This window comes from Dactylosporangium darangshiense, assembly GCF_039537565.1.
GTDB lineage: Bacteria > Actinomycetota > Actinomycetes > Mycobacteriales > Micromonosporaceae > Dactylosporangium > Dactylosporangium darangshiense.
The window spans coordinates 1-57,671 of record NZ_BAABAT010000033.1 but is presented as its reverse complement, the minus strand read 5'-3'; the positions used below and the strand labels follow the sequence as shown (position 1 = coordinate 57,671).

Genomic DNA, 57,671 nt, shown 5'->3' with positions numbered 1-57,671 from the left:
CGGCGTGCGCATGTAGAGCCGGCTGCCCACGATCGGCAGCGCCACGCCGGACTCCCGCGCCCGGGTGAGCTGGGTGGAGAGCTTCTCCGGCAGCCACTCGTCGTCGTCGTCGAGGAACGCGACCCAGTCGGCGCGCGCGTTGTCCACGCCGCGGTTGCGGGCGTTGGGCGCGCCGCCGGAGGCCGGCAGCTCGACGGGGCGGATGCGCTCGTCGCCCATCGCCGCGAGCGCCTCGATGGTCGCCGGGTCAGGGCCGTCGATGACGACCACGACCTCTATGTCCTGCAGGGTCTGCGCCAGAGCGCTCCTGACGGCGCGCACCACCAGCTCGGGTCGGTTGCGGGTGGGAATGACGACGCTGACCTGGGGTCTTTGCACGATGACCAATCCGTCTCGGTTGCGGTGCTGCGCCACCACACGGAGTCCTATGGGTTCGCTGGCGTAGCGTACACGACCTGCACTTTCGTCGGATATTTCGCAGCTAGTGCGCGGGCGGCCGCGATGTTCGTCGGCGCCGCCGGGTCGCCGAACGCCACGGGGAGCGGCTGACCGGGCCGGACGTTCGGCCGGTGCGGCTTGTCTCCATCGACGACGAGCAGGCTCGCCTCGGGGTCGTGCACGAAGAACCGGACCGGCACCGGGCTCTCGCGCACCAGGCGGTCCAGGTCGTCCATGGTGCTGGCCTTGCCCGCGGATCCGGGGTACAGCAGGCCGGACCACGCCGGGAAGTACCGGTAGTTGTGCTGGAGCGCCGCGGCGCCGAGCGTGGCCGACCAGTTGCGCCATGGGCTGCCCATCAGGTCGACGTTCACCGCTCCGCCGCCGTCGGGGAACATCCGCGACATCAGCAGTGCGTCGCGGGCCGCCTCCGGAGAGCCACGATCCTTGCCCAGTGCCAGCTTGACGCCCGGCGCGACCGGGGTGGTGTGCCACTCGCCACCCGCGACGGCCAGACCCGCCACGATCGGCAGCGCGATGGCGACCCGCAGGGCCACGCCGACGCCCGGCAGGAAGCGGACGAGCCCGCCCAGCGCGCACAGGCAGACCACGATCAGCAGGTGCAGGAGCTTGTCGAAGTAGTACACCGGGTGACCGATCGTCGCCGTCTGGTACAGCCCGAGGCCGGCGGCGAGCGTGAACGCGACGGCGAGGGCGAACAGCGCGGCTCGGTGGCTCGGCGCGCGCATGCCCCGGCGCAGGAGCACCGCGAACACCGCGAGCCCCAGCAGGACCAGGGTGGCGGGCCGGTCCACGACGCGGGCCGTGCCGTTGAGCAGCAGCTGCGAGCCGCCGGAGGCCGACGCCGCCGTGAGCGGGCCGATCGCCGCGATGAGGGTGACGACGGCCGCGGCCAGCCAGCCCCACCAGAAGCGCCACAGCCGGGCGTGGCGAATCCACCACAGGGCGGCCACCCCGCCGTACACCAGGAACAGCGGGTAACTGAACGACAGCCCCACGAGCAGCAGCGCGACCGTCACGGTCTGTTCGCCGAGCCGCGGCAGCGGGCGCACGACGAGCGCGGTGAGCACGGCCGCGCAGGCGAGGCCCGCGAGCTCGTTCGGGTAGCCGCGGGACAGGATGGTCACGGGGTCGCCGAGCACCAGCCAGGCGCCGGCGACCAGCAGGACGGGCAGCAGCCGGGCGGCCGACGTGCCGGGCCCGGCGATGCGCCGCACGGCCCACAGGATCGCGAGCGCGAGCAGCAGGAACGTGCCCACCAGCAGCCACACCATGACGTCCACGGCGGCGGACGCCGACGTCTGCCCGGTCGTGGAGGCGACGAACCGGCCCAGCACCGCGTAGGCGAAGTGCAGCCCCTGCGGGTAGTTCGCGATGCCGTTGAGCTCCTCGTCCGGCACGAACGGGCGCAGCGCCTCGGGGCGCATGAAGAGGTATCCGCCGGTCCGGCCGATGACGTCGTACAGCAGGTAGTGCCGAGCGATGTCCTCGCCCGCGAGCGGCAGGCCGAGCCGGCCGCCGAGGTCGCGGGCGACGTAGGGCACCAGCGTGATCGCGGCGACGGCGGCCGTGGCGAGCGCCGTCAGCGCGTCGGCCGGGCGCCGGGTGCGCCGCGCCGGTGTCGCCGGGCGCGGGGCGAGCTCGAGCCGGCCGGTGGCCGCGGCGATCAGGGCCAGTGCGCTCAGGGCGAATCCGGCGACGAGCGTGGGCTTGAGGTGCCCGGGCCACATCGTCATGGCCAGGCCGAACACGCACGCGGCGCCGAAGAGCTGTGCGCAGGCGAGCACGAAGCGGTCGACGAGCCCGGTGGCGCCGCGCTGGATCGCCATCGTGCCGGCGAGGACGAGGAACGGCAGCAGGACGTCCAGGCGCAGCGGGTGCGTGATCAGCGGTACCACCCAGGCCAGCCCGAGCGCGATGACGGCGCGCACGGCGCGGGGCCCCAGCCCGGCGCGCCCGTTCGTCGCGCCCCCGTCCGACACGCCGTCGTCGGTCCCGGGACGCATCACCGTCACCACAAGCACGCTCCGTATCGGTCGGCGCATCGGTCCGCTGGGAGGTGACGATATCGCGTCGCCCAGGTACCGTCCTTTGCGGCGTCATCCCTGTAACTGATGGTGATGGTTCACCTCTTGACCGGACAGGCAGGAGTGGGGCATTGGCGAAGGGCAACACCCGGCGGAAGGGCCGTGGTCGGCGCGACCCCGCCTGGGCCCGGCTGCTCGTGGTTTTCGGCGCGCTGATGATGATCGCCTCGGGCGGCGCGTTCGTGGTCAAGGACGCGGTCTTCGGCTTCGCGACGCGCAGCGTCCAGCGCGAGGACCTGCTGCCCGGCGAGCCGGACAGGCATGTGAGCGTGAGCGGCCCGAAGAACATCCTGCTGATCGGCATCGACCCGCGTCCCAACCAGGACCCGACCGAGGCGATCCGGTCCGACTCGATCCTGATCCTGCACATCCCGGCGTCGCACGACATGGCGTTCCTCATTTCCATTCCGCGCGACACCTGGGTCTCGATCCCCAAGTACACCAACGGCAAACGCACCTACAACGGCGGCAAGGACAAGATCAACGGCGCGTTCGCCGAGGGCGGCTACGGTCTGACCGGCAAGGACCAGCGCAAGCACGGCACCACGCTGCTCGCCAACACCATCAGGCAGAACTGGGGCATCTCCTTCGACGCGGCCGCGATCGTGGACTTCGTCGGCTTCCAGCAGGTGGTGAAGGTCCTGGACGGCGTGGACATGTACGTCGACCAGCGCACTGTCTCCGTGCACATCGGATACGACGCGCACGGCAACCAGAAGGTCCCCTTCGAGCAGAAGGAGGCCCCCAACGGCGGCACGCAGCTGATCCCGATCAAGGGCGTGACGCCGGCCGTCTACGAGGTCGGATACCAGCACCTGGCCTCCTGGCAGGCCCTGGACTACGTCCGCCAGCGCGAGACCCTGCCCAACAGCGACTACGACCGGCAGCGCCACCAGCAGCAGTTCATCAAGGCGCTGCTCAAGAAGATCGCGAGCAAGGACGTCCTGGGCAGCCCGAGCACGCTGAACAAGGTTCTCGACGTCATCGGCCACTCGATGACCATCGACACCGGCCCGATCGGCCTGGACGACTGGATCTTCGCGATGCGCGGCATCAACGGCGACGGCATGCTCACGCTGAAGACGAACAACGGCAGCTTCCATGCCTCCACGGAGCAGCCCGGCGCCGAGGCATTGGACGAGACGACCCTGGCACTGCTGGCGTCGGTGCGCGGCAACACGGTCCAGGACTTCGTGCTGTCGCATCCGAGCATCGTCGCCTCGAGCTGATGCTCTCACCTCGAACGCGTTGAGATCCGACTTTTCGGATTCTTCGTATAGGCACCGACCGTGACAAGACGCGGATGCTGACGGTTTTCGGCCTCCGCCATACGGCGAACGCCACCGCCCCGGCAGCGGGACGGTGGCGTTCGCTTTGCGGCGCGTGCTACTCGGTGATGGCGCTCAGCTCCGTGCGCAGCGTGCGCAGCGCGCCGGCCAGCAGCCGGGACACGTGCATCTGCGAGATGCCCAGCTCCGCGGCGATCTGCGACTGGGTCAGGTTGCCGTGGAAGCGCATCGCGATGATCTTCTGCTCGCGCTCCGGCAGCTTGGCCAGCAGCGGGCGCAGCGCTTCGCGGTTCTCGACGTTGCGCATGTCCGGGTCCTCGGCGCCGAGCAGGTCGCCGAGGCCGGCCGCGCCCGGGTCGTCGCTGTCGCCGGCGGGGGCGTCGAGCGAGAGCGCGCGATACGCCTGGCCGCAGTCCAGCCCCTCGATGATCTCCTCCTCGGAGACGTCGAGGCGGGCGGCGAGGTCGGCGACGGTCGGCGATCGGCCGAGGTCCTGTGCCAGGTCGCCGGAGACCTTGCTGATCTCCAGGCGCAGCTCCTGCAGTCGCCGGGGCACGCGCACGTCCCAGCCCTTGTCCCGGAAGTGGCGCTTGAGCTCGCCGACGATCATCGGGATCGCGTAGCTGGTGAACGCCGCGCCGCGGCCCGGGTCGTATCCGTCGACGGACTTGATGAGGCCCAGGTTGGCGACCTGGACCAGGTCGTCGAAGTGCTCGCCGCGGTTGCGGAAGCGCCGGGCGAGGTACTCGGCCAGCGGGATGTACAGCTCGATCAGCCGGGAGCGCACTCGGTCGCGGTCGGCGCCCGCCGGAAGGTCGGTCATCAGGGAGAGCAGCGCCCGGGCCTGCGCGTCGGTGGCGCGGGTGGTGGTGCTCGAGCCGTGCTCGCCGCTCGCGTGGGTGTGCGGGGCGTGCTCGGCGATGGCCAGATCGATGGCACGGTCGATGGAGACGGTCACGGATTCGACCCTTCTGGTGCGGGTGACCGGCGGCGGCCTGGGCGCAGACGGGTGCTGCGGCCGGAACAAGGTAAGGAGGGCAAGCGCCGCCAACGCCGGTCGGGAGTCGCTCTCGGCACCCGTTTCTTGAGTGCCGGTGCAAGACCTGCGAGGGCTCACCGGGGCCGGACCGCCGCTGCTGGACGGAGCCCCGCGCCCAAACATAACCGTTCGGACGAGGTGAGCTGACCCGACTGTACTAGATCTCTACGCTCTGCGCGAGAGGCGGGCGTAGACGACGGTCGCTATATCACTGACCGTTCAGTAGGGCAATACGCTGAGTGTCTGCAAGGTTCGGGTGTGCATTTCAGTTTGGTAGTCGATCGGGTCCGCATCGCGATACCGGGGCTGCGTTTTTACAGCGCGCAAGCTACCGTCTCCACCGTGGCGTGTGCCGTTTCAACATTGATCCGTGAGGTGCGGGTCGGGGCGCCGTCGCTAAGGAGTTACACGTGGCATCAGGCACGGTGAAGTGGTTCAACTCGGAGAAGGGCTACGGCTTCATCTCGCAGGACAACGGTGGACCCGACGTGTTCGCGCACTACTCGGCGATCCAGGCCACCGGCTACCGCGAGCTGACCGAGGGTCAGAAGGTCGAGTTTGAGATCACGCAGGGCCAGAAGGGGCCGCAGGCCGACAACATCCGCGCGGTCTGACACTACCCCAAGTCGTAGGCCGAGACCCGCTTCACGGCCGAAGGAGTAGCAAGCCCCCGTCCGAAAACCTCGGCGGGGGCTTTGCGGTGTCCAGGCCCTCTTCAGCGCCTCACGGCCGCCGAAGAGGGGCGGGGTGGTGCTCAGGCCACGGCCGCCCGGGTTTCGATGAAGATCTCGGGCGTGCACGAGTCGGCATACGCGTGGCGGGTCATCCGCAGCGCCCAGCCCATGCGGGTCATGGCGCACTCCGGGTGATCGCCGAACTCGGTGGCCATACGGGCCGCGCAGCCCTGCACGCCTATGCGCCGCAGGGTGCTCGTCACGGCGGCGCGCACGTCGGCGTCGACCGGGCACTGGGACATCTGCAGCGTGGAGGCGAAGAGCGCTTCGGCGCGAACCGCTTCGAACGTGGACTCCATGGTGGAACCTCCTGCCGGCAACTCCCTGCTGTGGTCCAGATAACTCCTGTCCAGGTGCCGGCGCGGGAACTGTCCGGTTGCTCAATGGTGATGTCGTGCATTAGCTAGAACGACCGGGGGGCAGCCCGAATTCCTCGAGCACGCCGGTGAGTTGCAGCAGTCGGTGCACCGCCGGGCTGGTGCCGGTGATGTGCAGGCCGCCGCCGACGTCCGTGTTCGCGGCCACCAGGACCTGCAGTCCCGTCGAGTCCATGAAGGTCACCCCGGTCAGGTCGAGGTCGACGCGCGATGGGCCGTGTGTGCGGATCGCTTCGCGCAGGACGGTGATCAGCTCGGGGGCGCTGGTCATGTCGAGCTCGCCGGACGCGGTCACGGTGACCGTGCCGTCCGGGGCGGGGGTGGCCAGAGCGGCGAACTCGGTCATAGCTTCTTGGTGACCTTCATGAGCAGGCCGTCGCTGTCCACGTCGACCTCATCGGCGAGGGAGCGCACGACCCGGAGGGAATGTCCGGAGGCGATCAGAGCGTTGATGTTTTCGACGGCCGCCTCGCCGGGGTGCGTGACTTCAATCACACAGCACCGCTCGTCGATGGTCGCCCGGACCTGAAACGCCACACCGACTCGCACGTGAGCGATCACGTTCGCCCATGTCTCGTTGACGATGAGGGCGATGTCTGTCCGAGCCTGTTCGGCCACGCCCAGTCCGGTCAACGCCCCGTCGAGGACGTGCCGGAGAGTGTTCATGCGGTCGAGGTCCCGCGGCAGGTCGACGGTCAGGCGAAGGTCCACAACTCAACTCATACCGCGTCGGCGGTCCGCGGAAACGTGGCTCGGCCGGCGTACGCGAAGTCGCGGGAGGCCAGCTCCCGGCACACCGAGCGGGCGCGCCACGCCACGGCGGGACTTGCCCCTGGTTGTTGTTCGGGTTACGGTCGAGCCAGTCCCGCGGATGTCGGCAATCTGCCTCCCGGGGACGCCATTCGCCACCGCGTGTCACGCTCTCGCGCAGGAAGCCAGGCGGCCACCGCACACGCAGTCCATCGCAAGCAGCGCAGGCAGGATCGTCAGGCACGCGTACCCGGAGATCCGCTTCCCATGGCCGCACAGTCCTTAGGAGGACGCATATGGCCCCAACTGAAGTGTTGGAACGCACCCCCAAGCAGAACCCCTCGGCGCAGAGCCAGGGCCGGCGGCGCACCCGCTCCGCCCAGCGCAACCGGGATCACAGCCGCCCGGCCAACCAGCCCCAACCGCCCACCTCGGGCGAGGCGCGCGACGTCGCCGGAATCGCCGACGTGTACCGCGACAAGATGATCCTGCGGGTGGACAGCTACCTGCCCGGCCCGGACGACGTCACGGTCCCGGCCGCGATGGTCCGCCGCTACGGCCTGCGCCACGGCGACGCCCTGACGGGCAGCGCCAACGGCGGCACCCTCACCCGGCTCGACACCGTCCACGGCAACGACCCCGAGTGGGCCCGCAGCCGTCCGGAGTTCAGCAAGCTCACGGCGCTGTTCCCACAGGAGCGCCTGCGCCTGGAGACCGGGCCTCGTCAGCTCACCGCCCGCCTCATCGACCTGGTCATGCCGATCGGCAAGGGCCAGCGCGCGCTCATCGTGTCGCCGCCGAAGGCCGGCAAGACGATGGTGCTGCAGGCGATCGCCAATGCCATCGCGCACAACAACCCCGAGTGCCACCTCATGGTGCTGCTGATCGACGAGCGGCCCGAAGAGGTCACCGAGATGCAGCGCTCCGTGCAGGGCGAGGTCATCGCCTCGACGTTCGACCGCCCCGCGGCGGAGCACACCGGCGTCGCCGAGCTCGCCATCGAGCGCGCGAAGCGGCTCGTCGAGCTGGGCCACGACGTGGTCCTGCTGCTCGACTCCATCACCCGGCTCGGCCGGGCGTACAACAACGCGGCCCCGGCCTCCGGGCGCATCCTGACCGGCGGTATCGACGCGAACGCGCTCTACCCGCCCAAGCGCCTGCTCGGCGCCGCGCGCAACATCGAGAACGGCGGCTCGCTGACCATCATCGCGTCCGCCCTGGTGGAGACCGGCTCGACCGGCGACACCGTCATATTCGAGGAGTTCAAGGGCACCGGCAACGCCGAGCTCAAGCTCGACCGCAAGCTCGCCGACCGCCGCGTCTACCCGGCGATCGACGTCGACGGGTCGAGCACCCGCCGCGACGACGTGATCCTGCACCCGGACGAGCTGCTCGCCGTCCAGCGGCTGCGCAAGGCGCTCGGCGCCAGCGGTCAGTCGGCCACGGAACAGGTGCTGGAGCGCCTTGCCAAGACGCAGTCCAACGCGGAGTTCCTGACGCTGCTGCTGCGCGGCCAGGCCTGATCCTCGTTCAGGAGCAGGCCCGGCCCATCAGAGGGTGACCCGCGACCGCATGAGGGCTTCCTCGGTCGGCAGCACGCCGAGCGCCGAGGCGAACGCCATCTCCCGGCCCCACGAGGCGACGTCCGCCGGGGCCAGGTCGGTCACGCCCTCCATCGCCACGAGGTGCGCCCGGTAGGCGAGCCAGCCCGCCGCGATCCGCGCGCCCTCCGGCGTGCTCTGGTCGCTCCAGCGCAGCTCGACCGCGAAGTACATGGCCAGGAACACCGCGCTCGCCGCGATGAGCGAGCCGGTGATCTGGTCGGCCAATCCCGCGTTCAGCTTGTAGGCGGCCCACATCCAGGTCGCGAACATGCACCCGGCGGGAACCACCGCCGCGCCCAGCATCACGCGCTTGGTCCGGCGGGACAGCCGCGGCCGGGACAGCCCGCGGTTGCGGGCCTCCTCGATGACCGCGCGGTAGAAGGTGCCGCGCCAGCGCCGCGCCTCCGCCCAGCTGCGAAACGCCAGGCTGGTCAGGGACGCCTCCCCGTTGACGGAGAGCTTCTGGACGCGTTCGAGGACCTGCTGCTCGTACGGCGTGAGGCTCCGCCCGTCGCCCTTGCGCAGCCGCACCGTGGTCTCGGACGGGTCCTCGCCGGGCTGGCGCAGCTCCAGGAAGCCGCGGGCGGCCAGGTCGAGCAGCGTGCTGTCGATGGCGTCCTCGTCGGAGCGCCAGCGGTTGACCATGAGGCTGACGACCGCCGGCGGCTCCTCACCCGGCGGGGTGGTCGCCTCGGCGCCCGGCTCGGGCAGCCGCGTGCGGGACCGCCACAGCGTGACGGCCGTGAGCACGACCCACACCGCCAGCGTGACGGGCACGCTGAGCTGCAGGAACGGGGGCCAATCCACGACGAACCTCCGGGCGGGCGGGGCTGGGCGGGGTGCGGGGTTGCCCAACCACAGTAGACGGTTCACCGCGCGGCCCCGCGAGGACGATCTCCTACGAGATTGCTAACATCAACCGTTAAATCAATGAAATGTCGGATATGTCGGGCGCGCCAGCGCCCGACATATCCGTAATACAGTCGGCGGCGTAATACAGTCGGCCGCGTGCTGCCGGAGATCGAGCTGGAGCTGGCCCCGCCCGGGGTGCGGCTCTTCGACGCCACCGGCGGGTACCGCAGCGACACGCCGCCGCCGTTCTGGTCGTTCGCGTGGCCGGGCGGGGTGGCGCTCGCGAGGTACCTGCTCGATCACCCGGCCGTGGTCCGGGGGCGCAGCGTCGTGGACCTCGGGGCCGGGTCGGGGCTGGTCGGGATCGCGGCGGCGCTGGCCGGTGCGAGCCGGGTCACGGCCGTCGACACCGACGCCGCGGCGCTCGAGGCCGCCGTTCGCAACGGGCGGCGCAACGGGGTCGAGCTCGAAACCGCCGAAGGGCTCGTGCCGGCCGACGTGATCGTGGCGGGGGACGTGTTCTATTCGGCCAGCGTCGCCCAATCGGTACTGAAGGTGCTGCGCGGCGCCGGGGCAGAGGCGCTCGTCGGGGATCCCGGGCGCGGGTTCCTGCCGGAGCGGCTGTTCGAGGAGCTGGCCGCGTACGACGTCCCCGTCCGGCCCGAGCTGGAGGAGGACGGGGACGTCATGCGCACGCGGGTGTGGCGGCTGAAGGCTACTTCCGGCGCTGCTTAGGCTGCTGGTCCTTCAGCGCGTCGAGGCCCTTGTCCAGGCCGGCCCGGCGCAGCGCGTCGGCCAGTGCGCCGCCGCCGGCGAACGAGTCGCGGTTGTCGCGGTTGCCGCCCCGGCCACCGCCACCGCCACCGCCGCCACCTCGCGAGTCGCCGCCGCGCGGGCGGCCGCCGCCGCCTCCGCCGCCGCCGGAGCCGCGCTCGGAGCCACGGTCGGGGCGCTCGCCGCGGGGGCGTCCGCCGCCGCCCTCGCGCGGTGCGGGGGCGGTCTCGTCCTCGAGGCGCAGGGTGAGGGAGATGCGCTTGCGCGGGATGTCGACGTCGAGGACCTTCACCCGCACGATGTCGCCGGGCTTGACCACCTCGCGCGGGTCCTTGACGAACGTGCGGGACAGCGCCGACACGTGGACCAGGCCGTCCTGGTGCACGCCCACGTCGACGAAGGCGCCGAACGCGGCCACGTTGGTGACCACGCCCTCCAGCAGCATGCCGGGGGTGAGGTCCGAGATCTTCTCGACGCCCTCGGCGAACTCGGCGGTCTTGAAGGCCGGGCGCGGGTCGCGGCCGGGCTTCTCGAGCTCCTTGAGGATGTCGGTCACGGTCGGCAGGCCGAACTTGTCGTCGACGAAGTCGGCCGGCTTGAGGCGGCCGAGCGCGGAGCCGTTGCCGATGAGGGTCTTGATGTCGCCGCCGGTGCTCGACAGGATGCGGCGGACCACCGGGTAGGACTCGGGGTGCACCGAGGAGGCGTCGAGCGGGTCGTCGCCGTCGGGGATGCGCAGGAAGCCCGCGCACTGCTCGAAAGCCTTCGGGCCGAGGCGGGCGACGTCCTTGAGCGCGCGGCGGTTGCGGAACGGGCCGTTGGCGTCGCGGTGCGCGACGATCGCGTCGGCCAGGCTGGAGCCGATGCCGGAGACCCGGGTGAGCAGCGGGGCGGACGCGGTGTTGACGTCGACGCCGACGCCGTTCACGCAGTCCTCGACGACCGCGTCGAGCGAGCGGCTCAGCTTCATCTCGGACAGGTCGTGCTGATACTGCCCGACGCCGATCGACTTCGGGTCGATCTTGACCAGCTCGGCCAGCGGGTCCTGCAGCCGGCGGGCGATGGAGACCGCGCCGCGCAGCGACACGTCGAGGCCGGGCAGCTCCTGCGAGGCGTAGGCGGAGGCGGAGTACACCGACGCGCCCGCCTCGGACACCATCACCTTCACGACGCTGAGCTGCGGGAACTGCTTGACGAGGTCGGCGGCGAGCTTGTCGGTCTCGCGGGAGGCGGTGCCGTTGCCGATCGCGATGAGCTCGACCTTGTGCTTCTGGCACAGCGCGGCCAGGATCGCGATCGACTCGTTCCACTTGTTCTGCGGCACGTGCGGATAGATCGTGTGCGTGTCGACCACCTTGCCGGTGGCGTCGACGACGGCGACCTTCACGCCGGTGCGGAAGCCCGGGTCGAGGCCCATCGTGGAGCGGGTGCCGGCCGGCGCGGCGAGCAGCAGGTCGCGCAGGTTGGCGGCGAAGACGCGCACCGCCTCCTCCTCGGCCGCCTGCCACAGCCGCATCCGCAGGTCGATGCCGAGGTGCACCAGGATGCGGGTGCGCCACGCCCAGCGGACGGTGTCGCTGAGCCACTTGTCGCCCGCGCGGCCCTCGTCGCGGATGCCGAAGCGGGAGGCGATGGCCGGCTCGTAGAGCGACGGCGCCTCCGGGTCCTGCGTCGGCTCCATCACCAGGTCGAGCATCTCCTCCTTCTCGCCGCGGAACATCGCGAGGATCCGGTGCGAGGGGAGCTTGGTGTAGGGCTCGCTGAAGTCGAAGTAGTCGGCGAACTTGGCGCCGTCGCTCTCCTTGCCCTCGCGCATCTTCGACACCAACCGGCCCTGCGCCCACATCTTCTCGCGCAGGTCGCCGATCAGGTCCGCATCCTCGGACATGCGCTCGACGATGATGGCCCGCGCGCCGTCCAGCGCCGCGGCGGCGTCGGCGACGCCCTTCTCCGCGTCGACGAACACGGCCGCGGCCGCGAGCGGGTCGACGGTCGGGTCGGCGAGCAGCCCGTCGGCGAGCGGCTCGAGCCCGGCCTCGCGGGCGATCTGGGCCTTGGTGCGCCGCTTGGGCTTGTACGGCAGGTAGATGTCCTCGAGGCGGGCCTTGGAGTCGGCCGCCATGATCTGCGCCTCGAGCGCCTCGTCCAGCTTGCCCTGGCTGCGGATCGACTCGAGGATCGCGGCGCGCCGCTCCTCCATCTCCCGCAGGTACCGCAGCCGCTCCTCCAACGTCCGCAGCTGGGCGTCGTCGAGCATCTCGGTTACCTCTTTGCGGTACCGGGCGATGAATGGCACCGTGGCCCCGCCGTCGAGCAGCTCGACCGCCGCGGCCACCTGCCGCTCCCTGACGCCGAGCTCTTCCGCGATGCGCTGGTGAATCGAGGTCGTCACGAGCAAGCATTCTGCCCCACCCGCCCCGCCGGGGCCCAGCAGCCACAACGGCAAGTGCCGGATTTGGTCCGTCACGGAAAGTAGTTTTCTCGAACTTGTTATTGACCCGGCGTGCCCACGTCTCCTGAATAAGTTCGACAGGAGGCGCTGATGAGCACGGCGACGGTGATCGCGGCCAGGGGCGGCGACCAGCGGGCACTCGATGTCCTGGTCGGCGAGTACCTCCCGCTGATCTACAACATCGTCGGGCGCGCGTTGCAGGGGCACGCCGACGTCGACGACGTCGTGCAGGAGACGATGCTGCGCATCGTCGACGGCCTTCCCCGGCTGCGCGAGCCGGACAGCTTCCGCTCCTGGGCGGTCGCGATCGCGATGTCGCAGGTCCGCGACCGGCACCGCCGCCAGGTGCAGGCGCCGCTCGTCGGCGACCGGGCCGACCCGACCGACACCGCCGACCCCGGCGCCGACTTCGCCGACCTGGCGATCACCAGGCTGCGCCTGTCCGGGCAGCGCCAGGAGGTCGCCGAGGCCACCCGCTGGCTCGACCACGACGACCGCGAGCTGCTGTCGCTGTGGTGGCTGGAGGCGGCCGGGCAGCTCGACCGCGAGGAGGTCGTCGAGGCGCTGCACCTGACCCGCCAGCACGCGGCCGTGCGCATCCAGCGGATGAAGGCGCAGCTCGACGCGGCCCGGGCGGTCGTGCGGGCGCTGGCCGCCCGGCCCCGCTGCCCGGAGCTCAACGGGGTGCTGCACAGCTGGGACGGGCGCCCCACGGCGCTGTGGCGCAAGCGCCTGGCCCGGCACACCCGCGAGTGCCGGCAGTGCGACCGCGCCTGGATCGACATGATCGCCGCCGAGCGGCTGCTGGCCGGCATCGCCATGGTGCCGGTGCCCGCCGCGTTGGCCGCCATGACGTTCGCCGGCGGCTCGACGGGCGCGATCACGGGTACCGTCGCGACCGTCAAGGCCGGCGGGCTCAAGGCGATGATCACCGGGTGGGTCGCCGCCTCCAAGCCGGCGCTGGTCGGCCTGGCCGCGACCGTCGCCATCGCCGGGACCGCCGGCGCGGTGTACGTCGCCACGCAGGGCGAGGAGAAGCCCGCCGTGACCGCCGCCGCGTCCGAGTCGGCCGCGCCGCCGCCCCCGGTCGGCAGTGCCGCCGCGCCGAGCGCGGTGCCCAGCAGCACGCCGCCGAGCCCGACGCCGTCCAAGACCACCGTGGCGGCGCTGCCGCCGGCGACCAAGAGCGCGAAGAAGGGCGTCAGCACCAACGACAAGTTCGGCTCGAACAACGCACCGGCGATCCGGGACGTGAAGGCCGGCTGGTACTACGACTGGTCGCCCAGCCCGGTCGCGAACGTCTCCGGCGTCGAGTTCGTGCCGATGGTCTGGGGCGGCGGCAACGTCGCCTCCGACCTGGCCAAGGCGAAGGCCAACGGCAAGACGCTGCTGGCGTTCAACGAGCCGGACCTCAAGGAACAGTCGAACATGAGCCCGCAGCAGGTGCTCGACCTGTGGCCGCAGCTGCAGGCGACCGGCATGCGGCTGGGCAGCCCGGCGCCGGCCTACGGCGCCGACACCCCCGGCGGCTGGTTCGACCAGTTCATGACCGGCATCAAGCAGCGGGGCTACCGGGTCGACTTCATCACCCTGCACTGGTACGGCGGCGACTTCTCCGCCAACGCCGCGAACCAGCTCAAGTCGTACATCCAGAACGTGTACAACCGCTACCACCTGCCGATCTGGCTGACCGAGTACGCGCTGATGCGCTTCGACAACGGCACCGTCTACCCGTCGACGGACCAGCAGGTGGCGTTCGTGAACAGCTCCACGGCGATGCTGCAGGGGTTGTCCTACGTCGAGCGCTACAGCTGGTTCCTGCTGTACACGAGCAAGTCCGGCGACACCGGCCTCTACAGCAACGGCACCACCCCGACCCAGGTGGGAGCCGCCTATCGAGCCGCAGGAGGATGACCATGGATGCGAGATCGAGCGGGGCCGCCACGCTGCTCGGCGCATTGAACGAGGCGTGCGAGGACTTCCAGCGGTACGGCCAGCAGATCGCCGCCACGCACCGCCCGCTGCACTGGGAGCTCATCGGCCGCTTCGGGCCCGGCGAGGCGGCCTTCGCGCTGGTCGGGGTGGTGCTGCGCTACGAGCGCACCACCGTGGACCTGGGCGTGGACGTATGGGTGCGCGAGGGCGCGTTCGAGGTCAGCGGCTACGGCACCGTCGACGGCCGGCGCCTGCTCATCGACCTGCCCGACGTGCTGACCGAGGACATCGACGTCGCCATCCGGACGCTGCGGGAGTACACCCGCCGCCTCTGCTCCTATCGCAGCGTGCTGGACGACGTGGCGTAGGCGCCCAGCCCCGCCCGTGCGCGCAGCCGGACGAGCACCGCGACCAGCCCGAGCGCCGCCGTGGCCGCACCGCAGGCCACGAGCGTCGCCGCCGGGCCGGCCGCCTGCACCAGCGGCGCGCCCAGCAGCGTGCCCAGCGGCGTGGAGATCACGAGCACGACGCCGCGCGCGGCCAGCACCGGCGGCAGCCGCTCGGCCGGCACCGCGCGCTGGAACAGCGACACGCTCGTGGCCGGGTACGGCGACCAGGCCAGCCCCGCCAGCGCCAGCGTGAGCAGGTCCGCCCAGCGCGGCAGGCCCATGCCCAGCGGCATGAGCAGCAGCCCGAAGGCGATCACCGAGCCGATGGTGGCCGGCCACAGGGGCAGCCGCGGCAGGTGCCCGGTGGCGATCGCGCCGATGACCGCGCCGATGCCGAAGCAGGTGTACAGCATGCCGATCTCCTGCGCCGAGGACGCGAACAGCGGCATCGCCACCGGCAGCGGCCCGAACAGCAGGAAGAACCAGAACGACAGCACGGTCAGGCCGAGCAGCTCCCGGTCGCGGCAGATGGTCGCCAGGCCCGCCGAGCGGTGCTCCGGGCTCGGCAGCGGGGCTCGCGCGCGCACCGCCGCGAAGCACACCGCCAGCGCCGCGAACGTCGCGGCGTCCACGGCCAGCACCGCCGGGGCGCCGAGCGCGCCGATGAGCAGCCCGGCGAGGATCGGCCCGGCCACCGTCGAGGCCTCCGTGATCAGCGTGAGCAGCGCGTTCGCCGGCAGGTGCAGGTCGGCCGGCAGCACCTGGGCGACCAGCGTGTACCGGCCGGCCGAGCCCCACGCCGACAGCAGCGCCGAGCCCGCGAGCAGGGCGGCGTAGCGGCCGATGGTCAGCGCGTCAAAGGCCGCCAGCAGTGGTACCGCGCCCAGGAACACCGCCCGCAGCAGCGCGTCGAGGGCCACCAGGTGCGCGCCGCCCCGCCCGCGCAGCAGCGGCGCGAGCACGATCGCACCGAGAGCGCCCGGCAGCGTGTACGCGGCGATGGCCAGCCCCACCCACAGGCCGCGCTGGTGGTGCGGCGCGTACTGCACCGCGAGCCACCCGATCGCGACCGCGCTCATCCCGTCGCCGATCGCGGAGAGGGCGAGGCCGGGCAGGACTCGGCCGAACACCCGGTCCCGCACCACCGGCCAATAGGGAGACATCGATCAATTCTGTCCCATGGGCTGGCGCGCGGTCGACAACTGCGTAAGCCAGGCCACAGCGGGTACCGCACGGGCATGGTGAACTTCGGGTACACGATGATGTGCGAACAGGCCGGCCCGACGCAGCTCGCCGACGACGCGGTGCGCGCCGAGCAGGCCGGCTTCGACTTCGCGGCGGTCTCCGACCACTACAACCCGTGGCTCGGCGAGCAGGGCCACTCGCCGTTCGCCTGGTCGGTGCTCGGCGCAGCGGCCTACGCCACCCACGAGATCGACCTCATGACGATGGTGACGTGCCCGACCCGGCGGTACCACCCGGCGGTGGTCGCCCAGCAGGCCGCGACGATCGGGGTCATGTCGCAGGGCCGCTTCACGCTCGGCCTGGGCGCGGGTGAGAACCTCAACGAGCACGTCGTCGGCGCCTGGCCGCACCGCACCCAGCGGCACGAGATGCTGGCCGAGGCGATGGAGATCATCGAACCGCTGCTGGCCGGCGAGTCCGTGCGCCACTCGGGCACCTTCTACGACGTGCCCGAGGCGCGGCTGTGGGACGTGCCGACCGACGGCGTGCCAATCGTCGTGGCCGTGTCCGGCCCGGAGTCGCTGGAGCTCGCCGACCGGGCCGACGGGGTCGTCGTCGTGCAGCCCGACGCGTCGCTGCGCCGCCCCGGCCGGCCGTTCTACGGACAGGTGGCGCTGTGCTACGGCCTCGACGAGTCCGAGTGCCGCAAGCGGGCGGTCGACCAGTTCCGCTGGTTCGGCCTGCAATGGCCGGTCATGGCCGAACTGCCCGATCCGCGCGCCTTCGACGCCGCCGCGACGTTCGTCACCGAGGACGACGTCGCGTCGGCGATCCCGTGCGGCCCCGACGTCGACAAGCACGTCGAGGCCGTCCGGCGGTTCGTCGAGGCCGGGTGCACGCACGTCGCGCTGCTGCAGATCGGCGGCGAGCACCAGGGCGACTTCATCGAGTGGTCCCGCTCCGAGCTGCTGCCGGCCCTACACGCCGCCGGGGCGTAGCCGCGGCAGCCGGGTGTCCACGTCCGGCACGGAGTAGCCCAGCGCCCGCAGCCGGGTGCTGACCTCCTCGATCGGCTTGCGGATCTTCTGCGCCGCGGCCAGCAGGTGGTTGAGCGGCACCGGCTGCGAGGCGTCCAGCCACGGCCGGGAGCCGTCCAGGTCGGTGCTGGCCAGCAGCAGGTCGTTCGGCTTCACCGAGTCAACGGCGATGCTGGTGAGGTCCACGTCGACGGTGTACCCCAGCGTCTCCAGCCGGGCCGCGATCTCGTGCACGGGCCGGCGCACCCGCCGTGCCGCCTGCAGCAGGTGCGGCAGCGGCACCTGCTCCTCGAGGTCCAGCCAGGGCTGCGAGCCGTCCAGGTCGCGGCTGGTGATGAGCAGGTCGTCCGGCTCCACCTGGTCCAGCGACGGGCCGGCGCCGTGCAGGCTCACCGCGTAGCCCAGGAACGTCAGGCGCGCGGCGATGTCGTGCACGGTGCGCCGGGTCCGCTGCGCGGCGCGCAGGATGCGAATCGTCGGCACCGGCTTCATCGGGTCGAGCCAGGGGTCCGACCCGTCGAGGTCCTCGCTGGTGATGGTGAGGTCGTCGGGCTCCAGGTGGTCGATGAGGATCGCGTCCGGGTCGATGTCCACGCGGTACCCGCACGCCGCCAGCCGCGCCGCCACCTCCCGCACCTCGCGGCCGGTCGACTCGGCCGCGCGCAGCAGGTGGATCAGCGGCACCGGCCGCGACGAGTCCAGCCACGGCTGCGAGCCGTCCAGGTCGCGGCTGGCCAGCTGCAGGTCCTCCGGCTCGAGCTTGACCACCTCGATCGCGTCGAGGTTGCCGCCCAGCCGGAAGCCGAACGAACGCAGCCGCGCGGCCACCTCGGCGACCGGGCGGGACGTGCGCTCGGCGGCGCGCAGCACGTGTACCGGAGCGACCTCCTCGGCCAGGTCCAGCCAGGGCGACGTGCTGTCCAGGTCGCGGGAGATGAGCACGAGGTCGTCGGGCTCGGTGACCAGCGAGTCCCAGCCGCTGTCGAGCGGATAGCCCAGTAGCGCCAGGCGGGCCGCGGTCTCGTCGGCCGGCAGCGCCACCTTGTGCGCGGCGCGCAGCAGGTGCAGCAGCGTCACCGGCTCGCGCGGGTCGAGCCACGGGTGCGAGCCGTCCAGGTCGCGGCTGGCGATGATGAGGTCCTTCGGCCCGAACTGCTCCAGCGGCAGCACGTCGACGTCGACGTCCACGTCGAAGCCCAGCTGCCGCAGCCGCGCCACCACCTGGTGCACGCTCCGGCCGGTCTTGTGCGCCGCACGCAGCAGGTGCACGAGGTGCACCGGCTGGTCGGGCTGCAGCCACGGCCGGGTGCCGTCCACGTCGCGGCTGGTGAAGATCAGGTCGTCGGGGTCGACGCCGACCGCCTCGGCGCCCACCGACGGCTCGAAGCCCAGCGTTGACAGCCGCGCCGCGACCTCCGGCGCCGAGCGTCCGGTCTTGCGCGCGGCCCGCACCAGGTGCACCAGCGGGACGATGTCGACCGGGTCCAGCCACGGGCCGGTGCCGTCGACGTCGACGCTGAGCAGCAGCGCGTCCGAGGGCCGGGAGCGCAGCGCGCGGCGCCAGTCCGGGCCGGGCTTGAGCACCTTGCGATAGCGCCCGCCGGCCGCGAGCGCCGTCAGCCGCCACTCGACCAGCTCGTCCGGGCCTCCGACCGGCCCGTCGTTGGCTACGAAGCAGCCGGTGATCGCGGCGTCGACGGTCTCGCCGTCCATCTCCCACTTGCCGTGGCCGCGCTCGATCGCCTGCTCGAAGATCAGGTCGGCGACCAGCGGGCGCACCGGGGCGAGCCGGCACAGCCAGTCGTAGCCCAGCAGGGTCGTGCCCGGGGCGGTCAACGCCGGGACCGCCTCCCAGAGCAGGCGGTCGACGTCGTCCTCGCGGTACGCCAGGATCTTCGTGCGGTCGACCGACAGCCGCGGCGCGAGGTCGCGGTTGAGGTTGACCACCGCGCCGAAGATCTCCTTGCCGGCGTAGAGCCCGTCGGCCAGCAGCGCGCCGTTGCCCTTGCACCACCACACCCGCGAGCCTTCGGCGGCCACGAACCCGCCGCCGACACCTTCCTCCTCCTCGTCCTCGTCGTCGATCGCGGAGGCCGCCGTGGACAGCTCGCCGGGGGCCCAGTGCTGGCTCTGCACGCCGTCGTTGGCCTCGGTGGCGAACTCGGCCACCCACAGCAGCTTGCGCAGCTCCTCGACCGAGCCGACGGTGATCCCCTCGCGCAGGTGCAGCCGGACCGTCGTGCCGGTCTCGGTCCCCGGCCCGAGGTCCTGGATGCGGAACAGGCTGCCGGGGCCGGCGATCGACACCCGCAGCCGCTCGCCGGCCTGCCCGTCGCGGCCCATCCGGCACGTCTCGACGGTCAGCTCGTCGGCGAGCATGAAGTAGCTGAGCACGCCGATGCCGAAGCGGCTGTTCGGGTACAGCTGGACGGGCGGGTCGAGGCGGCCCCATTCGGCCTGCTCTTCGAGGAACTCCGGCAGGTCCGCCAGGCGCACGCCGGCCTGCGAGAACACCTCGCTGAGCTCGCGCACGCCCATCCCGATGCCGTTGTCGGAGCAGTCGAGGTAGCCCCGGCCGTGCTCGTCGACGCCCTGCACGAACCGGATCCGCCCGTCCCAGGGCAGCGTCCGGTCGTGCGCGCGGGTGAGGTACTCGGTGCGCGCCTCGCGGTAGCGGCAGGCGTCCAGCGCGTTCTGGTACAGCTCCCGGATGGCCAGCGCCGGATCGCCGTACAGCTGCTCGCCCATGAGCAGCTCCCGCACCCGGTCCTCGGCGAGGCGGAAGCGCACGCCGGCCGACTGGTATGCCGGCACGCCGTCGCGCACCAGCGGGCCCACGTCGTCGGTCGCCGCCCGGTTGGGCAGGTTGCGCAGCGGCGCCAGCGTCTCGTCCCGCGCCGCCGCCCGCTGCGCCTCGGCCAGCAGCTGGTTGAGCGTGTCGATGTGCGCGCGCAGCGCCACCTCGATCGAGGGGTGCGCGCAGGCAGCGCTGAGCACCAGCGTGGCGCCGCGCGCCTCCCAGTGCCCGCCGCGCACGGTGTCGCGCACCTGGCCCGCGGTGACCGGGTCGCCGATGCCCAGGTGCTCGCCGATGACCTCGGGCATCACCGTCACCTCGATCGCCAGCCCCCGCGCGATGGCCAGCAGGAACGCGACCATCCGCTCGCGGACCTCGCCGTGGCGCGACAGCAGCGACTCGGGCCGGTCGTGCCGGTTGAGGAACGCCGGGTCGGCCCGGATCGCGCGCAGCATCTCCGCCGTGCGCGGGTCGGCCGCGAAGCCGGTCAGCTCGGCGATGGTGTCCGGCCGGTACGCCTGGGGGCGCCGCCCGATCCACCGGTGCAGCAGCCACCACCCGAGCTCCGCCGCCGTCTCCCGGCGCCCGGCGCGGATCGCGGCCAGGGCGCGCCGGTGCGGCTGCGCATACGTCTGCGAGAACCGCTCGAACGCGGCCCGGTCGCTCGTGGCGTCCTGGGAGGGCTCCAGGTCGCCGGGCTCGACGCCGCGCTCCCGGGCCGCAAGGCCCGCCCACAGGGCGTCGTGCAGCAGCGGTACCGCAACCAGGAGCACCGCCTCGTCGCCGGTCAGCGACACGTCGTCCGGCAGCAGCTCGACCAGCCGCGCCACCTGCCGCGACATGCGGGCGGCGAAGTCACTGTCCTGCCACGGATCGTCGCCCAGCGCCTCGGCGGATTGTCTGTGCTTCGCGGCGAGCTCGCCGGCCAGCGCGACGGCCCGGTCACGGTGCGTCGCCGCGTCCGAAACGCGACCCCACACCGTATGCTGCGCCACGATCGTTTCCCAGCCCTCTGGCACCATGCGGGAAAACTTACCGGCCGACCGCAACGCGCCGCGCCCATACCGCGCGTCATCCGGATGTGGACCAATGGACGGTAGAGCTTTGTTGCTCGCGCAAGCTACGGTGCTCCGGGCAATACCGGCCACTGCAGGGGGAGTTTCGGCATGTCCGTCGCTGGAGACGGGAAAGACGCGGGCGAATCGGGCGACTCGGCGTCCGCGGAGTCCTCGCGCACCCGCCACCGCGTGCCGCCCGCGGCCTCGACCGCGGCAAAGGTCCTGCCCGAGCCCTTCACGCCGACCAAGCCGACGATCCCGGCGATCCCGCACCAGCGCCGCCCCGACGGCCCGACGGCGATCGCCACCGCGTCGATCCCCGACCCGGCGACGGTCGGCACCCTTGCCGGCGAGGCCCGCGCGGATGCCGGCGACGCGCGCAACCTGGAGTTCATCGTCACACTGCCCGGCACCGACTCCTACCCGACGGTCACGAACGACCCCGATCTCGTCGCCGCCGACTCCGACGCTCCCGCTCCCGCGGAGCCGGAGGACGTGGAGACGGTCGAGGGTGAGCTCATGGAGCCCGGCGCACCCCCCACGATGGCCGCGGACGACTCGCCGACCGTGGCCGACGTGGCCCCCGCGTTCGCCATCGTCGCCGAGGAGGACCCGGAGGACGCCGAGGACTACCGCGGCACCCGCCGGCGCACCGGCCGGTGGCGGCGTCTCCCGGTCGGCGCCCTGGCGGTCGCCGTGCTCATCCTGCTCATCACCGGCGCCGTGGCCATCCCGATCCTGCGCTCCGGCAACTCCGGCGGCTCGCACGACAACGGCCTGCCCGGCCGCGTCCCCGGCGTGGACGTCTCCGGCCTGCCCGAGCCCGCCGTGGCCGGCGCCCCGTCGGCGGACGACTCCGCGAGCGACGGGTCCTCCCCGACCGCTTCGGCGTCGCGCACCCGCTCGGCCTCGGCCGCCGCGTCGCGCGGCTCCTCCCCGTCGGCGGCCGCCACCTCGGCCAGCGCCGCCCCGAAGCCCCCGCCGCCGCCCGCCCAGCCCGCGAGCGGCCGCCTGCACGGCGAGCAGTCGGGCCTGTGCATCGAGTTCCGCACGACCCGCAACAGCGTCATCCTGATCCTGGACAACTGCGACGCACAGGCATCGAACCAGCACTTCCGCGTCCAGGGCGACCTCAGCACCGGCGCCGCCCTGCTCACCGACGGCGGCTGGTGCGTGGACGTGCAGAACGCGGGCACCGGCAACGGCAACGCGGTGTGGGTCTACAAGTGCAACAACACCCCGGCGCAGCGCTGGATCCGCCACCCGAACAACACCTGGGAGAACCCGGTGTCGCACCGCTGCCTGGACGCCGCCAACGGCGGCACGGCACCCGGCACCCCCTTGATCATCTGGGACTGCAAGGCCACCGACAATCAGATCTGGACGATGTCCTGATTTGTTGTTGATTGCGCGGACATGGTACGTTTTTTCGGTTTTGGCGGCTTGCAGCGCCTACCCACGAAGGACGAGTTGACCAGCCAATGCGCCGTCTGGGTTCCACGCCTCGTGAACGAGGCTCCCGCGAAGAGCTCAGCTGTCCCGACATCTTCGAGCTGCCCGACGGGCGGTTCGCGGTGATCGGCACCGATATGACCGGGGAGCTGCACGGCATGCTCCCGCCCGACGCCGGCGTGGCGAGCTACGAGCGCATCGTCGTCATCACCCGCGACACACTGCTGCACGCGAAGCGGGACATCCCCGACTTCTAGCCCCACTCGGGCCGGGTCGCCTGGTACGCCGCCTCGACAAGGGCATCGAAGTCGCCCTCGGGCGTGCCGGGCGGCCGGGCGGCCTGGCGGAATTCCCGGACCATCGCCCAGAACTCGCGCATCAGCGGGTTCTGGAACTGGTCGGCCAGTATCGCGCGCAGGTACTGCTCGTCGCGGTCGCCGAGGCGGTACACCAGGTTGTAGTGCCCGAGCACGAGGTTGGCGAAGAATAGCTGCTTGAGCCGCCGCGGCGGAATGTTCGGGTCGAAGCGCGACCAGACGTCGGCGAGGTCCGGGTCGCCGATGGCGAGCTCGGCGAGATGGACGTGCAGCGCCCGCACGTCGGCCTCGGACGAGCGGTGCAATTCGCGCTGGGACTGCTCGGCGGCCTCGCGCTGCATGCGCAATTCCGCACGTTGCATCCGCAGCTCGTTGAACTGCACCCAGAGGGTCGCCCCGACCACGATCAGGGCGAAGACCGAGAAGATCCCGTTGACCACCGCGAAGGCGTCGCTGAGCTCGCCCCAGCCACGCGGCGCCCGCATCCCGGTGACCAGCTCGGCCGCCCCGACACTGGCCAGGCCCAGTATGCCCGCGGCCAGCGGCGCACCGAGGCACAGCCCCGCGACGACCATCCACCGCGCCGAACCGGCGCGACCGGCGAAATTCCTGCCCATCGCCCACCCGACCCCACCAAGAAGGCTTCACCCGGCGCGGGAACCGGGTGACCAAGGTTCCATCATGGGCGCGTCAGGACGGGTTTACGAATCGGATTCCGTGACTGTCGATGAATGAATAGTGAATGAGTCAAAAAGCGACACCGCACGCGACAACATCATCTGCAATTGACCGAGCTCATCGTACACCGACGTTCTCCCGTCGCATTAGCACGTGCATTTCCGGGCGCGCCGGCCGGAGCCTGGCGTCGCCGAGACGTTCGGTGGTCTGCGCGACACGGAGTCGGTCCATCTGTACGGGTCCTGGGCGGCGCGATACCACGGCGAGCCCGGCCCGCCGCCGCTCGAGTATCCGGCGCGACCGGAGGTGCCACGTCGGACGCGGAGGTTGCCGAGGCGCACGCGGCGGCGCGAGCGATGGTCGAGGCGGCGGGCCGGATCGTCGGGCATCTCGGGCATTTCCCTGTGATCGGGGTGAATCTTGGGGACTGTTGCGGCGGGCGGGTGGCCGCTAGTTTGTTAGGGAACACAACGAACCACCCCGGCGGTCGGGTGGCGCCCTCGGCGGGGCGCTCCTGTGCCGCGTTCCGCCCCGCACCACAAGCACCCCGCACCGAAAAGCAACTGCTCAGCGGTATCGGCGATCGTTGCGCGAAGCCCTGCACAAGGAGCTCCGTGTTCAAGGTCCGAAGGCGCGCGTCACGCGTGCCGATTTTTGCTGCGGCCCTGCCGCTTTTTGCCGGAGCCGTCGTGGCGCTGCCAGCGTCCGCGGCCGAGGCTGCGCCCGTCAAACCCGCCGAAGTCAATGTTCCCGCCCAGCAGGTCCCACAGGCCAACGTCGCCGCTGGGCCGTTCGACGTGCTGGTCTTCTCCAAGACTGCCGGGTTCCGGCACGATGCCATCCCAGCCGGGATCGCCGCGATCCAGGCGCTCGGGGCGGCCAACGGGTTCACCGTCGACACCACCGAGGACTCGGCGTTCTTCACCGACGCGAACCTCGCCAAGTACGAGGTCGTCGTCTGGCTGTCCACGACCGGGGACGTGCTGGACGCCGAGCAGCAGGCGGCGTTCCAGCGCTACATCGAGCACGGCGGCGGGTACGCCGGCGTGCACGCCGCGTCCGACACCGAGTACGACTGGCCCTGGTACGGCGAGCTCATGGGCGCCTGGTTCACCAGCCACCCCGCGCAGCAGCAGGCCACCATCAAGGTCGAGGACCCCGCACATCCTTCGACCAAGGACCTTCCGGCTCGGTGGAGCCGGTTCGACGAGTGGTACAACTTCCGTACCAACCCCCGAGGCAAGGTGCACGTCCTGGCGAGCCTGGACGAGTCCAGCTACACCCCGGGCACGGGTGCGATGGGTGCGGACCACCCGTTCGCCTGGTGTCACGACTACGACGGCGGGCGCTCCTGGTACACCGGCGCCGGCCACACCCAGGAGTCGTACTCCGACCCGCTGTTCCTGAGCCACCTCCTCGGCGGCATCCAGACCGCCGCCGGCGTGGTCAAGGCCGACTGCAGCGCCTCGCTGACCGGCAGCTTCGAGAAGGTCACGCTGGACAGCAACACCAACAACCCGATGGAGCTCGACATCGCCCCCGACGGGCGGGTCTTCTACATCGAGCGTGACGGGCGCGTGCAGATCGTCAAGCCGGACACGCACACGACGGTGACCGCGACCACGGTCCCGGTGTTCACCGGCAACGAGGACGGGCTGCTCGGCATCACGCTGGACCCGCACTTCGCGCAGAACCATTGGGTGTACCTGTACTACTCTCCGGCCGCCGGCCCGCCGAGGAACATCCTCGGGCGCTTCACGGCGAACGGCGACAGCATCGACCTCGCCACCGAGAAGCAGGTGCTGGTGATTCCCACCCAGCGCAACACCTGCTGCCACGAGGGCGGCACGATGACGTTCGACAGCCACGGCAACCTGTTCCTGGCCACCGGCGACAACACCAACCCGTTCGAGTCGAGCGGGTACGCGCCGCTGGACGAGCGGGCCGGGCGCGAGGACTACGACTCGCAGCGCACGGCGGCCAACACCAACGACCTGCGCGGCAAGGTCATCCGGATCACGCCGCAGGACGACGGGACGTACACGGTCCCGGCCGGCAACCTGTTCCCGGCCGGCACGGCGAAGACGAAGCCCGAGATCTACGCGATGGGCTTCCGCAACCCGTTCCGCATCGGCGTCGACCCGCTGACCGACACGCTGTACCTCGGCGACTACGGTCCCGACGCGGCGCAGGCCGACCCGAACCGCGGGCCCGGCAACACCGTCGAGTGGAACATCATCGCCCAGCCGGGCAACTACGGCTGGCCGTACTGCACCGGCGCCAACGTGCCGTACCGGGACTTCACGTTCCCGTCCGGCCCGTCGGGCCCGGCGTTCGACTGCGCCGCGCCGGTCAACGCGTCGCCCAACAACACCGGCCTGACCAACCTGCCGCCGGTCATCGCGGCGACGGTCGACTACGACTACGACGGCAACCCGCGCTTCCCGGAGATCGGGGGCGGCGGCGCGCCGATGGGCGGCCCGGTGTACCGCTACGACGCGAACAACACCGCGGACAACAAGTGGCCGGCGTACTACGACGGCAAGGCCGTGTTCGGCGAGTGGAACCAGAGCAAGCTGTACACGATGCAGGTCACCCCCGACGGCAAGTCCCTGGTGGACATCAACCAGCTGCTGCCCGGGATGTCGTTCATCCGCCCGATGGACATGGACTTCGGGCCGGACGGCGCGTTGTACCTGCTCGAGTGGGGCACCGGGTTCGGCGGCAACAACGACGACTCCGGCGTGTACCGCGTCGACTACGTGGCCGGCAACCGCGCCCCGATCGCGCAGGCCGCCGCGCAGCCGACCAGCGGCGTCGCGCCGCTCGCGGTGCAGTTCTCCAGCGAGGGCTCGCGTGACCCGGACGGGCAGGCGATCACCTACGCCTGGGCGTTCGGCGACGGCGGCACGTCCACCGAGGCGAACCCCTCGCACACGTACACCACCAACGGCAACTTCACCGCGCAGCTGACCGTCACCGACACCGGCGGGCGCACCGCCACCGCCAACGTGCCGGTCACCGTGGGCAACACGGCCCCGACGGTGCGCATCACGCTGCCCCCCGACGGGGGCTTCTACGAGTGGGGCGACCAGGTCAAGTTCACCGTCGAGGTCAGCGACCCGGAGGACGGGCAGATCGACTGCTCGAAGGTCCAGGTGCAGTACCTGCTCGGCCACGACGAGCACGCACACCCGCTGCAGCAGTACACCGGCTGCTCCGGCACCGTGCAGACGACGCTGGCCAGCGGCCACGGCGCGGACGCCAACGTCTTCGCCGTGATCGAGGCGTCCTATGTGGACGGCGGCGGTGCGGGCGGCGCGGCGCCGCTGACCGGGCGCTCGCTCGTGCAGCTGCAGCCGAAGCGCAAGCAGGCGGAGTACTTCGCGGCGACCGGGCGCGTGCCCGGCGTCAACTCCGGCGGCACGCCCGGCGTGCAGCGCGAGACCACGGGCGACCCGCTGGGCGGCTTCCAGAACATCGGGTTCGTCGAGGAGGGCGACTGGTTCTCCTTCGCGCCGGCCAACCTGACCGGCATCGACAGCCTGCGGATCCGGGCCGCGAGCAACAACGCCAGCGGCGGCACGATCCAGATCCGGACCGGGACGCTGGACGGGCCGATCGTCGGCTCGGTCGCGGTGCCCGGCACGGGCGGGTGGCAGACCTACGTCGACCTGTCCGTCCCCATCACCGCCAGCACGACGTCGGGGCCCCTGTACTTCATCGCCACCGGCGCGGGTGCGGGGTACAACATCAACTGGGTCGATTTCCTCGGCCGCGGCGTGACCGACAACGCGCCGCCGGCGGTCACCGCCTCGGCGAGCCCGGCGAGCGGCACGACGCCGTTCGTGGTCTCGTTCACCGGCTCGGCGACCGACGCGGAGGGTGACAACCCCCTGACCTACGCCTGGGACTTCGGCGACGGGGGTACGGCGGCAACGGCGAACGCCACGCACACGTACACGGCGCCGGGCAACTTCACGGCGACGCTCACGGTCACCGACGCCCGCGGGGCCAAGGGGACCGCGACCGTGGCGGTGCGCGCGGAGGCGCCCAACACCCAGTGCTTCGGCGCTCGCTCGGACGACTTCCTCGGGTCCTCGCTGGACCGTACGAGGTGGACGGTCGTGCGCGAGGGACAGGCGCTGAGCGTCTCCGGCGGGTCGCTGCACCTGCCGACGGCCGCGGGTGACCTGTACGGGGGCACCAACGGCGCGACCAACCTGGTCGTACAGCCCGCACCGTCCGGCGCCTGGCAGGCCACCGCGAAGGTGACCCTGCCGACGACGGCGAACTACCAGCAGGCCGGCCTGATCCTCTACGGCGACGACGACAACTACGCCAAGGTCGATCTGCTGCACGCGGACGGGCGCAAGGTCGAGTTCATCCGCGAGAGCGCCGGCACGCCGCGCAACGAGGCGGCCGACGCGACCACCGCTCAGCCGGGCGACACCTACTACGTCCGGCTGATCTCCGACGGCACGAACCTGACGGCGGCGTACTCCGCCGACGGCACCACGTTCGTGCCGGTCGGGCGGTCCGCGGCGCTGGCCGGCATCGCCAACCCGCGGATCGGGCTCTACGCGCTCAACGGCGGCACCACGGCGCCCGTCGTCGACGCGACGTTCGACTGGTTCCAGCTCTCGCCGGACGACGCTCCGTCCAACGTGGACCCCAGCGACGAGTTCAACTCGTCCACGCTGGACCACTGCCGGTGGAACGCGATCGTCCGCGAGGACTCCACCGGGTACCGCATGACCGGCGGCGCGTTGCAGATCGACGTGCCGAACGGCGACATCTACGGCACCGGCAACAGCGGGCCGAAGAACTTCATCCTGCAGAAGGCTCCGAGCGGCGACTTCACCATCGAGACCAAGGTGGACGGGTCGGCGTTCAACGAGCAGTACCAGCAGGGCGGCCCGATCGTGTACATCGACGACGATAACTACGTCAAGCTCGACTACATTGCCGACAACTCGCCCGGCCAGGCCCTCGTGCGGCGCATCGAGTTCCGCAGCGAGATCGGCGCCGCCGTCCAGGACCCGCAGCCGAACGTGGGCAACCTGACCTCGGGGGTGTGGTACTTCCGCATCGCCAAGGTCGGCAACGCGTACACCGGCAGCTACTCCGCCGACGGCACCACCTGGACGACGATCGCCACGCTCACCAACGCGGCGCTCGCGTCCAACGCCAAGATCGGGCTCTACACCCTCGGCGCCGGCCAGACGGCGTCGAAGCCGGCCTCGTTCGACTACTTCCGCGTTTCGGGTGGCGACACCACGCCGCCGACCGTCACCGCCACCGTGGACGGCACCGCCGTCAACGGCTGGTACGCCGGTCCGGTGACCGTGTCGCTGGCCGCCAACGAGGGGAGCATCGAGTACCAACTCGACGGCGCCACCGCCTGGACCGCCTACACCGGTCCGGTCGCGGTCTCCGGCGACGGCACACACCAGGTCCGCTACCGCGCGACCGACACGGCCGGCAACGTCTCGGCGGTCGGCACCCAGGAGGTGAAGATCGACGCCACGGCGCCGGTCACCACCGCCAGCTTCGCGCCGGCGACGGACGCGGGCTGGCACAACGGGGCAACGCCGGTCACGCTCGCCGCGGCCGACGCCGGCTCCGGAGTGTCCAAGGTGGAATGGTCGCTCGACGGCGGGGCCTGGACGCCGTACACCGCGCCGGTGAACGTCACCGGCGAGGGCCAGCACGAGCTGCTCTACAAGGCCACCGATGCGGCCGGCAACGTGGAGACGCTCAAGTCGGCGATCCTGAAGATCGACGCGACCGCGCCGACCGTCATCGTCGCCGGGCTGGCCGACGGGCAGCTCTACGGCGACAGCCAGGACGTCCGCGTCACCTGGCAGGCGATCGACCCGACGTCGGGCGTGAAGTCGGTCGTCGGCAAGCTCGACGGCGGTGCGTACCAGACCGGGACGCTGCAGGCGATGTACGAGCTGGATCTGGGCATGCACCAGCTCAGCGTCGTCGGCACCGACAACGCCGGGAACGCGACCACCACCACGGTCACGTTCTTCGTCACCACCTCGTTCCGCGACATGCAGAACCTGCTGGACCGGTTCAAGGCGACGAGCCGGCTGTCGAACAAGGCGTACACGCAGCTCTCGGACGCCCTCGCCAAGGCGCGCAAGTCCGAGGCGAACGGCAACGACACCAAGGCGCTCAAGCAGCTCGCCGACTTCCGGGCGCTGCTGACGGCGACCCTGGTGCCCGAGGCCGAGGTCCGCGACACGCTGGTGCGCGACACCGATGCGATGACGGTCCGGCTCGGCGGCACGCCGCCGAACAACGCCGGCGTCAAGGCCAACTCCGGCAAGTCCCTGAAGGGCACCGGGCGCCTTGACGAGGACCCCAACAGATTGAAGAAGAACGGAAAACTGTGAGGGTTTTTTACCTCATGATGGTGCTCGCCCTGTTCGCTCCGTCTCCGAGCGGCCTCCAACTGGAGGTCGCCGGGGACGGGGCGGCGGGGGTGACCGTGCGCGCGTCCGGCACGGCCGACGACGTCCGGCTCGTTCTCACCGCCACGGCGGAGGGCGGCCGGACCGTCGGGCCGATCCAGCTCAACCCTTCCGCCGAGGGGCGGGGCTTCTACTCCTCCGGCCCGGTGCTCTCGCCGGGCCGGTGGACGGTGGTGGTCACCGGCCCCTCGGCGCGGGCTTCGGCGGTCGTGGAGGCACGCGCACCGCAGAGCCCGCCGTCGCCCGCCGCTCGGGCGGCGGCTCCGGCACCGAAATCGTCATCACATCTCTGGCTGTGGGGGCTGGCCGCGCTCGTCGTGGCGTCCGCGTTCACGGCCGTGGCGTTGGTCCGGCTCCGGCGCTCCTGAAGCGCCAGGGCCGCGACCGAGGCCAGTAGCAACGCGCCGCCCGCCGCCGACCAGGGGGTGAGCGGTTCGTGGAGTACCAGCGCGCCGAGGGCCACCGCGGCCAGGGGCTCGCTGAGGGCGACCACCGATGCGGTGGTCGCCCGCACCACGGTCAGGCCGCGGAAGAACAGCGCGTAGGCCAGGGCGGTGGGCACGGCGCCGAGGAACGCCAGCAGCCCGAGCGTCACCCCGAGCCCGTCCGCGCGCGGCACGAGCCCCTCGAACGCGGCGAGGGGGAGCAGCGCGAGCGAGCCGATCGCGAACCCGCCCAGCGCCGCGTCGTACGGATCGTCGCTCTTGGCCCGGTTGAGCAGCGTGACGCCGGCGTATCCGGCCGCGCTGACGAGCGCGACTGCGATCCCCGCCATCGGGTGCGGCCCGGTCTGCGGGTTCTGCACCACGAGCAGGGCGAGCCCCAGGAGCGCGGCGGCGAGGATCTTCGTGTTGCGCAGGAACGTCCGCTCGGCCAGAGCGATGAGCACGGGACCGGAGCCGAGCGTGACGACGGTGACGATCCCGACGCCGCCCAGGTCGATGGCGACGTAGTAGGCGGTCTGGTACAGCGCCATGCCCAGACCGTTGAGGATGGTCGTCCTGCCGAGGTTCGGTCGTTTCCTGAGCAGGGCGGCGAGCAGGGCGAGCCCGCCGATGTAGCGCCAGAAGGTGACGGCGACGGGGCCGAGGCCGGAGTCCCGGTAGAGCAGGGCGGCGACGAAGCCGCCGACGCCCCACGAGACGGCCGCGAGCGCTATGTAGAACAGGCCTTTTGAGGGAGCCACTTTGAGTGCCTTCCGATCGGTGTCGACTGGACGCGTCCGAACGCGGGCAGCCGCCACCGACCCGGGTCACGTCACCGGGTTGCTCGGCGTTTCTTGGGGCGGCCCGCTACCGAATGGGCGGCGGGCACACGACACACAGGCACATGCGGCGGACGATATCCATCCCTCGCCGGCAGGACACCCGAATTTCCTCCACCGATCACGATGTGGTGACAAGTCGCCGACAGTCCACTGAGGATCAACACGCAGCGCGACCGCGACACGCCGCGCGACTCGCCGATGAGCAGCGAATTCTTGCTTGGTTGTCACTATTCGTGTACGGAACTTCGTCGAATAGTCACATTTCGATCGGATGACCCGTGTGGCCGACGCCGACTACGCTGTAGCGACACGCACAGCCGGAGGTCGCGCCGTGGCTATTGAAGCTTCCGCCACGTTGGCACAAACATCCAGTGACCTGCCGTGGACCCTCAATGGGGGTCGTGGCATCTTCGGTCTTGACCCGGTGACGGGCGCCATCGTCCTGTGGCTGGCGCTGATGGCCTTCATCGTGCTGTTCGTGCTTCTGGCCGGCTTCCTGGCCCGCTGGAGCCTCTACCGCCTCAACCGCGCGGATCGCCTCGCCGCGGCCGAGGAGGCCGAGGCGAGCCTGAGCCCCACAGAGCGCGCACGCCTGCGCATCGAGGCCGGCGAGCTCATCCGCCAGGCCGCCGCGACCGCCGCCGCGGCCAAGCGCGCGCAGATCACCGTCACCGAGGCCCAGGCCCGCAGCGTCGCCGCCGCGCAGGCCCGCGAGCAGGCGTGGGCGGTGTTCGACGTGGCCCAGAAGGCCTACCAGGAAGCGTTGAAGGAGGCCGGCCAGGTCTCGTCGGACCTGCCCGGGGGCGAGCAGGACGAGGACGCCAAGCGCGAGGTCTCGCGCGCGGCGCTCGACGCCTTCAAGCGCGGCGACATCACGGTTGACGCGCTCGAGCAGGTGTTCAAGGGCGTGGCCGGCGCCGACCCGCTGCAGGAGCTGGCCGCCCGCGAGGTCGAGCTGCGCCGCACCGCCGAGAGCCGGGCCCGCCGCCTGTACGAGGCCGCGGCCGCCGCCGAGCGCGCCGCGGTGAAGGCCGCCGACGTCGCGGTCGTGGCCGCCGCCGCACTGGCCCAGGAGGCCGCCGAGGTCGCCGAGGAGGCCGCGGAGCTGCGCGACACCCTGGACGCGGCCCGCCAGGCCGGCATCACGGCTTCGACGCTCGGCCCCCGCCCGCGCATCCCGCGCCAGCGCACCCGCAACTCCCGCTCGGAGTCCCCGGACAAGCCGGCCCTGACCTCCGAGGCGGCGTAGCTTTCCGTAGCGCGATTTCACGCTCCGCAGCCGTCGACGGCCTTGATTTGCTACCGTCTGTTACGGTGGAGGAAAGGAACGCCGGCCGCCGAGCCCGAACCGCGCGGTCGTTGGAAGCGATCTCGCGGCATTGACGAAGGCGGCTGAACGGTGCAGCGACTAAGCGGCTAAGCGGTCTCGGCCAGGTCGGTGCCGGTGATCGGCGGGGGTCCCTCGTCCGCATCGGCGAGCTCCGAAGGCTCGAACCGCATCCCGGCCAGCGTCTCCTGCAGGCGCACCAGATCGGGCTCCGCGAGCTGGAACGACGCGCGGCAGATCTTGTCGACCCACAGCGATACGACGACCGTGCCGCGCTGTGGATGGCACGTCACGCGCATGGTGCGGTCGCCGCCGCGCACATCCTCGAAAATGCCGCCCGTCTTGGGCAGCGCCACCAGCTCACCCATGGACCCATGCTGCGGCACTGAACGCCGGTTCAGCAAGCGTTCAGTGCCGCCTCATCCCGCGGATCGCCTCGCGGACGACGTCGGTCAGACGGGGATCACGGCGCTGGGGGAGGGGTGTTCGAGAACCACGCGGGCCGGGTGCGGGATGCCGGAGTCGCGATCGAGCTCCAGCAGGGTCACCGTGCCCGAGTGCTGGTTCGCCACGCACAGGGCGCCGTCCAGCACGGCGAAGTGGCGGGGCCAGGTGCCGCCCGTGGAGACCTCGTCGATCGGGAGGAGGCCCTCGGGCTCGACCGCGAAGGTCGTGATGGTGTCGTTGCCGCGGTTCGCGACGTAGAGCAGGCGGGCGTCGCGCGACAGGGCGAGCTCGCTCGGGAAGTTGTCGCCGACCGGCTGGACTAGGCAGGACGGCTTCACGTCCAGCAGCTCGAATCCCGAGGTGTACGTCGAGACGGTCGACGTCAGCTCGTTGGAGACGAAGACGCGGCCGTCCGGATGGAAGACGAGGTGCCGCGGGCCGCTGCCCAGCGGCTGGACCGTCGTGGTGAGCACGTGTTCCAGGAGGCCCTCGGGGGTCAGGCGGTAGTGGACGATCGCGTCCATGCCGAGGTCGACGGCGTGGACCATGTGGTCGCGGATCGTGACGTGGTGCGCGTGCGGGCCCTCCTGGCGGTCCTCGCGCACGCTCGCGCCGACGTGCTGGGCCAGGTCGGTGCGGCGGTCCAGGGAGCCGTCCGGGCGCAGCGCGAACGCCGCCACCGAGCCGGTGGCGTAGTTGGCCGCGAGCAGGTGGTCGCCGGAGACCGCGAGGTGGCACGGGGAGCCGCCGCCCGTCGGCAGGCTGCCGAGGGGTTCGCCCTCCGGGGTGAACGCCGAGACCTGACCGCCGTCGAGCTCGCCGACGGCGTACCGGATCCCGGTCGGCCCGACCGCCAGGAAGCTGGGCGCGGGCGTGTGAACCGGCGGGGCGAGCGGCTTGAAGTCGTCGTCATAGGTCGAGTACAGGTCCGCGTAGGAGCCGATGAGCACTGGCACCTGAGCAAGCCTAGGCTTCCGGGCATGGGTATGCACCGCGGACGCCCGCAGATGCCCGGGTACGGGATCGAGGAGGGCGACGAAGGCCTGCTCGACTGGGACGCGGTCCGCGACCGGCTCCGCGACTCGCACAACTACTGGCTGTCGACGGTACGACCGGACGGCCGCCCCCACGCGATGCCGGTCTGGGCCGTCTGGCTCGCCGACGCCGTCTGGTTCTCGAGCTCCCTGCGGTCGCGAAAGGTGCGCAACCTGCGGATCAATGCGGCGTGCACGATCACCACAGAGGACGGGCGCGCCCCGGTGATCGTCGACGGTACCGCGGAGATCATCACCGACCTCGAACCGATCCGCGCCTTCCTGGACGCCACCAACGCCAAGTACTCGGCCGGCCTCGACATGCAGTTCCTCGACCCGGCCGTCAACGCGACCGTGCGCGTGGCGCCCCGCGAGGTCTTCGCGTTGGAGGAAGCCCGCTTCACGCAGACACCCACGCGTTTCCGCCTCTACTCTTAGTTGCCGCCTCGACCCTTAAGGGTGGGGCCAGCCCCACCATCGAATCTGGGGGCTGTCCGGTTCGATCATCGGGCCGGAAAACGAAACGCTGAGGCACATGACAGTTCTGGTTGACGCGCCACGGTCCAGCGACTTCACCGGACTCTCCCAGCGGGTTCGCGCCGCCGGGCTGCTCGATCGGCGGCCGTGGTACTACGCCGTCCGGCTCACCCTCGTCGCCGCGCTCTACGCCGGCGGCTGGGCGGGCCTGGCCGTGACGCACAGCCTGTGGTTCGCGATCGTCCTCGCTGTCGCATACGCCCAGGTGGCCCTCGTCGCGCACGACCTGGCGCACAAGCAGGTCTTCCGCGGCCGCCGCTGGTCGGAGGGGCTGGGGATGGTGGTGGGCAACGCCGGCATCGGCATGAGCTACGGCTGGTGGATGAACAAGCACACGCGCCACCACGCCAACCCCAACCACGAGGAGCACGACCCGGACGTCGCGCCGGACATCCTCGTCTGGTCGACCCGGCAGGCGGAGCGGGCGCGCGGCGCGGCCCGGCTGATCGGCGGCCACCAGGCGCTGCTGTTCTTCCCGCTGCTGCTGCTCGAGGGCTTCAACCTCCACGTGCAGAGCGCCCGCGCGATCCCGTCGGTGAAGCGCCGCCGGCTGGAGGGCTTCCTCCTGTACGGCCACTTCGCCGTCTACCTGGCCGCGGCCTTCCTGCTGCTGTCGCCGCTCACGGCGATCGCCTTCATCGTGGTACACCAGGCGCTCTTCGGCTTGTATCTCGGCCTGACGTTCGCGCCCAACCACAAGGGCATGCCGGTACTCACCGGCGACGACGAGGAGCTGGACTTCCTGCGCAAGCAGGTGCTCACCTCGCGCAACGTGCGCGGGGGCGTCTGGCTCGACGTCGTGCTCGGCGGCCTCAACTACCAGATCGAGCACCACCTGTTCCCGAACATGCCCACGCCCAACCTGCGCCGCGCCCAGCCGATCGTCGAGCGCTACTGCGCCGAGATCGGCGTGCCGTACCAGTCGGAGACCTTCGTCGCGTCCTACGCACAGGCGCTGCGCCACCTGCACGAGGCCGGCGCGCCGCTGCGGCGGTAGCTTTCGGGGGGTGGACGCTCTCTCACTCGCCGACTTCCGGGCCCGGGTCGCCGCCATGTATCTGTCCGACACGGATCTGGCGGGGTTCCGGGCCCGGCGCGACGATCTGTTCGCCACCCATCCGCAGTCCGCGGCGCCCGGGCCGCTGCGCTACTTCCCGCCGGACGACGACTTCGTCGCCACGGTGTCGATGACCCCGGCCGAAGGGGGCCTGGAGATCGACACCGGCGGCGAGGACGGCGTGCTGCGCTACGAGCGGGCCGGGATCCTCGACACGCCGTGGGGGTCGCTGACGTTGTTCTGGCTGGCGGCGTACGGCGGCGGGCTGTTCCTGCCCTTCCGCGACGGCACCAGCGGCCGGGAGACGTACGGCGCCGGGCGCTACCTGACCGACACCGTGAAGGGCACGCACGGCCGGGGCGTGGAGGCGCTGCCCGACGGCCGCGTGCGGCTGGACTTCAACTACGCGTACAACCCGTCCTGCGCCTACGACGACGCCTGGGCCTGCCCGCTCGCGCCGTGGGAGAACCGCCTGACGGCAGAGATCCGCGCCGGCGAGCTGTCCTATCACTGATCTTCGCTAGGATCGCCCGGTGACGTCCGAGTCGTGGCTGATGAGGCGGCTGCGGGGCAACCTTCCACGCGTTCAGGCGATCACCCGTCCGTGGTCGATCCCCGCGCCGGACGGCGAGGCGGCCACCCGGCACGCCGTGCACGCGCCGGCCAAGCGCGTGGTCGTGTGCGGCGACGATCCGCTCGCGTTCCGGTTGATCCGCGAGCTCATCGAGCAGTACGGGGTGCACGTCACCGCCATCCTGCCGAGCGTGAAGCGGCGCTACGGTCCCGAGATCGCGCGGCTGATCGCCGAGCACGGCGGGCGGCTGGTCGAGGCCGAGCGGCCCGACACCGAGGCGTTCGAGCGGGCCGACCTCGCCGGCGCCGACGCGCTCGCGCTGGTCAAGCAGGACGACATCGGCAACCTCGACGCGGCGCTGCAGGCGCAGGAGCTCAACCGCAGGATCCGGCTCGTCATCCGGATGTTCAACCTGCGGCTCGGGCACAGCGTGCGGCGCAACTTCGCCGACGTCCGCGTGCTCTCCGACGCGCAGATGGCCGCGCCCGCGTTCGTCTCCGAGGCGCTCGGCGAGGTCGCGCCGGTGCACGTGCGGGTCGCGCAGCGCACCCTGTTCGTGGCCCGCCGCGCCGACGTGCGCCGCGACGACGTGGTGGTCGGGCTGGCCCGCACGGCCGGCGAGGACGAGCCCGAGCTGCTTCCGGAAGATCAAGACCAGGCGGATCTGGTACTCGCTGTGGCCAACGGCGAGCGCGCCGCAACGGTCCTGTTTCCGCACGACCCGGAGCATCGACGGCGGCGCCGGTGGCACAACCCGCTGCGCAGCATCCGCGGGCTGATCAGCCGGCGGCTGTGGATCACCGCGCTCGCCCTGCTGGCGGTCGGCGCCGCCGCCACCGCGGTCATCGCGCACTACAAGCACATCAGCTGGTGGGGCGCCGCCTACGTGACGCTGCTGTCGGAGCTGACCGGCGCGAGCCCGGACCTGCAGACACACTGGCCGGAGAAGGTCGTCACGACCATCCTCGGCCTGGTCAACGTGGCCCTGATCCCGGTCATCACGGCCGCGGTCGTCGAGGCCGTCGTCAACGCCCGGCTCGCCATCGCGCTCAACCGGCTGCGCGAGCCGCTCTCCGACCACGTGGTCGTCGTCGGGCTCGGCAACGTCGGGACCCGGGTCATGCACTCGTTCGTCGACCTCGGCGTGCCGGTCGTGGTCATCGACCGCAACGAGAACGCGCGCGGCGCGCAGTCGGCCCGCGAGCGCGGCGTGCCGTTCATCGTCGGCGACGCCAGCAACGTGGAGACGCTGCGGGCCGCCTCGGTGAACACCTGCCGGGCGCTGGTCGTGGTCTCCACCGATGACCAGGCCAATCTGGAGGCGGCGCTGGAGGGGCGGGCGCTCAAGCCCGACCTGCGGGTCATCCTGCGGCTCTTCGACGGCCGGTTCGCCGACCGCGTGCAGCGCGCGTTCGGCATCACCGCCTCGCGCAGCGTGTCGTACCTCGCCGCGCCCGCCTTCGCCGCCGCCCTGCTCGAGCGCGAGGTCATCGGCACCGTCCCGGTCGACCGCCGCGTCCTGCTGCTGGCCGAGGTGCCCGTGTGCGCCGGGTCACAGCTGGACGGCCGCCCGGTCGCCGCCGCGCAGGACGTCGGCGAGGTGCGGGTGCTCGCCGTGGCGACCGACGAGGAGCGCCAGACCGTCTGGGCCCCGCCGGCCGGTTACGTGCTGCGCGCCGACGACCTGCTGACTGTGGTCACGACGCGGCTCGGACTCGGCGACCTGTTGGCTCGCACCGGCGGCACGGTCGACGTATCCCGCTGAGCTCCGCGCGGCAGCTCATGTAGCTTTTGGTGCGTGCGCATCGAGTTACGCCCCGTCCGTCCCGCCGGTTGGTGGCTCGATGCTCTGCTCGTGGCGGGGTTCGTCGTGATCACCGTCCTGCTGGCCGCGAAGACCCCGCTCCTGCACGTCGACACCGCGGTGCGGGACTTCGTCGACGCCCACCGCCCGGGATGGCTCGACACGACGCTGCGGTGGTTCAACAAGCTCGGCCAGGGCGGCCAGGTGCTCACCCCGCTGGCCTTGATCGTCGCCTTCTTCATGAGCCGGGCGCGCCACACGGTGCGCCCGTTCCTCCTGGTCGTCGGCGCCTTCGCGCTCACGTACGTGACCATCGGGCCGCTGAAGGTCTGGACCGACCGGCTGGCCGCGAGCGAGCACAAGCATGCCCATCCCGAGTATCTGTTCTACGTCGACGGGGGCCTGTCGTACCCGTCGGGCCACGTGGTCAACGCCATCGTCTGGTACGGCGTGCTGGCCACCCTGCTCAGCGGCGTGCTCCGCCCGCGCCTGGTGGCCGCCATCCGCTACACGATTCCGCTGGTCCTACTCTTCACCACGACGTACCTGAGCTTCCACTGGATCACCGACGGCCTGGCGGCGCTGCTGCTCGGCCTGTTCCTGGACCGGCTGCTGCGCCGCACGCCGTGGGACGCGATCCCGCTCGGTGGTCGCCTGATCCGCTCGGGCTGGGCCGGGCCGTTCTACGACGCCGAGCCCGCCACCCAGGCACCGGCCCGCATGACCCGCTGAACGCCGAGGTCCTCGTCCAGCAGCACCAGGTCGGCTCGCAGGCCCGGGCGCAGGGCGCCCACCTCGCCGGCCAGGCCGATCGCGCCGGCCGGCGTCGACGAGGCCATCCGCGCGGCGTCGACCAGCGACAGCCCGGCGCCCACGGCGCGGCGGAAGGCCTGGTCCATGGTCAGGGTGCTGCCGGCGATCGCGCCGTCGCGCGCCAGCCGGGCCACCCCGCCGGCCACGGTGACGGCCTGGCCGCCCAGCTCGTAGGTGCCGTCGGGCATGCCGGCGGCGGCCATGGCGTCGGTGATCAGCGCGGCGCGGGCCGGTCCGGTCACCGTGGCGGCGAAGGCGAGCGTGCCGTCGTGCAGGTGGATGCCGTCGGCGACGAACTCGCAGACCACGCCCGCGGCGCCGAGCAGGGCGAAGACCGGGCCGGGCTGGCGGTGGTGCGGCGGGCGCATGCCGTTGAAGACGTGGGTGCCGACGGTGGCGCCGGCCTCGACGCCCGCGAGGGTCTCCTCGTAGGTGGCGTCGGTGTGCCCGATGGCGGCGACGACCCCGCGCTCGACCAGTAGGCGGATGGCGTCCAGGGCGCCGGGCAGCTCGGGCGCGACGGTGACCAGGCGCACGGCGCCCTCGCCCGCCGCGATGAGCGCCTCGAGCTCGTCGGTCGAGGGGTGGCGCAGGTGGGCTGGGTTCTGGGCGCCGCAGCGGGCCTGCGACAGGTACGGGCCCTCGAAGTGGATGCCGGCCAGCACGCCCTCGCCGACGAGCGGCGCGAACGCCTCGGTGGCGCTCAGCATCAGCTCCGGCGGGGAGGTGACAAGGCTGGCGAGCATGCTCGTGGTGCCGTGCGCGAGGTGGTACGCCGCGGCCTTGCGGGCCTCGCCGGCGTCTCCGGTGGTGAAGGTCGCGCCGCCGCCGCCGTGGACGTGGATGTCGACGAAGCCGGGCACCGCAGTGCCGCCGGTCGGCGATCCGGAGTGCTCGCCGACCTCGGCGATCCGATCGCCCTCGACCCGGACGAAGCCGTTGTCGATGACGCGGTCGCCCGCGACGACCCGAACCCCGGATACCAACGTCATTGCGCAGTTCCCTTCGATTGCTTCCCCTGCGATTTGCTTGCCCTGCGATTTGCTTGCCCTGCGATTGCTTGCCCTGCGATTGCTTGCCCTGCGATTACTTGCCCTGCGATTGCCTGCCCTGCGATTGCAAGTTGTCGAGCGCGAGCAGGGCGGCGCCCAGGCAGCCGGCCTCGTCGCCGAGCGCGGCGCGCGTGATGACCGGCTCGCGGTGGAACGTCACCCGCTCGTGCACGCCCTCGCGCAGCGGCGCGAGCAGCGCCTCGCCGGCCTCGGCCAGCCCGCCGCCGAGCACGATCACGGCCGGGTCGAACAGCGCGATGCCGGTCATCAGCCCGTCGGCGAGGGCGTCGATCGTCTCGCGCCAGACGGCGACCGCGGTCGCCTCGCCCTCGGCGGCCAGGCGCGCGACCTCCTCCGCGGTGGCGGCGCGGCCGGCCTGCTCGGAGTAGCGGCGCCCGACCGCGGACGCCGAGGCGATGGCCTCCAGGCAGCCGTGCTGGCCGCAGCCGCACTTCGGGCCGCCCGGGCGCACGACGATGTGGCCGATCTCCCCGCCCGCGCCGTGTGCGCCGGCGTAGACCTGGCCGTGCACCACGTTGGCGGCGGCGATGCCGGTGCCGATCGGGATGACGAGGACGTAGTCGTGGCCGCGCCCGGCGCCCAGCCGCGCCTCGGCGAGGCCGCCGGCGCGAACGTCGTGGCCGAGGGCCGCGGGCAGGCCGAGGCGCGCCTCGAGGAGAGACTTCAGCGGTACGTCCCGGAAGCCGACGTTCGCCGCCCAGACCGCGACGCCGTTGGCCTCGTCGATCACCCCCGGCACCGCAAGGCCCGCGCCGACGGGCTCGAGCCCCTTGTCCCGGGCGGTGGCGGCGAGGCCCTCGGCGATCGAGAGGATGGTCTCGACGACCGCCTCCCCGCCGCGGTCGGCGCCGGTGCGGTGCCGCTCCGCGTGCTGGACCGTGTGCAGCGCGTCGCCGTCGGCGCCGACGAGTGCACACTTGATCCCGGTGCCCCCGACATCGAGGGCGATCACGGTCTGCGTCATGTGCGGCTCAAACCTCGCCTGATCGTCATTGCTTGCAGATGCCTCGGTTCGCGCATCATTGCGCACACGCGGGCGGACTGGCAACCGTAGCTCAGCCCTTCGTTCGAGCAGTTGCCTTTGCGTTTACCCGCTGTTTCGCGCATTATTGTGCACACATCTCGCACCGTACGCGCAGGGGAGGGGGTTGAGTGGACCGTTACGCGCGCTGGAACGCGCTGCTCGAGATCCTCACCGACAGCGGGCGCATCAGCGTGGAGGACGCCGCCGACCGGCTCGACGTGTCGCAGGCGACCATCCGGCGCGACTTCGACCAGCTCGCGCAGCAGCAGATGATCACGCGCACGCGCGGCGGGGCCGTGGCCAACGGGGTGTCCTACGACCTGCCCCTGCGGTACAAGACCGCGAAGCACGCGCCGGAGAAGCAGCGCATCGGCGCCGCGGCGGCCGCCCTGGTCTCGCCCGGCATGGTCGTCGCGCTCAACGGCGGCACCACCACGACCGAGGTCGCCCGCGCGCTGGCCGTGCGCCCCGAGCTCACCGGCGGCGTCGACGACGCCCAGCTCACCGTCGTCACCAACGCGCTGAACATCGCCAACGAGCTGCTGGTCCGCTCCCGGATGAAGATCGTCGTCACCGGCGGCGTGGTCCGGCCGCAGTCCTTCGAGCTGGTCGGCCCGCTCGGCGGCAACATCCTGCGCGACGTCACCCTCGACATCGCCCTGCTCGGCGTCGACGCGCTCGACGTCACCCTCGGCGCCGCGGCGCACCACGAGGGCGAGGCCGCCATGAACAGCCTCATGGTCGCCCGCGCCCGCCGGGTGGTGATCATCGCGGACAGCTCGAAGCTCGGCGGCCACGCGTTCGCCCGGATCTGCCCGATCGACCGCATCGACACCCTCGTCACCGACTCCAACGCGACCCAGCAGACGCTGGACGCATTCCGCGCGGCGGGCGTCACGATCGTCACCGCCTGAGCGCGCTGTCTTATTGCTCGCTTCGCTCGCGGTGGGGGAGCTTCGCTCCACCCACACCCCCTCAAACCCGCGGCGGCGTGCGCGCGCGGAGAAAAGGTTCTCTGTACCGTCTGGCGGCCTGGCGTCTCGGCGGCGCGCCGAGACGCGTAGTGGGCGGATTCGCGGGGGGCGAGCCGCGGGGGCGCGCCCGCGCGTTCTCGTCCGGCGGCCGGGCGCATCGGCGGCGTGCCGAGACGCGTAGTGGGCGGATTCGCGGGGGCGAACCGCGGCGGCGTGTCCGCGCGGAGAAAAAGGTTCGCTGTTCCCGTCTGGAGGTCGGCGCATCGGCGTCGCGTCGAGCCGCGGGGGCGCGCCCGCGCGATGAACAAGTTCGCTGTTCCCTCGCTGCACATTTTCGGCCCGGGCGCGCGTCAATGGGGCGGAAGGGGGCGGCTGGTGGAGTTCGAGGAGTTCCTGACCGCGCGGCTGGCGGCGCTGCTGCGCTACGCCACCGTGCTCGCGTGCGACCCGCATCTGGCCGAGGACATCGTCCAGGAGGTGCTCGCCCGGGCGCAGCCGCGCTGGGTGCGCATCCGGGCGGCCGACGCGCCCGAGGCGTACGTCAAGCGCATGATCGTCAACGAGCTCAACACCTGGCGGCGGCGCCGCGCGGCCCGGGTGGTGCCCATGTCGCTGGACGCGCTCGACGCGCTCGCCGGCGCGCAGGCCGACCCGGCCGCCGCGGTCGACGAGCGGGACGCGATGGTCCGCCGGCTGGCGGGGCTGCCGCTGCGGCAGCGGATCGTGCTCGCCCTGCGGTACTACGAGGGCCTCGACGACCACCAGATCGCCGACGCGCTCGGCTGCCGGCCGGCCACGGTGCGCAGCCACGCCGCCCGCGCCCTCGCCACGCTGCGCAAGGGGGCGCCCGAGCCGGCATCCATCGCCACCACCGGAGGACGACATGTCTGACCTTGACGACGAGCGGATCCGTGCCGCGTACGAGGCGATCGCGGCCACCGCGCCGCCGCCCGAGCGGGTGCGGGCGCGGATCCTGGCGCGGGGGCGGGCGCAGTACCAGCGCCGGGTTCTGCTCGTCGGCGCGGGTGCGCTGGGCGCGGCGGCGGCCGCCACGGCGGTCGGCGTGCCACTGCTGAGCAACCGCACCCCGACCCGGCACGTGCCGTCGCTGGTCGGCACGGACCCGCCGTGGGGCTCGGCCCCGATATCGGCCATGCCGACGGCGAGCCCGGTGCTGCGCGTGCCGCTGCGGTTCGCCCCGACCTGGCTGCCCGACGGCCTCGGCGAGCAGTTCCGGCAGGTCAAGACCGCCGGTGCCGGCGAGCCGCGGGGCTCGACGCGCAGCTGGCTGCCGGTCGGCACGCCGTATCCGGAGGACCACACCGGCCCGGCCGGCGTGAGCCTGGCCGTCGACGAGCGCATCGACGACAACTCCGGCGAGCCGGTGATGATCGGCTCGGTCGAGGGCCGGCTGCGGGTGAGCGACTCCGCGTCCGTCGAGTGGCAGCCGCCGGGCGGCCCGTCGATGATCGTCATGGTGTACCAGCTGCCGAACCAGGTCGACGTCGCGCTGCGCGTCGCCCGCTCGGTCGCCGCGACCACGGCGGCGCTGACGGTCACCATGCGATCGCCCTGGGTGCCCGACCGCTTCGCCGGGTACACGGTGGCGACCGTCCACCCGACCTCCGACGGCTGGTACGAGGCACTGACCTACGCCTCGACGGACCTGCACAACAGCTGCATGGTCAGCGTGGAATCCAGCGGCCGCCCGCGCGCGGCGGCCGGCGGCGGCCGTCAGCCGCTCACCGTCGAGGAGGCGGCCCGCATGACCGCCGAGCTGCTCTACGGCCCGCCCGACCTGTCTTGGGTCGGCGGCCGCTAGCCCGCCGGCGCCGAGCACAGCCTCTGCTCGTGCTCGGCGCCCGCCGTCGTCCCGAGCCGCGGCGGGCCTTCCGCACCGCCGGTCACCTGCGGCGCATGGTGCCGGGCCGGGACGGCGGGCGCCGCAGGACCCGGTGCTGTGACCCGGGTGAGCGGCTAGGGTTATGAGGCTGCCCCCGACCAGCCAGGAGCGATGATGAAGCGCGACGACCTCGCCGCCGCCCGCATCCCGGCGCAGCGGTCCCCGGAGGACATCGACGACTTCGTCGACAGCGACACCGACGACGAGCCCCAAGCGTCCGATGTCGCCGTCGCCGAGGAGCCGGCGGAGCTCGACGAGCGCAGCAAGCAGATCCTGGCGTTCGAGCGGCAGTGGTGGCGGCAGGCGGGCGCCAAGGAGCAGGCGATCCGCGACACGTTCGCGCTCGGCGCCACGCGCTATTACCAGCTGCTCAACGCGCTGCTGGACAACCCGCTGGCGCTGGCGCACGACCCGGTGGTGGTCCAGCGCCTGCGCCGGCTGCGCGCCTCCCGCGCCCGACGCCGCTAGTGCGCGCCGCCGTCCGCCTGCTCGTCGGGCCGTTCCGCGGGCTGTTCCGGGCGGGGCGCGGGCCGCGTCGCTGACCGCCGGCCCGGTGACGGCCGACTACGCCAATCACCGAACCTTCTGCTGCTCCGAGTAGTTCGCCAGCCACTCCACCTGCGTCGGGTCCAGCGACGGGCGGACGCGCTCGCGGGCCAGCGCCACATGCTCCGCGGTGACCTCGGTGGCGTCCAGCGACTCGCGCATGGCGGCCAGGGCCGACTCGCGCACCAGCGCGGCGCAGTCGGCGGCCGAGAACCGCTCCAGCGAGGCGGCCAGCGCCGGCAGGTCGACGTCGGCGGCCAGCGGCACCGACTTCGACGCCGCGCGCAGGATCTCCGCCCGCGCGTCGGCGTCCGGCGGCGGCACGAACACGAGCCGCTCGAGCCGGCCGGGGCGCAGCAGGGCCGGGTCGACCAGGTCGGGCCGGTTGGTGGCGCCGATGACGACGACGTTGCGCAGCGACTCGACGCCGTCGAGCTCGGTGAGCAGGGCGGCCACCACCCGGTCGGTGGTGCCGCCGTCCGTGGCCTGGCCGCGGGTCGGCGCGAGCGCGTCGACCTCGTCGAGGAAGACGAGCGTCGGCGCCGCTTCGCGGGCCCGGCGGAACAGCTCGCGCACGGCCCGCTCCGACTCGCCGACCCACTTCGACAGCAGCTCCGCGCCCTTGACCGAGAGCACGTTGGCCTTGCCGGTGCCCGCGATCGCCTTGACGAGGTAGGTCTTGCCGCAGCCGGGCGGGCCGTAGAGCAGCACGCCCCGCGGTGGCTCGATGCCCAGGCGGGAGAAGGCGTCGGGGTACGACAGCGGCCACAGGACCGACTCGGTGAGCGTCTGCTTGACCTCGGCCATGTCGCCGACGTCGTCGAGGGTGACCTTGGCCAGCTCGAGCGAGCTCTCCGCCATCGAGGTCGGCCGGACCACCTCGAGCGCGGCCTCGAAGTCGGCCATGAGCACCTGCGGTGCCTCGCCCTCGCGGCGGTGGCGCAGCGCCGCGCGGACCCCGGCCTCGCGGGCGAGCGCGGCGAGGTCGGCGGCGACGAAGCCGGGCGTGCGGCCGGCGACCTCGTCGAGGCGTACGTCCTCGGACAGCGGCATGCCGCGGGTGAGCACGGTGAGCTGCTCGCGGCGCAGTGCCGCGTCGGGCAGCGGCAGGGAGATCTCGTGCGCGAGCAACTCGGGGGAGTGCAGCGCCGGGTCGACCGACTCGGGGCGGCTCGTGGTGCACACCACCGCCTCGCCCTCGCGGATCAGCTCGGCCAGCAGCTGGCGGAACACCGTGGACAGCGGGCCCGGCTGGTCGCGCGGCGCGAGCGCGTCGACGTCGGAGATGAGCAGGATGGCCGGGCCGGGCGCGCGCATCTCGTCGGCGGCCTTGCGCAGCCGGGCCGCGGCGTCGTTGTTGGTCAGCGCGGCGATCTCCGGCGCCCACAGCGGCACCACCTGCGCCTCGACCTCGCCGGCGACCGCGTGCACGAGGGCGGACTTGCCCGAGCCGGCCGGGCCGGTGACGAGCACGCCGAGCGACACGGTGGTGCCGAGCTTGCTGAGCACCTCGGCGTGGTGGAAGCCGAGGTCCAGCAGCTCGATCAGCTGCTCTGCCTGTGCGCGCAGGCCCGGCAGGTCGTCCAGGGTCGGCGGCGGCACCGCGGGCGCGCTCGCCGCCGCACCGGGCCGGGAGACCGGCGGCACCGCGGCCGGCACGGACGATGCGGTGGCCATGACGCTGCCCGGCGCGTGCGTCGCCTGGCCGTGCTGCCAGCCGACGGTGGTGTCCATCGTCACCAGCGCGCCCGGGTCCGGGTCGGCGGCCACGACGCTGAGCAGGGCACTGGTCCAGGCGTAGCCGACGGTGTTGGACAGGCTGCGCCGGGCCGCCTCGACCAGGCCGCGGTCGACCATGTGTACCGCCGGAGCGGAGACCGACAGGGTGCCCAGCGACACGTCCTGCGGCAGCAGCGAGACGTTGTCGCCGACCGTGACGACCTTGCCCAGCAGCGCCAGGCGCAGCATCTCCGGCGACACGACCGCCATGATCTCGGCCGGGCCGGACAGCGTGACGGTCTGCGCGGCGACCAGCGGCGCCGCGGCCACGGTCACCTGGCCGCCGTCGCGTAGCCCCAGGTTGCCCAGCAGCAGGTCGTCGGCGTAGAGCAGGGCACGGCTGGCCCCCGGCTCCGCCACCGCCACGATACCCGCGGACGTGCGCCGGCCGGTGAGCGTGATCGGGTCGCCGGGGCGCAGGGCGAGCGCCGTGAGCACCTCCGGATGCAGGCGCACGACGCCGCGGCGGGCGTCGAGCGCGGCGGGGCGCAGGCTGGCAGTGAGCGTCAAGGTCGCCGACACGCAGTCGAGCGTAGCCGTTGCTGTGAAGGGCCTGAGTGGTTCGGCCTTCCGCCACATCGTGTGCGTACGGTTGGCCAATGCGACTTCGCCTGCCGAGCCTCAGCCGGCGCCAGATGATCTCCGGTGCCGTCGTGGTCGTGCTCGTCGCGGGGCTGGTCGGCTGGGCGGCGGCGCCCAAGCCGAAGAGCTTCCGCACCCTCGACCAGCTGGTCACGGTGCACACCGGACCGGACGACTCGGCCGCGGTCACCCTCGACACCACGCTCTACCTGCCCAAGTCCGCCGGCGCCGGGCACCCGGTGCCGGCGATCCTGCTGGCGCACGGCTTCGGCGGCACGAAGCAGAGCGTCCGCAGCGACGCCGAGCTCTTCGCCGAGCAGGGCTACGCCGTGCTCGCCTGGACCGCGCAGGGCTTCGGCCGCTCGACCGGCGAGATCCACGTCGACAGCCCCGACTGGGAGGTCAAGGACGCGCAGCGGCTCGTCGACTGGCTCGCGGCCCGCGACGACATCCGCAAGGACGGGGCCGACCCGCGGGTGGCCGCGGTCGGCGGCTCCTACGGCGGCGCGTTGTCGCTGCTGCTGGCCGCGCAGGACCCGCGCATCGACGCGATCGTGCCGATGATCACGTGGAACGATCTCGTCAACGTCTTCCTGCCGGGTGGCGTGTTCAAGAAGCAGTGGGCCGGGCAGTTCTTCGGCGCCTCCGACAACCCGGACAATCCGCAGTGCGGGCGGTTCGCCGCCGACATCTGCCGGGTGTACCTCAACATCGCCACCACCGGCAAGGCCACCCCCGCCGCCGAGGCGCTGCTGCGCAAGTCCTCGCCGTCACAGGTGCTCGACAAGATCAAGGCGCCGACGCTGCTGATCCAGGGCCAGGTCGACACGCTGTTCCCGCTGAGCGAGGGCGACGCCAACGCCCGCGGCATCGCCGCCAATGGCACCCCGGTGCGGGTCGCCTGGTTCACCGGCGGGCACGACGGCGGCACCGGGCCGCAGTCGGAGGTCGACCGGCTGCGGCTGCTCACCGGCCAGTGGCTCGACCACTACCTCAAGGGCAACGGCAAGGCGCCCGAGAACAGCTTCACCTACTCGCGCGTGTCCGGCCTCAACGCGCAGGGCCGCGGCCTGGTCACGGCCGCCTCCAAGACGGATACCTACCCGGGCCTGCGCGGCGACGGCACCTCGGTGGACCTGCGCGGGCCGGCCCAGCAGATCGCCAACCCGCCGGACGGCAACCCGGCGGCGATCTCCTCGCTGCCGATCGCGGGCCTGTCGAGCCTGCTCGGCGCCTCCGGCGCGGACGTGTCGCAGGAGATACCGGGCCAGCACGCCGACTTCTACTCCGCGCCGCTGCCCGCCTCGGTCGACGCCACCGGCGCGCCCGTCGTGCGCCTGCGCGCCGCGTCGCCGACCGGCGAGGCCACGCTGTTCGTCAAGCTCTACGACGTCCCGGCCAAGGGTGCGCCGTCGATCCCCGACGGGCTGATCGCCCCGCTGCACCTGACCGGGCTGCCGAAGGACATCGCCGACGCCCACCCGATCACCGTCACGCTGCCCGCCGTCGTGCACCGTTTCGAGGCTGGCAGCCGGGTGCGGGTCACGATCGCCACGGCGGACACCGCCTACTGGTCGCCGGCGGAGCCCGAGGTGTACAGCGTGGCCGTCGACGGCGCGATCACGCTGCCGGCCGTGGCCGGCACGCCGATCGCCAACCCGGACGTGATCTGGCGCTACGTGCTGGCCGGCCTCGTCGCCGCGATCGCGCTCGCGCTGCTCGTCGTGCTGCTGATCGCCCGGCGCCGCTCCCGGCGCATCGACCGCAGCATCGACGCCGACCTCGTCGACACGCCGCTGGTGGTGCGAGGGCTGCGCAAGGAGTACAAGAACTTCGTCGCGGTGTCGAAGGTGGACTTCACCGTCAACCGCGGCCAGGTGGTCGGCCTGCTGGGCCCCAACGGCGCCGGCAAGACGACGTCGCTGCGCGTGCTCATGGGCCTCACCCGGCCGACGTCGGGGGAGATCCTCGTCTTCGGGCACCGGCTGCTGCCCGGTTCGCCGGTGCTGTCGCGGGTCGGTGCGCTGGTGGAGGGGCCCGGCTTCCTGCCGCACCTCACCGGCGCGCAGAACCTCGAGCTGTACTGGCGGGCCACGGGCCGGCCGGAGGCGGACGCGCACTTCGAGGAGGCCTACGACATCGCCGGCCTCGGCTCGGCCGTGCACCGCCGGGTGAGCACCTACAGCCACGGCATGAAGCAGCGCCTCGCCATCGCGCAGGCCATGCTCGGCCTGCCGGAGCTGCTGGTGCTCGACGAGCCGACGGACGGGCTCGACCCGCCGCAGATCGCCGAGATGCGCAAGGTGCTGCGCCGCTACGCGACCGGCGGGCGGGCCGTGCTGGTCTCCAGCCACCTGCTGGCCGAGGTCGAGCAGACCTGCACCGATGTCGTGGTCATGCACCGCGGCGAGGTGGTGGCCGCAGGGCCGGTCGCGGACATCGTCGGCGACTCGCCGACGGTGCAGCTGGACGTCTCCGACGTCGCCGAGGCCGAGAAGGTGCTGCGGGATCTCGTCGGCGTGAGCTCGGTCGCCGCGGCGGACGGCCACCAGAGCAGTCTGGTCGTCAACGTCGACGGCACGCCGCGCGCCGAGGTGGTGGCGGCGCTCGTGCGCGCCGGGGTCGGTATCGACCGGGTCATGCCGCGCCGGCGGCTGGAGGACGCGTTCCTGTCGCTCGTCGGCGGGGACACCAAGGCGAGCGGAGAGCGGCCGTGACGACGACTACTACCGAAGTGATCGGGGGAGCGGTCGGGTACCGGCCCGGGGCGACCCTGTCGCTGTGGACGGAGATCCGCCGGCAGGCATCGCGCCGGCGCACGCAGCTGGCGCTGGGCTTCATGGTGCTGCTGCCGCTGATCATCCTCGTGGCCTTCCAGCTGGACAGCAACAGCAACGACGGTGGCGGCGGCCAGAACGGGGAGTTCTCCCGGCTGTCGGACCTGGCCACGTCCGGCGGGCCGAACTTCACCCTGTTCACCCTGCTGGTCTCGGCGGGCTTCCTGCTCGTCGTGGTCGTCGCGCTGTTCTGCGGCGACACCATCGCCAGCGAGGCGAGCTGGGGCAGCCTGCGCTACCTGTTGGCGATGCCGGTGCCGCGGGCCCGCCTGCTGGGCATCAAGCTGGCGGTCTCGCTGCTGTACAGCCTGCTGGCGATCCTCACGCTGGTGGTCACCGCGCTGGTGGCCGGGACGCTGCGCTACGGCTGGGCGCCGCTGAGCGCACCGATCGGCGGTGAGATCCCGGCCGGCACCAGCCTGGTGCGGCTGATGGAGATCGTGGCGTACCTCTGCGTGTCCCTGCTGGTCGTCGCCTCGCTCGCGTTCCTGCTGTCGGTGTCGACGGACGCGCCGCTGGGCGCCGTCGGCGGCGCGGTGCTGCTGCAGATCCTGTCGAACATCCTCGACCAGATCACCGCGCTGGGAAACCTGCGCAACGTGCTGCCGACGCACTACGCCGACGCCTGGCTGGGCCTGCTGTCCAGCCCGATGCAGACCGGCGACCTGGTCAAGGGCTGCGTGGCGGCGCTGGCGTACGCCACCGTGTTCTTCTCCCTTGCCTGGTGGCGTTTCCTGCGCAAGGACGTGGTCAGCTGACCGCCATTGGACGGGCCGCTACCGACCGGTAGGGTGCCCGTCCATGCGGATCTCCGCCCTCGGTGGCGCGTGCGTGTTGGTCGCGGGGCTCGCCGCCCTGGCGGCGGGCCTCTACTACGACCAGGCGCACCTCGTGCAGTGGACCCACTTCGCGCAGAGTTCCAACGTGACGCAGGGCCCGACCGAGGTGGAGACCGCCCGGATCTTCACGCTGCTGGGCGCGGTCGCGAGCGGATTCGCCGCCGCGATCGCGCTCGGCAGCACCGTCCTGGCCCGCCTGGGCGGGCGCACCGGCCAGTGGGTCCTGCGCCTGATCGCGGTCCTGCTGCTCGTCGTGATGCTGCTGATCTCCGTCGCGGTGATCGTGGGCTCGTTCACCGGCGAGGCCCCGGTCGCGATCATCGAGACCCCCTGGTGGCTGCTCACCGCCGAGTGGGCGGCCGTGGTCGTCGCCGTGCTGGGCGCCGGCACCACCACCGCGCAGCTGTGGCGGTTCGTCCCCGAGTCGTGAAGGTCCGGTGCGCGGGGCTCGTCCGGCTGCTCAGGCGGCCGGGTCCGGCCCGGAGTAGCCGGGCATCGTGAGCATCGGCGGGCGGTCGGGGTGCGAAACGGCCGTCACCCGCGGTACCACTGCGGAATCGTGCCGCTCGAACTGCGTCAGCGTCGGCCAGAGCGCGTGGCCGGGTGAGACGCGGGCGTTGATCGTGTGCACGATCGTCGCGGCCATCCGGCCCAGTGCCGCCGTGTCCTGATGGCCGTGCGTGCGCTGGCCCAGGTCGACCTGCGCGACCGCGTCCAGCCCGTGCGCGCGGAACGTGTCGATGAGCAGGCCGGTCTCCACGCCGTAGCCGGCCGCGAACGGCAGCGACTCGAGCAGCGTGCGGCGGGCCGCGTACTCACCGGCCAGCGGCTGCACCACGCCCGCGAGCTGCGGGAAGTGGGCGTTGAGCAGCGGGCGGGCGGCCAGCTCCGTGACCCGGCCGCCGCCGGCGGCGGAGACGTCCAGCAGCGGGCGGTCGTAGAAGGCCTTGACCATGAGCGTGGCCGGGTCGGCGAAGAGCGGGCCGAGCAGGCCGGTCACGAAGTGCGGGCGGAAGTCGGTGAGGTCGGCGTCGACGTACACCAGGATGTCGCCCTTGGTGATCGCGAGCGCCTTCCACAGCACCTCGCCCTTGCCCGGCCGGGAGCCCGCGCCCGGCAGGATGTCGTCGCGGTGGTGCACGGTGGCGCCGGCCGCCGCGGCGACCTCCGCGGTGCGGTCGACCGAGCCGGAGTCGACGACGATGAGCTCGTCGACGAGCGGGCCGAGGGTGCGCACGCCGGTGACGATCTCGCCCACCGTCGGCTCCTCGTCGAGCGCCGGCAGGACCACGCTCACCCGCGTGTCGCCCTTGGCCTCGAGCAACTCCTCGGCGGGCCAGTCCGGCCAGCGGGACGTGCGCCGTGCGAACCACTCGGCCGCGATCGGGTGCATGGGTGAAACGCTAGCCGCGTCCAGGTCGTGAGATGACTCATACCCGGCCGCGGGTGGCGCCCCTTACACTCAACAGAAGCGCACAACCACAACTGAATACCTCATCCAGAGGGGCAGAGGGACACGGCCCGATGAAGCCCCGGCAACCCCTGCGAGAGCGTCTCGAAGACGAGGCCCGCCCGCGGTAGGTGCCAAATCCGTCCCGGCGCACGCCCGTGTGCCTTGGGAAAGATGAGAGGAAGGCCTCGCCATGACCTCGACGCTCGGTGTCTTCACCGACTCGCCCGCTCGCAACCTCGTCTGCCGCGGCTGCGGTGCCACCTTTCCGCTCGCGGCGCAGCACGCCTGTTACGAGTGTTTCGGCCCGCTCGAGGTCGGCTACGACGCCGAGGCGCTGGCGCGGGTGACCCGGCAGCAGATCGAGGCCGGTCCGCAGAACATCTGGCGGTATGCGCCGCTGCTGCCCGTCGGCGTCGACCCGGCCACCCGCGTCACCCTGGACCCGGGGCTGACCCCGCTGGTGAAGGCCGACGGTCTGGGCAAGGAGCTCGGGTTCACCGCGCCGCTGTACGTCAAGGACGACTCGGCCAACCCGACGCACTCGTTCAAGGACCGGGTCGTCTCCGTGGCGCTGACCGCGGCCAAGGCACTGGGCTTCACGCGGTACTCCTGCGCCTCCACCGGCAACCTCGCCAACTCCGTCGCCGCGCACGCGGCCCGCGCCGGCGTCCCGTCGACCGTGTTCATCCCGGCCGACCTGGAGCCCGGCAAGGTCGTCATGACGGCGGTGTACGGCGGCGAGGTCGTGGCCATCGAGGGCTCCTACGACGAGGTCAACCGGCTGTGCTCCGAGCTCACCGAGACCGACGAGTTCGAGGACACCGCGTTCGTCAACGTCAACGTCCGGCCGTTCTACGCCGAGGGCTCCAAGACGCTCGGGTACGAGGTCGCCGAGCAGCTCGGCTGGCGCATCCCGGCTCAGGTGGTCATCCCGATGGCCAGCGGCGAGCTGCTGACCAAGATCGACAAGGCGTTCGTGGAGCTGGTCGAGATCGGCCTGGTGCCGCCGAGCGAGTGGAAGGTCTTCGGCGCCCAGTCCGCGGGCTGCAACCCGATCGCGAAGGCGCTGCACGACGGCACCGACGAGATCACCCCCGTCAAGCCGACCGGCATCGCGAAGTCGCTGAACATCGGCGACCCGGCCGCGGGTGTCTACGCGCTCGAGTCGGTGCGGCGCACCGGCGGCTGGATGGAGTACGTGGACGACGACGAGATCCGCGCCGGCATCCAGCTGCTGGCCCGCACCGCCGGCGTGTTCGCCGAGACGGCCGGCGGGGTCACCACCGCCGTGCTCAAGAAGCTCGTCGAGTCCGGCAAGCTCGACCCCAACGCCGAGACGGTCATCTTCAACACCGGCGACGGCCTCAAAACCCTCGATGCGGTCGCCGAACTAGTCGGTCCGACGCACCGTGTCAAGCCCTCGTTGAAGTCTGCTCGCGAGGCCGGCCTGCTCGGATGATTTTTTTGAGTCCGATCATTACCGAGCGTTCAGATTGAGAGAGCGCTTCCAGACTTGGGCGAGGAACGGATCGTCCGATTGGTGGAGATGATCGCCACTGAGCGTGATCGCCGGGCCGCCGTGCGCTGTGTGACGGACTTGACGACCAAGTTCCCGGGGTTCAGGATGCTCCGTGCGGGAGGACGTGTCGCCGCGAGGCCAGGACCCTGGTTCAGGCCCGCGACCACAACACCGGAGGTGTTGGCGAGCGTCCTCTCGACCAATTTCCGGGTTAAATGCATTGCTGGCTGACGGGTGGCCGGGCCACGCTGGCGGACATGGCCCTACCCACGCTCGCGATCGCCGAGGTGCGCGCCGATGACCCGGCAGCGATCGACGCCGCGTACGACGTCGTCGAGGCGTCGCAGCACGCCGACGTGCCCGACCTGCCGCCCGAATGCCGCTACCACCACCGGATGACGTTCGCGGTGCCGCCGCCGGCCCTGCGGCGGCACGTGTACCTCGCGCTGGACGGCGACACACCGGCCGGCTCACTCCAGCTCGACCTGCCCCGGCTGGACAACCTGGACAAGGCGTTCATGGAGGTCAGCGTCGCGCCCGGGTACCGGCGCCGGGGCGTCGGCCGGGCGCTGGTCCGCCACGCCGCCGCCGTGGCCCGCGACGCGGGCCGCACCGGCGTCCTCGGCTTCAGCGCGGCGCTGCCCGCACCGACCGGCTTCGCCGCCTCGTTCGGCCTGACCGACGGCCTCGTCGACGCCCGGCGGCGGTTGCTCGTCGCCGACGTCGACGAGGGCGAGCTGGACCGGCTCTACGCCGACGGCCTGGAGCGCGCGGCCGGCTACCGGATGCTGCAGTGGGGCAACGAGCTGCCGGAGGAGCACATCGACGACATCGCGGCGCTGGACAGCTCGTTCGTCGCCGAGTCGCCGATGGGCGACCTGGAGTTCGAGCCGGAGAAGGTCGACGCCGAGCGCCTGCGGCGGCAGTACGCGGCGCTCACGGCGTGGGGCGTTCGGCGGTACGAGACCGGCCTGGTGCACGAGGAGTCCGGGCGGCTCGTCGCGTGGACCGCGATGCGGGTGACGAAGACCGTGGGCTGGCACGCCTGGCAGATGATCACCCTGGTACACCCCGAGCACCGCGGCCACCGGCTGGGCGTCGTGGCCAAGGTGGCCAACCTGCGGGCGCTGCTGGCCGCCGAGCCCGCGGTGACGACCATCGACACCTTCAACGCGGCGTCGAACTCGTTCATGATCGCGATCAACGAGGCGATGGGCTTCCGGCTGCGCGAGCTGTGGTCCAACTGGCAGGGCCCGCTCCCGGCGTAGCTCGCCCGTCCGGGGTAACCGGGGTTGCCCGGCCGCGGGAACTCGTCAGATCGGCGGCGGGCCCGCCCGGCGGTGGCAGGATGGCGCCATGGAGAACTCACACCCCATGTTCACCAGCCACGCCGACACGCTGGAGCGGGCGCTGACCGCGATCGCCGAGCGTGCGTACTGGTCCAACTACCCGGAGTCACCGAGCCCGCGCATCTACGGCGAGCACGCCGCGGCCGAGGGCGAGGCCGCCTTCCGCGCCTACCTGGGCGCCGACTTCCCACTCAAGGAGCAGCCCGGCATCACCGACTGGGTCGCCACCGAGAGCTCGCCCTTCGGGATCGGGCTCGACGTGCGGTACCCTCATCTGGATCTTGATCTTGCTCTGCCCGCCCTCGCCGAGGGCATGGCCACGTGGCGTGCGGCCGGACCGCAGGCCCGCGCCGGCGTGTGCCTGGAGATCCTCGCGCGCCTGCACCGGGCCTCGTTCGAACTCGCCAACGCCGTGCACGCGACCACCGGCCAGGCGTTCGTGATGGCGTTCCAGGCCGGCGCGCCGCACGCGTTCGACCGCGCGCTCGAGGCGGTCGCCTACGCCTACCGCGAGATGACCCGCACCCCGGCGACGGCGGACTGGGAGAAGCCGGCCGGCAAGGGCCAGACGCTGCACATGTCCAAGACCTTCCACGTGGTACCGCGGGGCGTCGCCCTGGTCGTCGGCTGCAACACGTTCCCGACCTGGAACTCCTACCCCGGCTTCTTCGCGTCCCTGGTGACGGGCAACGCCGTGATCGTCAAGCCGCACCCGCGCGCGGTCCTGCCGCTGGCGATCACCGTGAAGATCGCCCGCGAGACGCTCGCCGACGCCGGCTTCGACCCCAACCTCGTGCTGCTGGCCGCCGAGGCGCCCGGCGAGGGGCTGGCCAAGACGCTCGCGCTGCGCCCCGAGGTGCGCATCATCGACTTCACCGGCTCGACCGAGTTCGGCGACTGGCTGGAGGCCAACGCCCGGCAGGCCGTCGTGTACACCGAGAAGGCCGGCGTCAACACCGTCGTGGTCGACTCCACCGACGACTTTGCCGGAATGTGCCGCAACATCGGATTCTCACTGGTGCTGTACTCCGGGCAAATGTGCACGACTCCGCAGAACATTCTCGTCCCGGCCGGCGGCATCGCCACCAACGAGGGCCACAAGAGCCTCGACCAGGTCGCACAGGGCATCGCGGACGCCGTCGGGCGGCTCACGGCCGACGCAGCAAAGGGCGTCGAACTCACCGGCGCCATCGTCAACGACGGCGTGTTGGAACGGCTCCGGAAAGCGGCCGGAGTTGGCGAGCCGGTGCTCGAATCCTCAGACGTTTCTCATCCCGCATATGCCGGCGCTACGGTGCGTACTCCACTCATCCGCAAACTCGGCGCGGCCGACGAGCAGACCTATGGCACGGAGTGGTTCGGCCCCATTTCCTTCGTTGTTGGAACCGATTCCACGCCGGGGAGTTTGCGGATCTTCGCCGACACCGTCGGCAAGAAGGGTGCATTGACCGCTTCGGTGTATTCGACTTCGCCGGACGTCCTCGACGCGATGGAAGAGGCCGCGCTGCTTGCCGGTGTGCATTTGTCAGTCAACCTTACCGGCGGCGTCTTCGTGAACCAGTCGGCGGCGTTTTCCGACTTCCACGCCAGTGGCGCCAATCCGGCGGCCAATGCGGCGCTGACCGACGGTGCTTACGTCGCGGGCCGCTTCCGGGTCGTGCAGTCGCGCCGTCACGTGTAGCTCGAGGAGGTTACTAACACGTAGTCGCCGGGCGATGTTTGACTCTGCAAGGAAAAGTGCGGAGAAGGCATGCTCGGCGACCTTTTCGAACTGCTTGATTCGTGACCTTGCTGTCCGATTTGGGCCTGTCGTGGCTCGGGTTACCTCGTGTACCGTGCGGTTCGGTCATCGTTCCTACGCCTGCACCACCCCCGGAGCCGGCGGCCATGATCGACGGCCCGGTGCTGGTCCCCACAACCAGCCGAGTGAAGCAGCAGGACCGAAGTAGAGGAAGTGCACCGTGGCACAGGGCACCGTCAAGTGGTTCAACAGCGAGAAGGGCTATGGCTTCATCGCGGTCGACGGGGGGCAGGACGTGTTCGTCCACTTCTCCGCGATTCAGATGGACGGCTACAAGTCGCTGGAAGACGGACAGCGCGTCGAGTTCGAGATCGCGCAGGGTCAGAAGGGGCCGCAGGCCGAAGGGGTTCGCTTGCTTGCCTGACCCGAACGTCGTTTCTCCACCCCCGCCGGGGCACCGTCCTCATTGATGAGGAACGGTGCCCTGCGTCGTTTTACGCGGCATTTGCGGGGCACTTTTTCGCTTTGGGTCGTTTTGCGGCGATGTCCCGGTAGCGTTGATCATGGTGGTGAGGTGCTGGTTGCCACCTCGCCTGTCACCCCGGCTTTGCTTGCACTCGACCAGCCAGAGTGCTAAACAAGGACTTGGCACTCGCAACAGGTGAGTGCCAATGGTCGGGGCGGTGCAGTCCTCCCGGTGGGCAACCACCGCGAGGCTGGTCGTCGCGGGCTCATCCGGCCCGACCGCCCGGGGATCCCGCTGGGTCCTCGAAGGTGCGAAAGCAGGCGGTGAGCCGCAGGCCCCACGTGGGTCGAGGCGAATCGTGAGTGTCCAGGAGGACAACGCCGAATGGCCAAGATTATCGCGTTCGACGAAGAGGCGCGCCGGGGTCTCGAGCGGGGCATGAACACCCTCGCCGACGCCGTCAAGGTGACGCTGGGCCCCAAGGGCCGCAACGTCGTCCTCGAGAAGAAGTGGGGCGCGCCCACCATCACCAACGATGGTGTGAGCATCGCCAAGGAGATCGAGCTCGAGGACCCGTACGAGAAGATCGGCGCCGAGCTGGTCAAGGAAGTTGCCAAGAAGACCGACGACGTCGCCGGTGACGGCACGACGACGGCGACCGTGCTGGCGCAGGCGCTGGTCCGCGAGGGCCTGCGCAACGTTGCCGCCGGTGCCAACCCGATGGCCCTGAAGCGCGGCATCGAGGCGGCGGTCTCCTCCGTCGCCGACGAGCTGGCCAACCTGGCCAAGGACGTGGAGACCAAGGAGCAGATCGCCTCCACCGCCTCCATCTCCGCGGGCGACTCCACGGTCGGCGAGATCATCGCCGAGGCCATGGACAAGGTCGGCAAGGAAGGCGTCATCACCGTCGAGGAGAGCAACACCTTCGGCCTCGAGCTCGAGCTCACCGAGGGCATGCGCTTCGACAAGGGCTACA

The 57,671-nt window shown here is 71.7% G+C and carries 45 protein-coding genes, 1 pseudogene and 1 riboswitch (1 of these 47 running past the window's edge); of the genes and pseudogenes, 28 read left to right on the top strand and 18 right to left on the bottom strand.

The window, feature by feature from the left end; translation table 11 throughout:
* On the bottom strand, nucleotides 1-378 hold the start of the coding sequence (locus tag ABD901_RS40775; RefSeq protein WP_345135888.1) for a glycosyltransferase family 2 protein. 573 nt of this gene lie to the left of the window's left edge; 378 of the gene's 951 nt are visible here — the first part of the coding sequence; it begins with the start codon at nucleotides 376-378; its stop codon lies beyond the left edge, outside the window.
* A gap of 47 nt (nucleotides 379-425) precedes the next feature.
* Nucleotides 426-2,465 carry a hypothetical protein gene (locus tag ABD901_RS40770; RefSeq protein WP_345135886.1) on the bottom strand — a complete coding sequence of 680 codons (2,040 nt, stop codon included), beginning with the start codon at nucleotides 2,463-2,465 and terminating at the stop codon, nucleotides 426-428.
* Between the two features lie 152 nt (nucleotides 2,466-2,617).
* Here ABD901_RS40770 and ABD901_RS40765 point away from each other — a divergent pair, with 152 nt between their 5' ends.
* A complete protein-coding gene (locus ABD901_RS40765) occupies nucleotides 2,618-3,775 on the top strand; it encodes an LCP family protein (RefSeq protein ID WP_345135884.1) in 1,158 nt (385 codons plus the stop codon).
* 157 nt (nucleotides 3,776-3,932) lie between these two features.
* On the opposite strand, the gene ABD901_RS40760 is transcribed toward ABD901_RS40765, so the two are convergent.
* Nucleotides 3,933-4,793, bottom strand: a complete 861-nt coding sequence (locus tag ABD901_RS40760; protein WP_380137155.1) for an RNA polymerase sigma factor SigF — start codon at nucleotides 4,791-4,793, stop codon at nucleotides 3,933-3,935.
* A gap of 491 nt (nucleotides 4,794-5,284) precedes the next feature.
* Between ABD901_RS40760 and ABD901_RS40755 the strand changes: the two genes are divergently transcribed.
* Nucleotides 5,285-5,488, top strand: a complete 204-nt coding sequence (locus ABD901_RS40755; RefSeq protein ID WP_190251213.1) for a cold-shock protein — start codon at nucleotides 5,285-5,287, stop codon at nucleotides 5,486-5,488.
* Nucleotides 5,489-5,628: 140 nt separating this feature from the next.
* Here the strand turns inward: ABD901_RS40755 and ABD901_RS40750 are convergent, their stop codons facing one another.
* The 3 genes from ABD901_RS40750 to ABD901_RS40740 form a co-directional block, all read right to left on the bottom strand.
* A complete protein-coding gene (locus ABD901_RS40750) occupies nucleotides 5,629-5,907 on the bottom strand; it encodes a hypothetical protein (RefSeq protein ID WP_345135881.1) in 279 nt (92 codons plus the stop codon).
* A gap of 100 nt (nucleotides 5,908-6,007) precedes the next feature.
* Nucleotides 6,008-6,331, bottom strand: coding sequence for an STAS domain-containing protein (locus ABD901_RS40745; protein ID WP_345135879.1), 324 nt, complete (start codon nucleotides 6,329-6,331; stop codon nucleotides 6,008-6,010).
* On the bottom strand, nucleotides 6,328-6,696 hold the full coding sequence (locus ABD901_RS40740; protein WP_345135877.1) for an ATP-binding protein: 369 nt from the start codon (nucleotides 6,694-6,696) through the stop codon (nucleotides 6,328-6,330). The genes ABD901_RS40745 and ABD901_RS40740 overlap by 4 nt, the downstream gene beginning before the upstream one ends.
* A 395-nt stretch (nucleotides 6,697-7,091) precedes the next feature.
* Between ABD901_RS40740 and rho the strand changes: the two are divergent.
* A pseudogene (rho, locus tag ABD901_RS40735) lies at nucleotides 7,092-8,258 on the top strand (transcription termination factor Rho); the annotation flags it as partial.
* Between the two features lie 27 nt (nucleotides 8,259-8,285).
* Here rho and ABD901_RS40730 read toward each other — a convergent pair.
* Entirely contained in the window at nucleotides 8,286-9,146 is an 861-nt protein-coding gene (locus ABD901_RS40730; RefSeq protein WP_345135876.1) for a DUF2207 family protein, read from the bottom strand.
* Between the two features lie 201 nt (nucleotides 9,147-9,347).
* Between ABD901_RS40730 and ABD901_RS40725 the strand changes: the two genes are divergently transcribed.
* On the top strand, nucleotides 9,348-9,926 hold the full coding sequence (locus ABD901_RS40725) for a class I SAM-dependent methyltransferase (protein WP_345135875.1): 579 nt from the start codon (nucleotides 9,348-9,350) through the stop codon (nucleotides 9,924-9,926).
* Here the strand turns inward: ABD901_RS40725 and ABD901_RS40720 are convergent.
* Nucleotides 9,907-12,357, bottom strand: coding sequence for a Tex family protein (locus tag ABD901_RS40720; protein WP_345135873.1), 2,451 nt, complete (start codon nucleotides 12,355-12,357; stop codon nucleotides 9,907-9,909). The two genes, ABD901_RS40725 and ABD901_RS40720, sit on opposite strands and share 20 nt — an antisense overlap.
* A 150-nt stretch (nucleotides 12,358-12,507) precedes the next feature.
* Here ABD901_RS40720 and ABD901_RS40715 point away from each other — a divergent pair, with 150 nt between their 5' ends.
* A complete protein-coding gene (locus ABD901_RS40715) occupies nucleotides 12,508-14,331 on the top strand; it encodes a sigma-70 family RNA polymerase sigma factor (protein WP_345135871.1) in 1,824 nt (607 codons plus the stop codon).
* Nucleotides 14,332-14,333: 2 nt separating this feature from the next.
* The gene (locus tag ABD901_RS40710; protein ID WP_345135869.1) at nucleotides 14,334-14,720 is read left to right on the top strand and encodes a hypothetical protein; all 387 of its coding nucleotides are present in this window, start codon (nucleotides 14,334-14,336) and stop codon (nucleotides 14,718-14,720) included.
* Here the strand turns inward: ABD901_RS40710 and ABD901_RS40705 are convergent.
* The gene (locus tag ABD901_RS40705) at nucleotides 14,690-15,904 is read right to left on the bottom strand and encodes an MFS transporter (protein ID WP_345135867.1); all 1,215 of its coding nucleotides are present in this window, start codon (nucleotides 15,902-15,904) and stop codon (nucleotides 14,690-14,692) included. The genes ABD901_RS40710 and ABD901_RS40705 overlap by 31 nt on opposite strands.
* Nucleotides 15,905-15,979: 75 nt before the next feature.
* Between ABD901_RS40705 and ABD901_RS40700 the strand changes: the two genes are divergently transcribed.
* Entirely contained in the window at nucleotides 15,980-16,924 is a 945-nt protein-coding gene (locus ABD901_RS40700; RefSeq protein ID WP_345135865.1) for a TIGR03557 family F420-dependent LLM class oxidoreductase, read from the top strand.
* Here ABD901_RS40700 and ABD901_RS40695 read toward each other — a convergent pair.
* A complete protein-coding gene (locus ABD901_RS40695; RefSeq protein ID WP_345135864.1) occupies nucleotides 16,904-20,782 on the bottom strand; it encodes a wHTH domain-containing protein in 3,879 nt (1,292 codons plus the stop codon). The genes ABD901_RS40700 and ABD901_RS40695 overlap by 21 nt on opposite strands.
* 144 nt (nucleotides 20,783-20,926) lie before the next feature.
* Between ABD901_RS40695 and ABD901_RS40690 the strand changes: the two genes are divergently transcribed.
* Nucleotides 20,927-22,213 (top strand): ricin-type beta-trefoil lectin domain protein, encoded by a 1,287-nt coding sequence (locus ABD901_RS40690; RefSeq protein WP_345135862.1) that lies wholly within the window; start codon nucleotides 20,927-20,929, stop codon nucleotides 22,211-22,213.
* 86 nt (nucleotides 22,214-22,299) lie between these two features.
* The gene (locus ABD901_RS40685) at nucleotides 22,300-22,527 is read left to right on the top strand and encodes a hypothetical protein (protein ID WP_345135861.1); all 228 of its coding nucleotides are present in this window, start codon (nucleotides 22,300-22,302) and stop codon (nucleotides 22,525-22,527) included.
* Here ABD901_RS40685 and ABD901_RS40680 read toward each other — a convergent pair.
* Entirely contained in the window at nucleotides 22,524-23,204 is a 681-nt protein-coding gene (locus ABD901_RS40680) for a DUF6082 family protein (protein ID WP_345135859.1), read from the bottom strand. The genes ABD901_RS40685 and ABD901_RS40680 overlap by 4 nt on opposite strands.
* A gap of 705 nt (nucleotides 23,205-23,909) precedes the next feature.
* Here ABD901_RS40680 and ABD901_RS40675 point away from each other — a divergent pair.
* Complete coding sequence (locus ABD901_RS40675; RefSeq protein ID WP_425556788.1) at nucleotides 23,910-29,672, top strand: ThuA domain-containing protein; 5,763 nt, start codon at nucleotides 23,910-23,912, stop codon at nucleotides 29,670-29,672.
* A 208-nt stretch (nucleotides 29,673-29,880) separates the two neighbouring features.
* On the opposite strand, the gene ABD901_RS40670 is transcribed toward ABD901_RS40675, so the two are convergent.
* On the bottom strand, nucleotides 29,881-30,936 hold the full coding sequence (locus ABD901_RS40670) for a DMT family transporter (protein ID WP_345135857.1): 1,056 nt from the start codon (nucleotides 30,934-30,936) through the stop codon (nucleotides 29,881-29,883).
* Between the two features lie 505 nt (nucleotides 30,937-31,441).
* Here ABD901_RS40670 and ABD901_RS40665 point away from each other — a divergent pair.
* The gene (locus ABD901_RS40665; protein WP_345135855.1) at nucleotides 31,442-32,266 is read left to right on the top strand and encodes a hypothetical protein; all 825 of its coding nucleotides are present in this window, start codon (nucleotides 31,442-31,444) and stop codon (nucleotides 32,264-32,266) included.
* Nucleotides 32,267-32,433: 167 nt separating this feature from the next.
* On the opposite strand, the gene ABD901_RS40660 is transcribed toward ABD901_RS40665, so the two are convergent.
* A complete protein-coding gene (locus ABD901_RS40660; RefSeq protein ID WP_345135853.1) occupies nucleotides 32,434-32,712 on the bottom strand; it encodes a hypothetical protein in 279 nt (92 codons plus the stop codon).
* 84 nt (nucleotides 32,713-32,796) lie between these two features.
* Nucleotides 32,797-33,747, bottom strand: coding sequence for a lactonase family protein (locus ABD901_RS40655; RefSeq protein ID WP_345135851.1), 951 nt, complete (start codon nucleotides 33,745-33,747; stop codon nucleotides 32,797-32,799).
* A 24-nt stretch (nucleotides 33,748-33,771) separates the two neighbouring features.
* On the opposite strand from ABD901_RS40655, the gene ABD901_RS40650 reads away from it, so the two are divergent.
* The 5 genes from ABD901_RS40650 to ABD901_RS40630 all read left to right on the top strand — a co-directional run bounded on the left by ABD901_RS40650 (nucleotide 33,772) and on the right by ABD901_RS40630 (nucleotide 38,529).
* Nucleotides 33,772-34,263 (top strand): pyridoxamine 5'-phosphate oxidase family protein, encoded by a 492-nt coding sequence (locus ABD901_RS40650; protein WP_345135849.1) that lies wholly within the window; start codon nucleotides 33,772-33,774, stop codon nucleotides 34,261-34,263.
* Between the two features lie 97 nt (nucleotides 34,264-34,360).
* A complete protein-coding gene (locus tag ABD901_RS40645; RefSeq protein ID WP_345135847.1) occupies nucleotides 34,361-35,359 on the top strand; it encodes a fatty acid desaturase family protein in 999 nt (332 codons plus the stop codon).
* 10 nt (nucleotides 35,360-35,369) lie between these two features.
* Nucleotides 35,370-35,933, top strand: coding sequence for a DUF1684 domain-containing protein (locus ABD901_RS40640; RefSeq protein ID WP_345135846.1), 564 nt, complete (start codon nucleotides 35,370-35,372; stop codon nucleotides 35,931-35,933).
* Between the two features lie 19 nt (nucleotides 35,934-35,952).
* Nucleotides 35,953-37,758 carry an NAD-binding protein gene (locus ABD901_RS40635; RefSeq protein ID WP_345135845.1) on the top strand — a complete coding sequence of 602 codons (1,806 nt, stop codon included), beginning with the start codon at nucleotides 35,953-35,955 and terminating at the stop codon, nucleotides 37,756-37,758.
* A gap of 39 nt (nucleotides 37,759-37,797) precedes the next feature.
* Nucleotides 37,798-38,529 carry a phosphatase PAP2 family protein gene (locus tag ABD901_RS40630; protein ID WP_345135983.1) on the top strand — a complete coding sequence of 244 codons (732 nt, stop codon included), beginning with the start codon at nucleotides 37,798-37,800 and terminating at the stop codon, nucleotides 38,527-38,529.
* Here ABD901_RS40630 and nagA read toward each other — a convergent pair.
* Both nagA and ABD901_RS40620 read right to left on the bottom strand, forming a co-directional pair.
* A complete protein-coding gene (gene nagA, locus ABD901_RS40625; RefSeq protein WP_345135844.1) occupies nucleotides 38,481-39,602 on the bottom strand; it encodes an N-acetylglucosamine-6-phosphate deacetylase in 1,122 nt (373 codons plus the stop codon). The genes ABD901_RS40630 and nagA overlap by 49 nt on opposite strands.
* Before the next feature lie 94 nt (nucleotides 39,603-39,696).
* Entirely contained in the window at nucleotides 39,697-40,647 is a 951-nt protein-coding gene (locus tag ABD901_RS40620; protein WP_345135842.1) for an ROK family protein, read from the bottom strand.
* A gap of 188 nt (nucleotides 40,648-40,835) precedes the next feature.
* On the opposite strand from ABD901_RS40620, the gene ABD901_RS40615 reads away from it, so the two are divergent.
* The 4 genes from ABD901_RS40615 to ABD901_RS40600 all read left to right on the top strand — a co-directional run bounded on the left by ABD901_RS40615 (nucleotide 40,836) and on the right by ABD901_RS40600 (nucleotide 44,052).
* Nucleotides 40,836-41,621, top strand: a complete 786-nt coding sequence (locus ABD901_RS40615; RefSeq protein WP_345135840.1) for a DeoR/GlpR family DNA-binding transcription regulator — start codon at nucleotides 40,836-40,838, stop codon at nucleotides 41,619-41,621.
* A 435-nt stretch (nucleotides 41,622-42,056) separates the two neighbouring features.
* Nucleotides 42,057-42,572 (top strand): SigE family RNA polymerase sigma factor, encoded by a 516-nt coding sequence (locus ABD901_RS40610; RefSeq protein WP_345135839.1) that lies wholly within the window; start codon nucleotides 42,057-42,059, stop codon nucleotides 42,570-42,572.
* Nucleotides 42,565-43,503, top strand: coding sequence for a hypothetical protein (locus tag ABD901_RS40605; RefSeq protein WP_345135837.1), 939 nt, complete (start codon nucleotides 42,565-42,567; stop codon nucleotides 43,501-43,503). The genes ABD901_RS40610 and ABD901_RS40605 overlap by 8 nt, the downstream gene beginning before the upstream one ends.
* Nucleotides 43,504-43,695: 192 nt before the next feature.
* On the top strand, nucleotides 43,696-44,052 hold the full coding sequence (locus ABD901_RS40600; protein WP_380137134.1) for a DUF3263 domain-containing protein: 357 nt from the start codon (nucleotides 43,696-43,698) through the stop codon (nucleotides 44,050-44,052).
* Between the two features lie 105 nt (nucleotides 44,053-44,157).
* On the opposite strand, the gene ABD901_RS40595 is transcribed toward ABD901_RS40600, so the two are convergent.
* Nucleotides 44,158-46,488 carry an AAA family ATPase gene (locus tag ABD901_RS40595; protein WP_425556787.1) on the bottom strand — a complete coding sequence of 777 codons (2,331 nt, stop codon included), beginning with the start codon at nucleotides 46,486-46,488 and terminating at the stop codon, nucleotides 44,158-44,160.
* A gap of 20 nt (nucleotides 46,489-46,508) precedes the next feature.
* Here ABD901_RS40595 and ABD901_RS40590 point away from each other — a divergent pair, with 20 nt between their 5' ends.
* The 3 genes from ABD901_RS40590 to ABD901_RS40580 are packed head-to-tail and all read left to right on the top strand — an operon-like array spanning nucleotide 46,509 to nucleotide 50,597.
* Nucleotides 46,509-49,208 (top strand): alpha/beta fold hydrolase, encoded by a 2,700-nt coding sequence (locus ABD901_RS40590; protein ID WP_345135832.1) that lies wholly within the window; start codon nucleotides 46,509-46,511, stop codon nucleotides 49,206-49,208.
* Nucleotides 49,205-50,086: an ABC transporter permease gene (locus tag ABD901_RS40585; protein WP_345135830.1), complete on the top strand. Its 882-nt coding sequence runs from the start codon at nucleotides 49,205-49,207 to the stop codon at nucleotides 50,084-50,086. The genes ABD901_RS40590 and ABD901_RS40585 overlap by 4 nt, the downstream gene beginning before the upstream one ends.
* 43 nt (nucleotides 50,087-50,129) lie before the next feature.
* Nucleotides 50,130-50,597, top strand: coding sequence for a hypothetical protein (locus ABD901_RS40580; RefSeq protein ID WP_345135828.1), 468 nt, complete (start codon nucleotides 50,130-50,132; stop codon nucleotides 50,595-50,597).
* A gap of 30 nt (nucleotides 50,598-50,627) precedes the next feature.
* On the opposite strand, the gene ABD901_RS40575 is transcribed toward ABD901_RS40580, so the two are convergent.
* Nucleotides 50,628-51,560 (bottom strand): glucosyl-3-phosphoglycerate synthase, encoded by a 933-nt coding sequence (locus tag ABD901_RS40575; RefSeq protein ID WP_345135826.1) that lies wholly within the window; start codon nucleotides 51,558-51,560, stop codon nucleotides 50,628-50,630.
* 98 nt (nucleotides 51,561-51,658) lie between these two features.
* Nucleotides 51,659-51,798, top strand: a riboswitch (SAM riboswitch).
* 12 nt (nucleotides 51,799-51,810) lie between these two features.
* Between ABD901_RS40575 and thrC the strand changes: the two genes are divergently transcribed.
* The 5 genes from thrC to ABD901_RS40550 form a co-directional block, all read left to right on the top strand.
* The gene (gene thrC, locus ABD901_RS40570) at nucleotides 51,811-53,079 is read left to right on the top strand and encodes a threonine synthase (RefSeq protein ID WP_345135825.1); all 1,269 of its coding nucleotides are present in this window, start codon (nucleotides 51,811-51,813) and stop codon (nucleotides 53,077-53,079) included.
* Nucleotides 53,080-53,396: 317 nt separating this feature from the next.
* Nucleotides 53,397-54,407: a GNAT family N-acetyltransferase gene (locus ABD901_RS40565; RefSeq protein ID WP_345135823.1), complete on the top strand. Its 1,011-nt coding sequence runs from the start codon at nucleotides 53,397-53,399 to the stop codon at nucleotides 54,405-54,407.
* Nucleotides 54,408-54,495: 88 nt separating this feature from the next.
* On the top strand, nucleotides 54,496-56,169 hold the full coding sequence (gene paaN / locus ABD901_RS40560) for a phenylacetic acid degradation protein PaaN (RefSeq protein ID WP_345135821.1): 1,674 nt from the start codon (nucleotides 54,496-54,498) through the stop codon (nucleotides 56,167-56,169).
* A 280-nt stretch (nucleotides 56,170-56,449) separates the two neighbouring features.
* Complete coding sequence (locus ABD901_RS40555; protein WP_190251253.1) at nucleotides 56,450-56,653, top strand: cold-shock protein; 204 nt, start codon at nucleotides 56,450-56,452, stop codon at nucleotides 56,651-56,653.
* A 426-nt stretch (nucleotides 56,654-57,079) separates the two neighbouring features.
* Nucleotides 57,080-57,671, top strand: a 592-nt coding sequence (locus ABD901_RS40550; protein WP_345135818.1) for a TCP-1/cpn60 chaperonin family protein, incomplete at its 3' end; no start/stop codon positions are given.

Bases quoted from the DNA above. Each gene is read 5' to 3' on its own strand.
- ABD901_RS40660 (WP_345135853.1), bottom strand. From the start codon at position 32,712: ATGGGTGAGCTGGTGGCGCTGCCCAAGACGGGCGGCATTTTCGAGGAT.
- ABD901_RS40685 (WP_345135861.1), top strand. From the start codon at position 22,300: ATGCGCCGTCTGGGTTCCACGCCTCGTGAACGAGGCTCCCGCGAAGAG.
- ABD901_RS40600 (WP_380137134.1), top strand. From the start codon at position 43,696: ATGATGAAGCGCGACGACCTCGCCGCCGCCCGCATCCCGGCGCAGCGG.
- ABD901_RS40705 (WP_345135867.1), bottom strand. From the start codon at position 15,904: ATGTCTCCCTATTGGCCGGTGGTGCGGGACCGGGTGTTCGGCCGAGTC.
- ABD901_RS40645 (WP_345135847.1), top strand. From the start codon at position 34,361: ATGACAGTTCTGGTTGACGCGCCACGGTCCAGCGACTTCACCGGACTC.
- ABD901_RS40770 (WP_345135886.1), bottom strand. From the start codon at position 2,465: ATGCGTCCCGGGACCGACGACGGCGTGTCGGACGGGGGCGCGACGAAC.
- ABD901_RS40620 (WP_345135842.1), bottom strand. From the start codon at position 40,647: ATGACGCAGACCGTGATCGCCCTCGATGTCGGGGGCACCGGGATCAAG.
- nagA (WP_345135844.1), bottom strand. From the start codon at position 39,602: ATGACGTTGGTATCCGGGGTTCGGGTCGTCGCGGGCGACCGCGTCATC.
- ABD901_RS40750 (WP_345135881.1), bottom strand. From the start codon at position 5,907: ATGGAGTCCACGTTCGAAGCGGTTCGCGCCGAAGCGCTCTTCGCCTCC.
- ABD901_RS40605 (WP_345135837.1), top strand. From the start codon at position 42,565: ATGTCTGACCTTGACGACGAGCGGATCCGTGCCGCGTACGAGGCGATC.
- ABD901_RS40565 (WP_345135823.1), top strand. From the start codon at position 53,397: ATGGCCCTACCCACGCTCGCGATCGCCGAGGTGCGCGCCGATGACCCG.
- ABD901_RS40575 (WP_345135826.1), bottom strand. From the start codon at position 51,560: ATGCACCCGATCGCGGCCGAGTGGTTCGCACGGCGCACGTCCCGCTGG.
- ABD901_RS40700 (WP_345135865.1), top strand. From the start codon at position 15,980: ATGGTGAACTTCGGGTACACGATGATGTGCGAACAGGCCGGCCCGACG.
- ABD901_RS40710 (WP_345135869.1), top strand. From the start codon at position 14,334: ATGGATGCGAGATCGAGCGGGGCCGCCACGCTGCTCGGCGCATTGAAC.
- ABD901_RS40695 (WP_345135864.1), bottom strand. From the start codon at position 20,782: ATGGTGCCAGAGGGCTGGGAAACGATCGTGGCGCAGCATACGGTGTGG.
- ABD901_RS40650 (WP_345135849.1), top strand. From the start codon at position 33,772: ATGGGTATGCACCGCGGACGCCCGCAGATGCCCGGGTACGGGATCGAG.
- paaN (WP_345135821.1), top strand. From the start codon at position 54,496: ATGGAGAACTCACACCCCATGTTCACCAGCCACGCCGACACGCTGGAG.
- ABD901_RS40580 (WP_345135828.1), top strand. From the start codon at position 50,130: ATGCGGATCTCCGCCCTCGGTGGCGCGTGCGTGTTGGTCGCGGGGCTC.
- ABD901_RS40715 (WP_345135871.1), top strand. From the start codon at position 12,508: ATGAGCACGGCGACGGTGATCGCGGCCAGGGGCGGCGACCAGCGGGCA.
- ABD901_RS40595 (WP_425556787.1), bottom strand. From the start codon at position 46,488: ATGTGGCGGAAGGCCGAACCACTCAGGCCCTTCACAGCAACGGCTACG.
- thrC (WP_345135825.1), top strand. From the start codon at position 51,811: ATGACCTCGACGCTCGGTGTCTTCACCGACTCGCCCGCTCGCAACCTC.
- ABD901_RS40590 (WP_345135832.1), top strand. From the start codon at position 46,509: ATGCGACTTCGCCTGCCGAGCCTCAGCCGGCGCCAGATGATCTCCGGT.
- ABD901_RS40690 (WP_345135862.1), top strand. From the start codon at position 20,927: ATGTCCGTCGCTGGAGACGGGAAAGACGCGGGCGAATCGGGCGACTCG.
- ABD901_RS40745 (WP_345135879.1), bottom strand. From the start codon at position 6,331: ATGACCGAGTTCGCCGCTCTGGCCACCCCCGCCCCGGACGGCACGGTC.
- ABD901_RS40680 (WP_345135859.1), bottom strand. From the start codon at position 23,204: ATGGGCAGGAATTTCGCCGGTCGCGCCGGTTCGGCGCGGTGGATGGTC.